The organism is Paenibacillus sp. VTT E-133280, assembly GCF_002264385.1.
GTDB lineage: Bacteria > Bacillota > Bacilli > Paenibacillales > Paenibacillaceae > Paenibacillus_AQ > Paenibacillus_AQ nitricinens.
The window spans coordinates 1-56756 of sequence record NZ_NFUX01000050.1 but is presented as its reverse complement, the minus strand read 5'-3'; the positions used below and the strand labels follow the sequence as shown (position 1 = coordinate 56756).

Sequence of the window (56756 nt, the reverse complement as noted above, 5' to 3'; positions counted from 1 at the left end):
TCTGAGGATAACAGCGATCGGAAGTCCAAATATTCCGCGTAGCGACTAACATCCAGCTGAGTGTTTCCAGAAGTCCAATCCAAAGAATAATGCAAACGCCAGCAGCATTAGCCCCCCTGTGTCGATGAGCGAAAAGAGAATTCACCCCGGACAAAAATCTCTAATTTTCACCTGATTTTAAGTCGAATTTATAGGGTACTGCAATCGCTTACAAAGTTTTAGAATTATGACATAGAGAGGAGGGGCTTTATGAAAGCGGACACAGTAACTGCTCAAATCCCGCCGGACACCCGAATGCGCAACAAAAAGCCTGCTTCAGGAGGACGGTTTTGGAGAAGCTTTAAGAATCAAAAGTATTTGTGGATGATGTCGATACCTTTTGTCATCTGGGCATTCGTTTTCAGTTATCTCCCCTTATGGGGCTGGACGATGGCTTTTCAAAAGTACAAGCCCGCACGTGGCTTTTTTGAACAAGAATGGGTAGGTTTTGAACACTTTAAGACACTGTTCAGTGACTCGCAATTCCTTCTGGCGCTGCGTAATACGCTGGCGATGAGTGGAATGGGTCTCATCGCAGGCTTTATCTTTCCGATAACGTTTGCAATATTGCTAAACGAAGTTCGCCTCGGATTTTTTAAACGATTTGCTCAGACGGTCTCGTATTTGCCCCACTTTGTATCTTGGGTGGTTGCAGCGGGAATTGTAACTAAAATGTTATCTAGTGAAAATGGTCTTGTAAACGATCTCTTGTTAACAATTGGTTTTATAGACTCACCTATTCAGTTCATGGCTCAGGGCCATCTCTTCTGGGGAATCGTTACTTTATCAGATGTGTGGAAAGAAACCGGATGGAATGCGATTATCTACCTTGCAGCTATCTCGGGTATTGGACCTGAACTGTACGAAGCGGCCCGGGTAGACGGAGCCAGCAGGCTCCGCCAAGTTTGGCATATTACCCTTCCAGGTATCCGCCCGACTATTACAGTGCTACTCATTATGTCGATTGGTAATTTGCTGAATATCGGCTTTGAGAAGCAATTCTTGCTTGGAAACAACCTCGTTACCGATTATTCTCAGGTGCTGGATCTGTACTCTCTGAAATACGGACTAGGCATGGCGAGATATTCCTACGGTACCGCGATCAATATATTCAACTCAGTGATCAGTGTAATCTTGCTGTTTACGATTAATGGAATCTTCAAGCGTACAACTAAAGAGAGCCTTCTGTAACACAGAAGACCCTTCTACCAATCGTGGCTGCAATATTGCCCTTTTCTTGAAAGGAGAGCGTTACAGTGGGGAACACAGCTATTACCGGAAAGTCGTGGTCAGACCGGATCTTTGACTTCATAGTGTACTTCGTAGTACTGTTCGTGGTTGTAATCACGATCTATCCGTTTCTGAATGTGCTTGCGATCTCGCTGAATGATTCAGTGGATAGTGTGCGCGGCGGTATCACCATTTATCCCCGGGAATTTACCTGGGACAATTACTTGAAAATCTTCAGTTTCGCAGGGCTAATGACCGGGTTCAAAATATCCGCTTTGCGGACAGTCATCGGTACTTTGTTCGGACTGATCAGTGCCTCGATGCTAGCATTTACGATCAGTCGTCCTGACTTTGCAGGCCGCAAGTTCGTCTCCACATTCTTGGCGATGACCATGTATATCTCTGGAGGGATGATTCCAATATACATGCTGATCAAGGATCTGCACATGATGAACAGCTTTGCAGTCTACGTATTGCCTGGATTAGTTAGTGCTTTTAATGTCTTCGTTATCCGCTCCTTTATTGACGGTCTGCCGTATGCACTGCAGGAATCGGCGAAACTGGATGGAGCGAATGATTTTACCATTTACTGGCGTGTCATCCTGCCGCTGATGAAGCCGGCTCTAGCAACAATCGCGCTGTTCCTGGCGGTAGGTCAATGGAATGCATGGTTTGATACGTATTTGTATAATGGTTCAAGCCCTCAACTGACGACATTGCAATATGAACTGATGAAGGTTCTGCAGAGTACAACCAGTGGTAATGGTGGCGATTACCGCTCCAACATTGCTTCTCTAGCTTCGAATCAGGTCTCGCCAGAGTCTATCAAGATGGCGATTACGATTGTCGTAACCGTACCAATTTTGTTGGTGTATCCGTTCATTCAGAAGTACTTTGTTCAAGGTATGACACTTGGCGCTGTGAAGAGCTAATCACAGCTACAGGGGAGCTTAGTCTCCCCTGCACTTTAATTGTGTTTTGTATCCGTTTTCTTTTCCTGTGGGAAGTTTTGGGATAAGTATTAACAGGATTTATCTGTGATACGATAGATAAACAATTTTAAGGAGGGTTTATGTAATGGGGAATAATAGAAAAATAAAAGCTAAAGCAACTGCACTTACACTCACTTCTATTATGATGCTCGGCATGCTCGCAGGTTGTGGTGGAAATAACGGCAATAACGCAGCTGGAGATGCAGCTAAAAATGCAACAAATAAGGGTAATGCGGCTAATTCGGCCAATGCGGTTGAGGATACTTCTCCGCTCACGATGACTTTCTTCAGTGCTGACCCTAACCCGAACTGGACAGGCATGCAAGATGAAGTTGGTAAAGTGATTACGGAAAAAACAGGAGTTACCTTGAATGCTGAATACGCGGTTGGTGACCCTGCTCAAAAAGTAGCGTTGATCGCAGCGAGCGGTGATTATCCGGATCTGATCAGTGCCAAGACCGACGTAAGCAAGCTGGTGGATGCAGGCGCAATGCTTGATCTGACAGATCTGATTGAAAAATATGCTCCGAACATCAAAAAAGTATTAGGCGAAGAAGGCATGAAACGCTCACGCTACAGTGATGATGACCACGCGATTTATGCTATTCCTACGTATGCAGGTGTGGATAACAAATACTTTGATGCTGGTGGCGGATTTGAACTACAGCATCGTGCTGTTAAAGAAGCGGGATATCCTGTAATTAAAACGGTCCAAGATTATGAGAACGTAATCAAGGCTTACCTGGAAAAACATCCCACCGATGAAAATGGTAACAAAAACATCGGTCTGACCCTAAATGCAGATGATTGGTACATGTACATTACAGTAACTAACCCAGCATTCACTACTACAGGCTCTCCTGATGATGGTGAATATGCAATCGATATCGACACACAAGAGGTAACTTATCACTTCCGTCGTCCTGCTGAGAAAGAATATTTCCGCTGGCTCAACCATATGAATGATATCGGATTGCTTGACCCGGAAAGCTTCGTTCAAAAGTATGATCAGTACAAAGCTAAAATCGCTACCGGCCGTGTTATTGGTTTGATTGACCAAGACTGGGGTTATGGCGATGGAGAAAGAGCATTGAAAGCTGAAGGTAAGCTGGATCAAGGATACGGGCACTATCCAGTAACCCTGTCTGAAGAGTACAAAGAAACTTCCTTCTGGCCTACAGGCTTTATGGGTGGTAACGGTATTGGGATCAGTGTAGATGCTAAAGATCCAGTACGTGCAATTAAATTCTTGGACTACTTAGCTTCCGATGAAGGTCAAGTATTGGTTAACTGGGGTATTGAAGGTAAGCATTATAACGTAGTTGACGGCAAACGTGTCATTCCTGAAGATGTGAACAACCGCAAATATAATGACACTACCAATTTCCAGAAAGAAACAGGACTTGGCAATGTCGGATCAAACTATGCTCTGCTTAGCGCTCACTATGGTGACGGCGTATTGGACCCAACTGGAAATTACTATACAACTCGTTTCCCTGAGCAAGTAACTGTAGGCTACAATGCAGTTGAAAAAGAAACACTTGCTGCTTATAAAGCAACAACTTGGAAAGACCTCTTCCCAAATGAAGATGAATTCAAAGTTAAACCTTGGGGCGCGGCATGGAACATCACGATTCCTGGGGATAGTGAAATTGTCGTTCTCGACAACAAGCTGAAGGATATCAGTTGGAAACGGATTCCTGAAGCCATCTTGTCCAAACCAGCTGATTTCGACAAAGTTTGGGATGCTTATATGGCTGAACTGGATAAAGCTGACGTGACGAAAGCTGAAGATTTACGTGAAGAGCTGGTTAAACAACGCGTGAAACTTTGGAATGAGTAATTACTGAATCGCGGCTAATAAAATAAAAGCATGAAGATGGCGGGAAGTCCGAACGAAAGTCCGGGCTTCCCGCCGATTTCTTTTCATCTGTAATTACAGGATAGGAGGAATATACGTGGGAGAAGGTAAGAACACTGGGCGGCATGATCTCTGGTATAAGCAGCCTGCGGCTGTATGGGAAGAGGCAATGCCAGTCGGTAACGGCCGTCTGGGCGGCATGGTCTTTGGCGGAACGGAAGAAGAACTGATTCAACTAAATGAAGACACCTTATGGTCGGGCTTTCCACGGGATACAGCTAATTATGAGGCGCTGCGTCATTTGGCTCCGGCCAAACATTTAGTGGCAGAGGGGGAATACAAGAAAGCGGAAGCACTGGTAGATTCCAAGATGTTAGGCAGACGGACTGAATCCTATCAACCGCTCGGAGACTTGCGAATGAAGTTCAATCTTGGTAGTCCTATAGAGGATTATCAGAGAGAGCTTGATTTGAATCAAGCGCTTGCTACGGTATCCTATACTGCTGGGGATGTAAGGATTGTGCGCGAAGTTTTGGCCAGCAGACCAGATGAACTTATAGTCATTCATATCCATGCAGAGGGGAGAAAGGGTGTGGGCATTCTACCGGATTTCTCGGTGGCTCTAACTTCGCCGCATCCTTCTCGACCAGAGATTACTCCTGACGGTATGCTGATAATGACCGGTCGTGCCCCGTCGCATGTTGCTGATAATTATGTAGGAGATCATCCGCGTGCTGTATTATACGAAGAGGGTCTCGGCATAAGTTTTGCCGCTGCAATGGAGATCCGTACAGATGGCGGTAATTGTAGAGCTGAGAACGGTATATTGTCGGTTTCAGGTGCGCGCTCCATTACGATCCGTCTAGCTGCAGCAACCGATTTTGCCGGGTATGACCGGATGCCAGGAAGCGGCGGTAAGCTACCTTCGGAGTTGTGCCTAGAGCAATTGGCTTTATCTTCTACTGGATATGCGAAGCTGAAGCAGCGCCATCTAGAGGATCATCAGTCCTTGTTCCGCCGCGTGGAGTTGACGCTTGCATCTTCGTCCTCCCGGATAGAGCTTCCCACGGATGAGCGACTAAAACGGTACCAGGAGGGGCAGGCAGATTCTGCGCTAGAAGCGCTGCTGTTCCAGTATGGCCGGTACCTGATGATTGCTGGCTCACGGCCGGGTACACAAGCTCTGAATCTGCAAGGGATCTGGAATCCCTATCTCCAGCCGCCATGGAACAGTAATTATACGACCAATATAAACACTGAAATGAATTATTGGCCAGCCGAGTTATGCGGGTTGGGTGAATGCCATGAACCTTTAATCGATTTTATTACTGAACTTAGTGTGGCTGGCAGTCGTACAGCAAATATTCATTATGGCGCACGTGGCTGGACGGTGCATCATAATACAGATTTGTGGCGTATGACATCTCCGTCAGACGGCAAGGCGATGTGGGCATTTTGGCCAATGGGAGGCGTTTGGCTCTCTCGCCATTTATGGGAACGTTACGCTTTCCGTCCAGACGAGGAATATTTGCGCAACACAGCTTTTCCTTTGTTAAAGGGAGCCGCATTATTTTGTCTGGATTGGCTGGTAGAGCTGCCTGATGGAAGATGGACAACGGGTCTGTCTACGTCACCGGAGAATGTATTCTTGACTGCTGATGGCACGCCATGCAGTATTTCAGCTGGCTCAGTTATGGATTTATCGCTGATCGATGAGCTGTTCAAGCATTGCATTCGGGCTGCTGAGATTTTGAATACCGATGCCCAGCTGAGGCAGGAGCTGAGTCAGAAACAGGAACGACTCGCTCATCCTGGGATTGCACCGGACGGACGTATTCGTGAATGGAGTGAGGATTTTGCTGAACAAGAGCCTGGGCACCGCCATGTCTCTCATTTGTATGATTTATATCCCGGAAATGTAATTAGTCCTTCCTCCACACCAGAGCTAGCGGAGGCAGCAGCGTTAACGCTTAAGAAGCGCTTGGAAGGCGGGGGTGGACACACGGGCTGGAGTGCAGCCTGGCTGCTTAATCTATATGCACGTTTGAAGGATGGAGGGAGTGCGTATAGCTGTTTACGTCGTATTTTGCAAGATTCAAGTCTGCCGAATTTATTCGGTAATCACCCTCCATTTCAGATTGACGGTAACTTCGGAACTACGGCCGGAATTGCTGAAATGCTCTTGCAGAGTCATCAGGAAGGGCTTGAATTATTACCGGCTCTTCCAGAAGAATGGTCTGAAGGTAGTGTGAAAGGCTTAGTAGCACGTGGCGGCTTTATCACAAATATAGAATGGCGTGAAGGACGCTTAATGAAGGCGGAGCTGACCTCGACTCATGGTCAAATCTGCAGAATTTATAGTCACCAGCCTTTGCTCATTCAAAGTTCTGATGGTTCACGAATAGGGCTAGAGATGGAATTTGAAACCGTAATAGGAGAGACCTATATCATTACACCACAAAGCGAATAAAACACATCGTTCTAGCATATAGGCTGTTCTCAGAGTAGAATTATTCTACAGGGAGCAGTCTTTTTTTGCCTAAACGCTCATTATCTATTAAATGGTAGGGTTCGTTATAAGACTATAGGAGCCGGAGGAACGGAATATATATGTGGAAAAAACGCTTCACATTAGTAAAGATCATTCTGGGAGGAGTGATTATATTCGCTGCTATTCCACCGATGATTTATTGGGGCTGGGGTCATGCTTATGCGGCTTCGAGTTCACCCACCCTTCGTTCTGTAAATGAAGTAGCGCAGAAGCTAACGGGTGCAATGAACAACCGAAGGGAGACCATTACTTTTACTTATGAGAGCAAAGGTTCAAATTTGAAAACGAAAATACAAGCGGCCCTGGATCAAGCGATGGCTAGTGACCCTTATTTGTATTACATTATAGACAGCTACGGATATACTTATCGAGGAAGCGCAAGCTCTGTAAAAGTTACGGTGGAAGTGAAATATTTGGAGACGCTGGAGCAGACGGCTTTTGTGAACAAAGAAGTGAAGGCTGCGCTGAAGAAGATCATAACGCCGGGCATGAACAATCATCAGAAGGTGAAGGCGATCCATGATTGGGTTGTGCTTCATCTGAAATATGATACTTCGTATCGTAAATATACGGCTTATGAAGGATTGAAGAGTGGCAGCGCCGTTTGCCAAGGGTATTCGCTGTTGACCTATAAGCTGTTAAAGGAAGCTGGATTCACGAATAAAATCGTTGAGGGTACAGCAAAGCAGCCGGGAGGACGTAGTCAGTTGCATGCCTGGAATCTAGTGTTATTAGATGGACGGTGGTATCATCTCGACACGACTTGGGATGACCCGACACCGGATAAGGCTGGCGTTATTAGTACGGCGTACTACATGAGGACAGATGCACAGATGCGTCAGGATCATAGCTGGACGAAATCCTATCCGGCAGCGTCGGTAGGTTATCATAAGACCTTGTCTGCACTTGTGGAGCGTGGAGGACAGAGTGCAGCTGTGTATAAAAAGCTTCAGAAGGATCTCAATTATGAGCTATATGCCGAGGAGCTAATTGTACGTTCGGTAGGAGATCTGACTCGGCTAGCGAATAAGGCAATGGCCTCCGGTGAGGTGTCTATATTATTCCGCTATCATGGGAGTGGAACTCAGCTTAAGAATGACCTGCAGGAGCTATATAAGCTTGGACTAGAGGATGTATCTTACTCCAGTTCTGCTTTTGACAATACGGGCGATCTCAAAGTGTTTGTGACTTGGGAATAGAAGGATATAAGAAAGGGACATCCCATAAGCCTGAATGGCTGCGGGACATCCCTTTTTGTTTTTTTTACGGGTTCATTTTATTCTGGGTGAGTACTAAGATCGCATTTATCCAAAGGAATAATACTGCTCTTTCGGAACCAGCGATAGCCGAACCAGATTAGGAGAAACAGCGGTAAGCTGATATAAGAAACGGCGATACCATACCAGTCGATCGTTCCACCTGTGAAGGCGCCCATATTCTGACCGAGTATAGCTACAATACAAAGTGCTAAGGCAAAAATAGGTCCGAATGGGAACCATCTGGCCCGGTAAGGTAGTTCATCTAGGGAATGGCCTTGTGCTATAAAGGCACGTCTGAAGCGGTAGTGGCAGACTGCAATGCCTAGCCAGTTAATAAATCCGCACATCCCAGAGGCGTTCAGTAGCCAGTTATATACGGCACCATCACCAAAGAATGAAGCAAGAAAGGCGAGCATTCCGACAGCCGTAGTTACTAGCAAAGCGCCAACAGGGACACCGCGGCGATTAAGCTTGCCCAGTGCGCGTGGAGCCATTCCATCCTTAGCCATTGCATACAGGACACGGGTGGAAGCATACATTCCAGAGTTCCCTGCCGATAGTACAGAGCTGAGAATGACGGCATTCATTACGGATGCAGCAATGGCAAGCCCGGCTTTATTGAACACGATCGTAAACGGACTGACTCCGATGTCATCGATGCCACCACGCAGCAGATCTGGATTCGTATAAGGAATCAACATTCCGATTACAAATATAGCAAGGATATAAAAGATTAATATACGCCAGAATACTTGGCGGATCGCAATGGGGACGTTGCGGCGTGGATTCTCGCTCTCACCCGCAGCAACGCCGATTAGCTCGGTACCCTGGAAGGAGAATCCGGCTGCCATAAATACCCCGACGAAGGCAAAGAAGCCACCGTTGAAGGAACTGCCCCCCATTTGGAAGTTACTGAAGCCTACAGCTTTTCCACCCATAATGCCGAATATCATGAGCACCCCGACAATAAGGAAGGCGATAACGGTAATGATTTTGATAATAGCAAACCAATATTCTGATTCCCCATAGCCACGAGCAGATAGGAAATTCAGACCGAACATCAGTAGAAGGAACACCAGACTCCAGAGGAAGGAAGGACTGTCCGGGAACCAATATTTGATGATGAGGGTAGCCGCTGATAGCTCTGCTGCAATCGTAACCGCCCAGTTATACCAGAAGTTCCAACCGATGGCGAAACCAAAGCCGGGGCTGACAAAACGAGTGCCGTAGGTACTGAAGGACCCGGAATCCGGTAAATAGGTGGCGAGCTCTCCAAGACTAGTCATGAGAAAATAAACCATTACCCCCACAGCGGTATAAGCCAGAAGGGCTCCACCAGGTCCTGCTGAAGCGATCGCGCCGCCACTGGCTAGAAACAGACCCGTCCCAATACTTCCGCCTAGTGCGATCATGGTCAAATGTCTTGCTTTGAACGATTTTTTAAGCGCAGGCTGATTCATGTTGCCTTGCGCTGGGTTGTGCTGATTGCCCTGCATGAATATGACACTCCTTATGATCTAATCTTACTGTTCATGAACGGGGAGCGCTGAGCTGCTTACTCCCGCAATGCGGGAGGTATACTTCGATGATGTACGAAACATACAAATTCTGTAAACGCAAAGAAGCCGCAAACTATGTCTGCGGCTTCCATCTATACAGCTCCGCATCATACTCCCTGTGAAGATAGCGCAACACACTGCAGTCTGCTACTTACGCAGGCTGTACAATGTGACAGTTCCGTGCCTTTCGGCAACGGCCCCAGCCTGCACCGCTGTAAGAGCTACAGCGCAAGCTTCGGCGGATATTCCTTTCGGCGTGATTCATAGACGGCTCTAACGTCTCCACACGCGTACTTTTTATATCCGCGACCTCTACCTCATCTTAGTATGACGAGGCTATCTTTACTTCATTCATTTATAAACAACAGGAATTAGTATAAAGCAAGTTTACTTCTCAAAGCAATGACAAAATCAGGTACTTCCGTGTTAATTACGGCGGCGTTCTGACATCTGTTGCCATACAGTGCCTGCTGCGGCTTCACCTGAGGCGATACGTTCCAAAGCCATCTTGGCTTGAAGGCCAACCTCGAACTCTGGATCATCCGCTGCAAGTGTGAGCGCATCTTGAGCTTCAGATGTGCCAACTTCGTAGAGAAAACGAGCTGCGCGCCAGCGGACAAGCTTGCTCTTATCCGTTAGTGCTGCCGTCATCACTGGCGTGGCGGCAGGATCGCCGATGTCGGATAGCGTATCGCCAGCCGTACGTCTTACGGCTGGGGCGCTGTCAGCCATCGCCTCAAAGAGCAGCTCCATCGCCTCAGGCGTGCGAAGGTCGCCTAGATACACGACAGCAAGCCTGCGAATATGCAGCTTGGGATCGTGTAGCGCTGCCTTAAGCTCCGGCAGGAGCTCCGCCGTCGGCGTAAGATCCTCGAGCGCGGCGTACCGCACGCGCCAATCCTCATGCTTCAGGTCTCGCAGCAGCTCATCCTGCGTGCGAGTTCGTCTCTGCTCGACGAACTCACCTTCGGCTCCGTGCGCAATAGCTTGCTGCACGAGGGAGTCGAGGCGTTCCTGCGGATACGCTGCCTCGATTTCTTGCTCGACCTCGCGCGCAATGTCCGCGGGCTCGCCATAACGCACGCCGTAATCGGTGAGCTTGCGCTCTTTGATCATTACGGCGCTAGCCACATCCATAACCGCTTTAGTAAAGCGGTTAGCTAAGGATATGCGCTCTTCATTCGCGCCTGTTTTTACGCGGATTTGCATCGGAATTCCGCGGAACAATTGGACGAAGACTTGCGCTTCCCCAAAATGCGCACCGGCATTCTCGTCAGCCAGACTCCAATCTCCAGTTAATCCTTCGTTGCTCCCGAAGCGGCTTTGAACTTCCCTTAGAATGGCCGCCCAATCGGCGTTGCCTTTGCGCTCAAGTGCTGCAAAGTCAGCGGCATGATAAATGCTAGTAACGCCCGGTATCGTTAACATTTCACGTGCCCAAGCAGGTGCGGAACGCTCACTTTCTGGCGTATAGGTTTTGCGAATTCCGGGTTCTAAACTTTCGTCCAAATGTAGCTTCATCGTATTTGGACTTGGAGTCGGTTCAATAAAAGTAATCTTCATACGTAGCTCCCCCTTGAACGGTATATGCACCGCCATACTTTATACACATATTATCTCATTTCTGGCGTGAAACCAAAAGAACTCTTCTATTATTTCGCTAAAGTCTGCCATTGTGAGGAATAAAAGGGCGAACCTTTATCATGCTATTTGTATATTTTGCAAAATACGCTGCTGTTCAATATAGTTGTAGTATATTCGCAAAAGCTAGGATTGCCCGGTAAACTTCTGAAGAAGAGGTGTTGTATGCCTAAAACTCGTTACCATAACGTCGATAATGTAAGTACCGATAAATCATTAAAGGAATTTCGCCAGTGGCGTGAGGAGCGTCGTCGCAAGAAGAAGGACTATTCTTATGTTGTACCGAATACGCCGCCCAAAGTATCTTATCTGTCTGAGAATCGATTGGAGAATACCATTACGTGGATTGGGCATTCAACATTTTTCCTTCAATATGAAGGGATGAATATCATTACAGATCCCATCTGGGCGAGAAGGCTAGGCTTTGAAAAAAGACTGGGACAACCTGGAATTCCACTTAGCGAAGTGCCACCGATTGACCTGATTCTGATTTCGCACTCTCATTATGACCATTTGCATATCGCCTCTATCCGTAAATTATATCGGGCAGGGACAACGCTTGTAGTTCCTGTTGGTCTGAAGCGTAAAATGCTTCGCAAAGGGTTCCACAACTGTGTGGAAATGGAATGGTGGCAGGAGATTACGCTAGGTAAGATCAAGCTTAGTTTTGTTCCTACTCAGCACTGGACGCGGAGAACGCCATGGGATACGAATACTTCTCATTGGGGTGGGTACATCTTGGAGCCCGCTGACTCCGGAAATCAGAAGTCTTCTCCAAATCTTTATTTCGCTGGGGACAGCGGTTATTTCCCAGGCTTTAAGGAGATCGGAAACCGTTATAAGATCGATATCGCGCTTGTGCCGATTGGGGCCTATGAACCGGAATGGTTCATGACCTCTCAGCATGTAAATCCTGAGGAAGCCATACAAGCTTTCCTAGATGTAGGGGCGGAGACCATGATTCCGATGCATTACGGTACCTTCAGACTTGCTGATGATACCGCCCGGGAAGCACTGGATCGCATGGAGAACGCCCGAGTTAAACACGCGATTTCGGAGGAAAGAATTCGTATACTCGGTTATGGAGAAACACTGGTCGTACAAAAGGAGAATCGCACATCTGGGGAATAATTGAAAAAATTCCTCCTTAAAAGTTGTCGCTGTAAAACAGCTGGAATAAGTTTCGCAGGAGAGAGATCAGCTTAAATGCCTATTTCACGGGATTTTTGCACTGATTTTATGCTATAATGAGCCGAAACCCTAAAGTGAAAAGGATGGTAATGCGTAATGATTAGCACAAGCGGCGTAACACTCCGCTACGGAAAACGCGCTCTCTTCGAAGATGTAAACATAAAATTCACCCCTGGTAACTGCTATGGTTTGATTGGTGCCAATGGTGCTGGTAAATCAACCTTTCTGAAAATTCTGTCTGGGGAGATTGAAGCGAACACGGGTGATGTTCATATAACACCAGGTGAACGCCTTGCAGTTCTGAAGCAGAATCATTTCGAGTACGATGAATTCCCGGTACTTGAAACAGTAATTATGGGTCACACTCGTCTTTATGAAATCATGAAAGAAAAGGACGCGCTTTATGCGAAGTCAGATTTCACGGAAGCAGATGGCCTACGTGCCGGTGAGCTTGAAGGCGAATTTGCAGAACTTAATGGCTGGGATGCAGAGCCGGATGCGGCAGCTATGCTGATCGGTCTTGGTATTATGCGTGAACTGCATGATAAGAAAATGGCCGAACTGAGCGGCAATGAGAAGGTACGGGTACTCTTGGCACAAGCCTTGTTTGGCCGTCCAAATAACCTCCTGCTCGATGAGCCTACCAACCACTTGGATCTAGAATCGATTGGCTGGTTAGAGAACTTTCTCATGGATTATGAAGGTACTGTTATCGTCGTATCCCATGACCGTCACTTCTTGAACAAAGTATGTACGCATATTGCGGATATTGATTTTGGCAAAATCCAGATGTACGTTGGTAACTACGACTTCTGGTATGAGTCCAGTCAGCTTGCTCAAGCTTTGCAGCGTGATTCGAACAAGAAGAAGGAAGACAAGATCAAGGAACTGCAAGCCTTTATTCAGCGTTTCTCGGCCAATGCTTCCAAGTCTAAGCAGGCGACTTCTCGTAAGAAACAACTCGAGAAAATTACGTTGGATGACATTCGTCCATCTAACCGTAAATATCCGTTCCTCAACTTCAAACCTGAACGTGAAGCAGGTAAGCAGCTTCTGACAATCAGTGGATTGACCAAATCGGTTGAAGGTGAGAAGGTTCTTGATGAAATCAGCTTTGTAGTTAACAAAGGTGATAAGATTGCTTTCGTGGGTCCTTACTCCCAGCCTAAATCACTGCTGTTTGATGTGATCATGGGTGAGCAGGAAGCGGATGCAGGTGAATATGCATGGGGAGTCACTACAACTCAAGCTTATTTCCCGAAAGACAACTCCAGCTATTTCGATGGCGTGGACATGAATCTCGTAGAATGGCTGCGTCAGTATTCTAAAGATCAAGATGAGACGTTCCTACGTGGATTCCTTGGACGGATGCTGTTCGCCGGAGAAGAAGCACTGAAGAAAGCAAGCGTATTGTCCGGGGGCGAGAAGGTTCGCTGTATGCTGGCGAAGATGATGCTGAACGGTGCGAACGTGCTTGTATTCGATGAACCTACCAATCACTTGGATTTGGAATCCATTACGGCACTGAATAACGGACTGATCGATTTCGACGGGACTATTCTATTCACTTCCCATGACCATCAGTTCATCCAAACGATTGCTAACCGTATCATTGAGATCACACCTACAGGTGTAATTGATCGCACGATGACATACGATGAGTATTTAGAGAATCCAGAAATTAAGGAAATGCGCCAACGCATGTATCCTGTAGAAGTATAATATTTACTTTCCGCCGTTATGCGGAAGGAACCCGTTAAGCAGCTACTCTAATCCTAATAGGATTGGAGTAGCTGTCTTTATAATTTCTATTTTGAAAAGATAACGGCAGGTGATGCTTGTGGACAGAACTATTTTTATTATGAGGCATGGGGAGACCGAATTTAATACGGAAGGTCGTTACCAAGGCCAATTGGATTCACCTCTGACTGAGCATGGAATGGATCAAGTCAGACAAATTAGTAGGCTGCTTCGTTATTCGGTGGATCATCCCTCCGAATGGAAGGTGATTTCAAGTCCACTTGGGAGAGCGCTGCAAAGCACACAAATTTTGTGTGATATCTTAGGTTATGATTTCAATAAAGTAGAAACGGATTCTAGGTTAAGTGAGGTTTCCGTTGGTTCTTGGTCAGGGTTAACGCTTAAGGAAATTGAGCAGGGCTGGCCGAATAGTCTTGAAGATACGACTATGTATGATTGGTATTTTCGTTCACCAGATGGAGAGAGCTATGAAGCGGTTCAGGAGCGTGTTACAGACTGGCTAGATAGCTTGTCCTCCACTCCGCGGGTCATTGCGGTTACACATGGATTAACAAGTAGAATTCTACGGGGAGTATACGCGGGGCTTGCAAGACAGGACGCCTTATCACTTGAGGTTTCCCAAAGCGCATGTTTTCAGTTGGCTAATTATACAATAAAGAGAATCAGTTATGAATTTGATGAGTTCTAGCCCATCCATTAAGGCAGACGAACGCATAAAAGGCTGCGTTGTCCCTGAGGGATACGCAGCCTTTTATGTTTATAAAATAGTGCTAGGATCCGCCGGTACGACGGCGTTGGTTGCTAGGCTTTTTGTTATTCTGACTTTTTAGGGGTTTAGCGGATCCGGCCTGGAAAGTTGATCCAGGTTTAGAGGAAGATTGTTGTTTCTTCTGCTCCAGCTTTTGCCGGATAGCTTCAGCTAAATTGATTTTTCCTTTTTCATTGTTTTCGCTCATTATGATAACCTCCTTTGAAGCAAGTCCTTCACTTTATTCTAATTGTTTTTAAATGCTGCTACAAGGGCAAGAATAATTGAAAGAATTCTTTTCTAACAAAACAGAAAACGAGGAGATAGCCAAAATGGTTGATATTTACGAAGATATACGTAAAGGCGAGCGTGGCGCTTGGGTTAGTATAGCCGCTTACCTCATTTTATCGACATTCAAGCTGGTTAGCGGTTATCTATTCGCCTCTAGTGCATTGGTCGCGGACGGTGTCAATAATTTAACTGACATCGTAGCATCTGCAGCCGTGTTGGTTGGTCTAAAGATTTCGCGGAAGCCACCTGACTCTGACCATGCTTATGGACATTTTCGGGCAGAGACAGTAGCTGCATTGTTGGCTTCATTTATTATGGCGGTAGTAGGTATTCAAGTGATTGTGGAGGCGGTGCGGTCCTTTTTCGATCGTGCAAAGGAAACCCCGCAGCTATGGTCTGCTGGTGTGGCCCTAGTGTGTGCAGTAGCAATGATGGGAGTATACATATACAACAAAAGGCTGGCTAAGCAGATAAATAGTAGTGCACTCATGGCAGCGGCGAAAGATAATTTTTCGGATGCTATGGTTAGTATAGGTGCTGCTGTTGGGATTGTAGGTGCGCAGTTCGGACTGCCGTGGATTGATTCTGCGGCGGCAGTAGTTGTCGGACTAATTATCTCTAAGACGGCATGGGATATTTTTCGTGACTCGACCTACCGGCTTACGGATGGCTTTGATGAAGATAGATTGATGGATCTACGTAGTACGATTGCTCGAACACCGGGAGTAGAGGGGATTAAAGATGTGAAGGCACGGGTGCACGGGAACCATGTACACGTGGATGTTGTAGTGGAGGTAGACGCGAATATTACAGTGGTGGAAGGTCATAGGATTAGTGATTCCATTGAAGAGAGAATGAGCAAGCTACACAATATTATGAATGTACAGGTGCATGTGGAACCTAAAGATTAAATTGAAAAATTCTATTTTAAGGAAAAAACAAACATATTCAAGGAGGATTCAAGACTTTAGTCCTGTGTTTTACCATAAAGTGGCATGATTATATGTGCAATTTGGAGCATGTTCCAAATCCCGGGCAAGCCTATAATGAGGGCATAAAGGAATGTAGTACACACCTTTGTTGAAATCTCATCATGGTATTGGGGGAACGTATGATTAAATCACATAAGCAATTAACAGCATCCTTATTGGTTTCAGCTGCAATTGTTGCAGGTTTAGGAGTATCTGCTCCTGGAAATGCAGCAGCAGCCTCAAGTCCATCAAATTCAGTTATGGCAGCAGCAGCCGGTCAAACAGCGGTCATCGAGGCAAGTGTTCGCCTTCGCAGTACACCTTCTACAAGTGGAGAAGTAGTGAAGTATTTGCAAAAGGGAGATCAAGTGCAGATTGTGGCACAACCGAATAGCTATTGGTATCAGGTGAAAGCAGCGGATGGATCCGTAGGCTATACAAGTGCAGATGATAAGTATATCAGCGTAAATTCATCATCAGTAGGTACACCAACAACACCATCAGCACCATCAGCACAAACGGGAACCATAAAGTACGGAGTGAATCTTCGAACTACACCTTCTACAAGCGGAAAAGTACTGAGACTTCTGAAGAAGGGAGAACAAGTACAGCTTCTGGCACAGCCGAACAGCTCCTGGTATCAAATTCAAACCTCTGATGGTAGCATTGGATATATAAGTTCAAATGATCAATATACTTCGTTCGCTAATAATGGGGGGACTGGGACGGTAACGCCGACACCGACGCCGCCAGCACCAGTACCACCTATTTCTACACCTGGGGCTTCTGCCCAAATCGAGAGTGTAATCTCAGCAGGTATGGGCTATCTTGGGACACCTTATGAGTTTGGTTCCAGCAGATATGATACAAGTACCTTCGATTGTTCTGATTATATCCGGCAAATTTTCATGGATGGTGTGAATCTGAAACTGCCTGCTGATTCCCGTCAACAGGGAGATTGGGTGAAATCGAATAGTACGGTAGTTACGTCTACTTCCGGTTTGAAACGCGGCGATCTAATGTTCTTTATGGATTATAAAGGGAACTCCGCTTCAGCGTATGAAGGGGTCGATAAATCTAAGGCAAGAATATCGCATGTTGCTATGTATCTAGGAGATGGACAAGTTCTTCATACGTATTCCGTAGCTTCAGGCGGGGTGAAAGTAGATAAATTAAGCGCTTCTTGGACGAATCGTTTCCTCTTCGGGGGATCGGTCATCCGATAATTATATAGGTATACAGAAGCGGCAGCATCGCATGTTTGTGACGGGTGAACAAAGGCGGCGTAAGCGCAAAAGCTACCCCCTCAGTAGAATGATCTACTGAGGGGGTAGCTTTTTGTAAATATAAGAATTTATATGTTCCGTTCTATAAATTATCTTTATATTTCTCGCTTAAACACTTGCCGTCCTCATAGGGACGCCGAAGGCATTTATGCTTGTTATCATCTTTTTTGTACTAATTACATAATTACATTGGCAGCAACAGGAACCTTTACCCACGCTTTTCCTAGCCAAGTGTAGATTTCTCTCCATTCATTGCCCCAAGTATCCGTAATCACTTCACCTGTGGTATCAAGCGTTTGAGCGCTAAGCCAGCCTGCGGGAATCATACTGCCAACTGAAAAGTGGAAAGCTGTTTTTTCGGTTAGAACAATTTGTGGTGTGGCTGGAGTAATATCCGATGGGGTAATGATCGTTTCAAAAGATGTTGTGTAAGTGCTTCCATTTGCGGTCGTAGAATCTGTAGTTGTCCCTGTTACCTCTGCGGCTGATGCTGTAGCTGCTATTGAAGCCATAAGTCCCAAGGCAACTGTTATGCTGGCGAATTTTTTCATGTTAAGTTCCTCCTCATTATGATCTAATTTCAAAACTTTTTCTTATTTTCTCAAGTGACATCTGTGTGGGAATGACCTATACTTTCTGCATGATGAATAAGATATATGGATAGTTATGGGAGGAGGCTACATCGATCTACCTCTGCGTCCCGTGAAGAGGGAAACAACAAACAGAACCAAGAATACGAAGAATAGTATCTTTGCAAGACCAGCAGCGGCTGCTACAAGATTGAAGAAACCAAAGATACCAGCGATTACAGCTACAACTAGCAGAATTGCGGACCATTTTAACATTACATATCACCTATCCTTTTTTTGATTTGTAGTCATTGTATAAACGGGGACTTTGATTCTGAAACAAAGGGGAGCAGGGAGTTTTGACAACGCTCGACAGATTGTTTCGGCATATGGTAGTAGGGGTAACTATGCAGTATACAAGGCTGATTAGCCACTATTTATGAGATTTGGAAGGGGTTATGAATATGATCATTGAACTTAGTGTAGCTCTCGTTGCCATCGCATTCGCAATACTTGTTTTCTTTCTAATTAAGACTTTGCAGTCAGCGAAGCAATCTCTTGACAAAGTAAGCCAGACCTTGGTGGAAGTGCAGAAGACGATGGATGAACTGACTTATGAAGTGAAGACTACAGTCAGACATGCAAATGAAATTACCGCTGATGTACAGAATAAAATTCAGAAGATTGATCCTGTCATAGATTCTGTGAAGAATTTGGGAGAAGTTATGAATGAGTTGACCTTAACCGTTAAGCAAGTTTCAGTAACTGTGATTGAAAGATATCGTAAATCACATGAATTGAGGGAGAAGCGTAAGGGGGTATCCTTAAAAGAAGCTCCGCTGACTCCAGCTGAGGAACGTACGGTAAACTCTTATGATGCTGTTAATAACGAGAAAGCACCGGGGAAAATAGCTACTGTGTTAAAAAGTGTAGATGTAGCTGCAACTCTTTGGAAAAAATTCCGTCATTAAAGTTAAGGCAGCAAGTCCTCTGTAAATGGCGGCTGCAGATAAGAAAGGTGGGATAACAACATGAACATTATCATTCTTTTGTTTAGTCTACTTTCCCCATACTTTGATGCGTCTCCACAGTTGACGCCTATCTCAACTTTTAGTGATCAGCCTAAGACAGTTCTCACATTTGAATATTCCTCAGAAACGAGCCCTTCTATAAACCGGTTTGATTCACTGCAAGGTGTTGCTTTATATGCTACGAAGGAAGAATTGCTTCTGGCCAAGGGTGATCCGCTTGCGGTAACAAATGATCCATTGCAAGGGACAGAGGAGTACCAATATGCAGATGTGACAGTGGGTGTTGGTGAGGGGTTTGTGCTGTATGTGCATGTCTCACCATCTCAAGCACAGCAGTTTGGTCTACAGGTAAATGGGGTGGGAATTGATCCCATGAAGGATAATGTGCAATCTACCTTGGGTAAACCGTATTTTATAGCCGAAGATGGAGATGTGTATATGAGAGGAAATAATGCGCTCAAAATATATCGAAATTTAGCAGGTGAATTTGAAGGTATTGATTTATTTGATAGTATTTCTTCTTAATATGTTTCACTTTTGATCATTTTGGTTAATAAATAGGGGCTGTCTTTACCATAGAGTAACCTCCCGAACCACTACATGTAGTGGCTCGGGAGGTTACTTTGCTGAAGGCGTAAATGAACCTATTACTATATTTACATATATTAAAAATAGAAATAACACATTTAAATAGCGTATGATATAGGTAATGAGTCGCAGAATTTTTCGTTCGTAATACTATTCGTGTGAGGTGAAGATGATGAGAATCTTAATCGTAGATGACAATCCGACTAATGTTATCATTATCCGTGAAATCCTGAAAAAAGAAGATTACCGAAATTTCGTAACCGCATCCTCAGCAAAAGAGATGCTTACGCGGTTGGGTATCGGTTCTGTGAGTGAAGATGGACGTCCTCGGATGTCAGATATCGATCTGATTTTACTGGATATGATGATGCCGGAAATGGATGGAATCGAGGCATGTCGTGTTGTGCAGCAATACGAACACCTGAAGGATATTCCAATAATAATGGTTACAGCTGTTGGAGATTCCAAGAAGCTGGCAGAAGCACTGGATGCAGGTGCAGTAGATTATGTTACGAAACCCATTAACAAAGTGGAACTGATGGCCCGAATTAGGCTCGCGCTGCGGTTGAAGCGAGAGAAAGATTGGCATAAGGAACGAGATCAGCGAATTCAAGAAGAATTGAGACTGGCCGCACTTGTTCAGAATGCTGTGTTGAGCTCGCCTCTTCAGGAAGAGAATTTTGAGGTCAATGCCATCTATCAGCCATCCTCTGAGCTTGCCGGTGATTTATACGCGTGGTACCCCCTTGGTGATGGCCGATATGGCGTGATCCTGCTGGACATTATGGGACACGGAATATCGTCATCTCTTTTTTGTATGTTTCTTGCTTCTGTATTAAAGGACACGGTAACTACGTATGTAGAGCCGGAAAAGGTAATTCAGGAGCTCAATCGAAGGTTTAATCAGCTCTATATTGAGAAAAAGTTGATCCAATACTACTTTACGACCATTTATCTTGTGATAGATACCCGTATGAAACGTATTGACTACGTTAACGCCGGGCATCCACCAGCGCTGTTTTTTGAAGGCGAGGCTAAGACTCCAGTCATGCTGGAGAGTAACTGTCACCCAGTAGGTCTGTTTGAACGGATCGATATTCAGCCACAGAGCTTAACCTATGAAGATGAAGGGCATTTAGTTCTTTATACAGATGGTCTATTGGAACTGGTTGAGGGTGAACAAGAAGAGCAGCTTAAATTTATGATTCAACATTTAAATGTTGAACATAAGTGGAACGAAGAAGCTATTCGGGCTGCATTTTTCAATGTAGAGGTTCCTAAAGAGCGTGATGATGATAAATGTATTGTGTGGATCTCACTGAAGAAGGGAACAGATAGAGAATGAAGATAAAGGCTAAACTCTTAATTGGCTTCAGTGCCATGTTAGCGATTATGCTTGCACTTACGATGATAGGATACGACCGCTTAAATTATATGAATGACCAACTGGAAGGTTATCAGGACAGATATATGAAGGGGCGGTCTTCTTCGGGGATGCGTGGAGAAGTCAATGATATGGCGCGAATATTGACCACGACCATGCTAAGTGCAGATGCATCATCGGTAGAATCTCAAAAGAATGAGATTGATAAAAAGATTAATAAAGCGAATGAGCACTACGAGAAAATAAAAGCGTCGATGACCAGCGCTGAAGAGATGCAAATGGTTAGTCAAATAGATGATGCGTACACCTCTTATTTAAATTATCAGGAAAAGGTATTGAAACTGCTATCGGCTGGTTATTTTCAAAATGCCAGCACATATTCCAACACAGAGGGACAAGCGATTCAGAATGCCGTGTTAAACGCTCTGAACAGTCTCTCTGATTATAATGCGTTTATTATGAACGAAGAGAGTACGAAGGCCAACGAAGCTTATAAAAGTTCGACTCAGATGGTAGTTCTTATGATGATTCTGGGCTTACTTCTCGGACTTGGAGTAGTTCTTTGGATCATCCCTAGCATCACACGGGGGCTTAATGTCGTTTCGATGATGATTACCAGCTTTGGCAACGGTAAAGTGAGAGCCATACGGCGTATAAAGGTTACTACTAAAGATGAAATTGGTGAGGTTGCTCTCGTCTTTAAGAAGATGGCTTTAGATCTTGAACAGAAGCAGCAAATGGAACAGGCCTATGCGCAAGCGCAGAATGACCAATCCTGGCTGAATGCGAATGTTGCTCAGGTGACGGAACTATTGCGAGGTGTTAGCTCCTTGGATCAGGTCTCACAGACCTTCATCAATGAGTTTACCCCTGTGCTGGGAGCACAGTTCGGAGCTGTATATTTAAAAGATGCCAATCGTCCTGATTTTTTACGAAGCAGTGGATATTATGCAGTAGATAACGATAAGAAACCTAAGGACGGGTTTATGATTGGAGAAGGGCTAGTAGGACAAAGTGCGCTCGATATGCACCCCATTAGACTGGAGAAGGCTCCTGAAGACTATTCATCCGTCAAGTCCGGATTTGTGGATGCGCAACCTAGATATATTTCTATCCATCCGCTTATTTTTGAAGACGAACTGCTGGGTGTAGTAGAATTTGCTTCATTCCAACCTTTTAGCAGTTTGAAAAATGATTTGCTGCAACAACTTGCGAATAATTTAAGTATTATTTTTAATAATATTAGCCGTCGTTTGATCGTGGAGAAATTATTGCGTGATTCACAAGCTCTTACGGAAGAGCTGCAGTGTCAGTCGGAGGAATTACAGACTCAGCAAGAGGAATTGCGTCGTTCCAATGAGAACTTGGAAGAGCAGACGGATGCGCTTAAACGTTCGGAAGAACTGCTCCAGCGTCAGCAGGAAGAACTGGAGCATTATAATACGGAACTTATTGCCAAGACCCGCGCTTTAGAGGAACAAGTGCAAGAGGTTGAAGAGAAGAAAGATGAAATTGAGCATGCAAAAATTCAATTAGAGAAACAGGCCAAACAATTATCTGTGACAAGTAAATATAAATCAGAGTTCTTGGCGAATATGTCTCATGAATTGCGGACTCCACTTAACAGTCTCTTGATTTTATCTCAGCTTCTTACGGAGAATAAGGATGGCAACTTGTCAGAGAAACAGGTTGAATTTGCACATACGATTTATATGTCAGGTGCAGACTTGCTTAAGATGATTGATGAGATTTTGGACTTATCCAAGGTTGACGCTGGCAAGATGGAACTGAACCAAGAAGAAATTAAATTAACGGAGCTGAAGAGCTTTGTGAAGCAGAATTTTGCTCCGCAAGCGCTCAAAAAGGGACTTTCTTTAAAAATCACCTTTAACGAGCCATTACCAGATAGCGTCATTGCCGATGGTCATCGGTTGAAGCAGGTGCTAAGAAATCTACTTTCTAATGCTTTTAAGTTTACGATGGAAGGGTTTATTGAGTTCTCGGTTAGCCAAGCAGATGACAATCTTATTCCGCTGGATCTGCCGAGTGAAGTTGAATATATTGCTATTGCTGTGAAGGACAGTGGAATTGGTATACCGGCGGACAAGACCGATATTGTGTTTGAAGCTTTCCAACAGGTGGATGGGACAACCAGCCGTAAATTTGGGGGGACAGGCTTAGGTTTATCCATTAGCCGTGAGTTAGCGCGTTTAATGGGTGGAGCTATTGTGCTGGAATCCCGTGAGGGTCAAGGCAGTACCTTTACTATGTATTTGCCGGTTATAGGGAATTATAATAAACAACCCGCAGTAATAGAAGCTGCTGCTTCTAGAGAGGATCGGGCCTTCGAAGAATATATCGGAGATATGCTTCCAACCCTTGTACCAACGCCAGTCCATGAACCTATTCCACAATTGATGATCGATGATGACCGTGATCATTTGACTGCAAATGATAAGGTTCTGCTTATTATTGAAGACGATGAGAGCTTTGCGAAAATATTACTGGATATGGCTCATGGCCGCAATTTCAAAGGGCTTGTAGCCCTTCAAGGCGATACTGGACTGCAGATGGCGAAGACTTATCTACCTGATGCAATTATTCTAGACATTCAGCTGCCTGTAATGGACGGTTGGACCATCCTTAGAGAGTTAAAAAGCGCATCTCAGACCCGCCACATTCCTGTCCATGTCATCTCTGTAAATGATGAAGTGAAGCAGGGGCTTATGATGGGGGCTATGGCTTATTTAAGAAAACCATCTTCTAGAGAAGCTCTAGAGCGGGCGTTCTCGCAAATCGAGAACTACACCTCCAGTACGTTGAAATACTTGCTGATTGTTGAGGATGATGAGATTCAGCGTCGTTCTATCATGGAATTGATCGGTCACGACGATGTGGCTATAACCGCAGTTTCAACTGGCGGGGAGGCACTGAGTGAGCTACGGAAGCAGAGATATGATTGTATGGTTCTGGATCTGATGCTTGAGGATATGACTGGTTTCGATCTGCTGGATCAAATTCGTGATGATGAGGAATTAAATGATCTACCTATTATTATTTATACGGGTAAGGATTTGGATGGCAAAGAAGAGACACAGCTACGCAAATATGCGGAATCAATTATTATCAAGGATGTACGTTCTCCAGAACGGTTATTAGATGAGACTACGCTGTTCTTGCACCGGGTAGAAGCCAATCTTCCGGAAGATAAACGTAAGATACTGCAGAAGCTTCATAATAAAGAAGAATTGTTCGAAGGAAAGAAAATACTGCTCGTCGATGATGATATTCGCAATGTGTTTGCGCTCTCCAGTGTACTCGAAGAGTATCATATGGAAGTGAAGTTTGCGGAGAATGGACGCGAGGCGCTGGAAATGCTGGTAGAGCAAGAAGATTTCGATCTTGTACTAATGGATATGATGATGCCGGAGATGGACGGATATGAGGCTATGCGCCGGATTCGCGAGATGCCGCAGTACAAGAAACTGCCTATTATTGCGCTTACCGCCAAAGCTATGAAAGAGGATCGTGCCAAATGCATTGAAGCGGGGGCCTCTGACTATATGAAGAAGCCAATCGCAACGGGTCAACTTCTATCTTTAATGCGAGTCTGGCTGTATTCGTAACCTCAATATTGGGGTAATACTTTAAAAGAACTAACAAAAAGCCATTCTTCAAAAGTACGGCGTGTTGATAAGGGAGTCGGGATAACAATGAAAGCAATAGAACACGGATATGAAGAGCAACCCGTTCTGGCGGGAAGTGACGAACTGGAGCAAATTGAGATTGAGCTGCTTCTTGATGGGGTACACCGTTTATATGGCTATGATTTCCGGAATTATGCGTTGCCTTCATTAAAACGACGCATCTGGCATCATGTTCATGCGGAGAATGTACTCACCATATCCGCGCTGCAAGAGAAGGTTCTGCATGATCGGGCTTGTTTTGAACGATTTGTCTACAGTCTCTCTATTCCTGTTACTGAAATGTTCAGGGATCCGGGATTATTTCTAACTTTTCGCCAGAAGGTAGTTCCATTGTTAAGAACCTATCCCTATATTCGTATCTGGCATGCTGGATGTTCCACTGGGGAGGAAGTTTATTCCATGGCCATCCTGCTTCATGAAGAAGGGCTTTATGATAAGGCTCGAATTTATGCCACAGATATGAATGAGCGTTCTTTACAGCAGGCTAAGGAAGGCGTTTATGATATTAGCAGAATGAAGCAATACACAAAGAATTATTTGGAGGCAGGAGGTACTCGGGCATTTTCCGAATACTATACTGCGAAGTATAATTCAGTTATTTTACAACCTTATTTACGCAAAAATATTATTTTTGCTGAGCATAATTTAGCTACTGACACTTCATTTAATGAATTTAATGTTATTTTCTGCCGAAATGTAATGATCTATTTCAATGATGAGCTTCGTGATCATGTTCACGGGTTGTTTCATGAAAGTCTAAGTCGCTTTGGAATCCTTGTTCTGGGCTCTAAGGAGTCCATTCACTTTACGAAATATAGCGATTGCTATGAATCTTTAGACAGAGTGGAGAAAATATACCGTAACATAAAATAACGCATGTGGGAGGGTGGTCCTATGGGGTTTCAAGAACCAATTCATATACTACTAGTAGACGACCGTCCTGAAAATTTGCTGGCGCTGGAGGCAGTGCTTGAGAGCCAGCATTACGAGCTAATTAAAGCTACCTCCGGTGAAGAAGCGTTGCGCTGTTTGTTAAGGTATGATTTTGCTGTCATTGTACTAGATGTACAGATGCCGGGTATGGATGGAATTGAAACTGCAAAATTGATCAAGGCCAGAGAGAAAACGAAGGAAATTCCGATTATTTTTATCTCTGCCAATAGCAAAGAAGCGGAGCATTTATTCGCTGGCTATTCGGCAGGGGCTATTGATTATATGGTCAAGCCGTTCATTCCACAAATTTTGAACTCTAAGATACAAGGCTTTGTCGAAATGTACATCACGAGCAAGAAGCATCAGACTCAAACCATGCTGCTGCAGCAAAAGACGAAAGAACTGGAAATCATTAATAGTGAGCTTATCAAGGCAAAAGAAGAGGCGGAGATCGCCTCGAAAGCAAAGTCGGAATTTCTAGCCATGATGAGTCATGAAATTCGTACACCTATGAACGGCGTAGTTGGTATGATCGATCTATTAATGGAGACGGATCTTACTTCTGAGCAAAAGGAATATTCAGAGATCATTCGGAAAAGTGCAGACACGTTGATTACGGTAATTAACGACATTCTTGATTTTACTAAAATGGAATCCGGAAAAATGGAAGTTGAAGAGCACTTATTTGAACTCCGAAATTGTATTCAAGAGGTGTTCAGTCTCTTTTCGATAGAAGCGGGAAAGAAGAACCTGGAGCTCGCTTATTTTATTGATCAGAAATTGCCTCGGCTTTTATATGGGGATATGGCTCGTTTACGCCAAGTTCTAATTAATCTGATCGCTAACGCAGTGAAGTTCACAAATCAAGGTGGGGTTTATCTAGTCGCCTCGATCAAGAGCGTTGCGGATCATAAGATGGAAGTTGAATTCACAATTATGGATACGGGGATTGGTATTTCTCCGGAGAAATGTGACCGATTATTTGAGCCCTTCTCGCAGCTTGATTCTTCCATGACACGGAAATATGGGGGAACAGGTCTGGGATTAGCTATATGTAAATCTCTTGTCGGAATGATGGGCGGAGAAATCCGGGTAGAATCGATGGAGCAAAAAGGAGCCACTTTTATATTTACGATTCAGGCATCCATGCCAGGAGAAGATTTGATAGGTGGATATCAAGAAGAGGAATCCACGCATCTTGTTCCCAATCAAGAGGGGAGAAGTAGAATCCTTGTTGTGGATGACCATCCGATTAATCAGCGTCTAATGGTCAGCATGCTGGATAAGCTGGGCTATGCGGCCGATATGGCTGAAGATGGTCAACAGGCTGTGGAGATGGCGATTAAACGTCCTTATGATTTTATCTTTATGGACCTTCAGATGCCAGTGATGGATGGCTTGGAGGCAACCGCTCAAATTCGTCGAGAGGGCGGTCCTGCTGCCGAGAAGACCGTTATCATTGCAATGACGGCGAACGTCATGGAAGGGATTCAGAATCGCTGTAAGGCCTCTGGAATGGATGATTACATCAGCAAACCGCTGAAGATGAGTAGTATAAAACAAATTATTTCTCGATATTCTAGTAGCGACAATGTATTAGTAGAACCTGATATATCTATTTTTCAAGCGTAATCTAGTATTTACCAATTCATTTTTTTAACGTTATCTGATTCAAAGGTATATCATTAAGGTTATTAATATAGAAAATATTTGTTCAGGAGAGATCGTCTAATGAATACGCATAAAAGTAACAAGTTCCATGCTAAGACAGAAACCAAAGGGAATGTATGCACAGTTTTCCTGAGTGGTGAACTTGATTTATCAGTGGCTTCCGATTTCCGCCTGGTTATGGAGCCACTTGTGGGAGATACCAAACTAGATTTAGTTATTAATCTAAAAGAATTAAAATACATTGATAGCACAGGGATTGGTATTCTACTTTCGATCCTGAAATCAAGACAAGGAATGGACGTTAAGTTTATGGTTGAGGATGTTCCTCCACAAATTCAGAAGCTGTTTGACATGACTGGTATTTCCAAGTTTTTTGCCTCCCAAGAGAATTCCCACTAGGAAAGGATAGAACAAAGAATGAGTGATGATGTGCAAAAAGTAATTCTTCAGTTGCCTGCTAGCGCAGAGTATGTGGATATTGTTAGGTTGAATTTATACGGCATTGCCTCGAAAATGGGTTTCACCTATGAGGATATAGAAGACATGAAAGTGGCAGTATCAGAGGCGTGTAACAATTCAGTATTATATGCTTATGGCCAAAAAGACGGAGTAGTAGATGTTATTTTTGAGGTAGAGGAAAGCTCCTTATCCATTACAGTCAAAGACGAAGGGGAGAGCTTTGACGGCTTGGACAAGTCTAATGAACGTATGACACTGCACGATAAGGAGTTAAGTGACGTTCAGGTTGGCGGGTTAGGGTTCTACTTAATGCAAGCGTTGATGGATGACGTTAGTGTTGTAAGTGAAGCCGGAAAAGGGACGGTGGTAACTTTGAAGAAGCACCTTAATTTTAGCGAGGAGAAAGTATGAGTGACAAAGTGACTCCCCCCGAGTCCATGAATGAAGCAGTCACCCAAATTTGGGAGTATCAGCAGACCAAGGATAACGATCAGGCGACGTTGCTGATACAGAAATATGAGCCTATGGTAAAAATGGCTGCTGGGAAAATTTCCCGTAATCGCCCCGACTTGTATGAGGATTTATATCAGGTCGGGCAAATGGCGCTCATCCGGTTACTGCAGCAATATGATATCAGTCTCGGAATCCCTTTTGAGCCCTATGCGATGAAAAGCATGATTGGACATATGAAGAATTATTTACGTGATAAATCTTGGTACATACAGGTTCCTAGACGGATTAAAGAAAAAGGAGCGCTTGTTCAACACGCTATTGATGAACTTACAGTGAAGCTTGAGCGTTCTCCTGCGGTCGATGAGATCGCTCATTATCTTGATCTGTCTGTTGAAGAAACTGTAGAAGTACTGGCAGGCAGAGAATGTTACCATTACGTATCTCTGGATTCACCGCTTTCCCAAGAGGAGACTGGAGCTACGCTAGGGGAGCTTATCAGCTCTGATGCGAACGATTACGAGACTGTAGAGAAACGAATGGATCTGCAGCAAGCACTAGGACAATTGAAGGAGCAAGAGCAGCAGGTATTATTGCTAGCCTTCCAAGATGGTCAATCCCAGCGGGCAATCGCTCAGAAGCTGGGGGTTTCACAGATGAGCGTTTCACGGATACAGAAGCGGGCCACTGAGAAGTTAAAGCAGATTATGGCCAACTCATCCTATTGAGCTCCTTTATGTGTAATATACATTACCTGGATTTGAATTTTACTGTTCGACGATAAGGACATGCCTCTCTCCGTGCCTGGAGAATAGCATGTCCTTTATTTGTGTTCTACAAAGCTCTTACCCTGCTTGTCCGGCTAACCTTGAAGGATTAGACGGACAAGCGGGGTAAGGGGGAGCGGTGATAGATGGGTGATAGATAGCCCAGTTGTTAGCTGTTCGCATCGATGTATTTTTTGATCTCACCAAGGTACTCACCGATCACGGGAACATCAAGAAATAGGCTGAGAATGTAACCCAGGACACCAAGGACTACGAACGTTCCGAGAGATAGGCCAAGACCTCGGGATATACCGGCCATTAAGTTTGTGATAATTCTTTTTTTTGGATCTGAGTAGTTATCGAGGATGTCCTTAAATTCTGATTTTTCGAGTGAGTCAGCAATCTTATCCAGACGATTGTTTAAGCGTTTGACCTCATGCCGTAATTCGAAAGGATGTTCATCAATTTCATATGCTTTTGTTTGGCTATTTGTTTCTCCCATGGAGCACCCCTGCTTTCTGTAGCCCGAACGGGCATTTATTAAGGATCTATTCAGTCAGATGAATCTTTATTGAGGGTATAACTAAACAACAGCCAGCTGCGGACAGCTGGCTGTTGTCGGATGAAATGATAGCTGTATTATGCCGCAGATTAGTAACTGGATTTATAGGAGGATTTAACATCCTCTTTTGCATCTTTAGCCTCATCGGCGACTTCTTTAGAGGATGCTTTGGCTTCGTCAGCCACTTCTTTAGAAGCGTCTTTCACATCAGAGGCTACATTATTTGAGGCTTCACTTACAGTGTCACCAATTTTGCTGCCTGCGTCTTGAAGGGTAGCGGCAATTTGCTGCTTGCTGTCACTGACAGTTGTGTAGATATCAGAGGCTTTGACTGAAACCGTACTAGCCAGATCGGTTGCTTTTTCACCTACCGTTGTGGCAATGGCTTTGGTTTTGTCAGTTACGACGCCAGCCACTTCTTTGGTTTTGTCAGTAGCAAGCGTAAGTTTATCAGACAGATCACTACGCATTTCACGGCCAGGCTTTGGTGCAAATAACAGGGCTGCGGCAGCACCTATTAAGCTACCAATAAAGATGCCTTTGAAAAAGTTGCTTCCGTTTTCTACTTCATGCTCTACTTTATGTTCTACGTTACTCATCACCAATCACTCCTTATAAGTTATCTTACTTCGTATTTAAACTTTGGCGTATAGGCTGAAACAATTGATGAATAAGGGGACGATGGCGAGAGTCACTTGTTCTAGACTATTTATTAACAGCTTGGAATACCACATAGAACGAATTCGGGCAGATTGAGATGTAGTAATTTTTCAGAAAAGCAAGAATCTGAGGAGGCGTCACTCTGGATTTATTGCTGATGGCATTGTTTTTGTGTGGTTTCTAAAATCTTCTTGGTGTGGAGAGGATTGAAGAATGATGAAAATAGGAGTAGAATTCCTCATGGAACTAACACTTAAGGGAGTTTGTGATGTACAAAAAATCCCCGGAGCACGGGGTTATTTTCTAGCATTTATTAAATGTAGAATTCTAATAAATCCTTGTGGGTTATAGAGCAGCAAGAGAAAAGAGGAGAGTTACCATGGAAACAGTATTAGTACGAGAATATCGGTCAGATTTGCTGGAATGTGTCCATAGCGGACATATTGCTATCGTAGGAGAAAACGGGAACGTAAAGGGATATGCAGGTGATCCTGAGTTTGTGTCCTTTACCCGTTCTGCGGCCAAGCCACTTCAGGCTATCCCAGGCATTCGTGGAGGAATCGTGGAGCATTATGGTTTTACACCCGCTGAGGTTGCCCTAATGACTGCTTCTCACCGAGGAGAGAGCTACCATGTTGCAGCGCTAGAGAGTATTTCCTCCAAGATTGGGATCGATGAGCAACAAATGATATGTGCCACTAGCTATCCACTGGATTATACGAGTAGAGAGAATGCCATTCGCGGCGCGGGCAAAAGAAAGTTCTATCATAACTGTGCGGGCAAGCACATGGGGATTTTATCGTATAGTAAGCTCAAAGGACTACCACTTGAAGAATACTCTCAGCCGGAGCAAACGGTTCAGCGTGAGATTATAGATACGATTGCTTATATGGCTGGTGTAGCACCAGACAGTATTGGTCTAGGTACGGATGGATGCGGTCTACCGGTATTCGCCATGCCTTTGACCGCCTTGGCGACTGCGTATTTGAAATTAGCCAATCCTGATTTAATTGCTGACGAGGCAACTCGCAAAGCGGTCACTACGATCACTGCGGCCATGAATGCTCATCCGGAGATGGTTTCTGGGTCTGGACGCCTTGATTCAATCCTTTTGGAAGATGAAAATATTATTGCTAAGGGTGGATTTAAGGGTGTATACTGCTTCGGGTTGCGCCGCGAGCGACTGGGCATTGCCTTCAAGATTCTGGATGGATCAGAAGAAGAGTGGGGACTTATTGTACAGGGGATTTTAAATCAGATTGGATACAGTCAGAAAAATACTTTGGAAAAGCTGCGTAATGCATTTTCAGGTGTGATCTACAATGATGGTGGTACACGGGTAGGTCATGCAGATACAGATTTTCAGCTTCATTTCATGAAATAGGAACTTAAAGAGGAGCCCCTTACTGCGCATCCATCTCGGATGCGCAGTAAGGGGCTCTTTTTGTAAACGAAGAACAGTTATTTCTGACGCAGACGGCCGAGTTCGGAGACTAGCGCTTCCACCTGAGAAATACTGAGTCTATCGCTGCTCATGGCTACCTCATAAACATCGAAGATATCTTCATATTTATCTACTGAAAAAGCGGAGGCTTGCATTGCAGCAGCACTTGCCATCTTTAGTTTGTTCTTGATGGCCTCGATCATATATTCAACATTTTCCTGACTAGGTTGTGTTAAATCCATAGGGTTATTAACATCCTCTCTGTACACTGATTCATGTATTTTACCATGATTGTGAGCTTGATCACCATTTTTTTGTCGGACTCACAGAAATCATGTTAAATTAAAGGCATGAAATCAAGAATATGATCGAAGGGAGGGAAGGTATTGGCAATTAGAGAACAGGGAAGCGGTAAACGAAGCAAAATGGACGAAGTAGGATTGGTATCTTTTTTTATGGAAATTGCAGCGCTGCATTCAGCGAAGAAAGTTACGTTTCTGTGTATCGGAACGGATCGATCTACAGGTGATGCTCTCGGTCCAGTAACAGGCAATAAACTTCTGGAATATGGCTTTCCGCACGTAATCGGTACGTTGCCATCTCCTTGCGATGCAGATAATTTGGTGGCCAGAGTCGCTGAAATTCCATCTGAGCATATCATTATTGCTGTGGATGCTTGCCTAGGACCTCCAATAGCTCTTGGATATTACTTCGTTTCGAATGAGCCGCTTCAGCCAGCACAATCGGTGGGGGTATGCCTTCCAGCAGTGGGGCATTATAGCTTGGCGGCGATTGTAGATATCAACGGTCCCAAGCCATATCGGACGCTGCAGACGACTCCACTACATAGAGTTATGGTTATGGCTGAACAAATTGCCGCCGCAGCAGCAAAAGGGTTTGGAATTGAGCGTTAAGAATAGGATGCCAGTTTCAAGAAGAGCTGTTTTGCTTAATAATAGATATTAGTTAATATATCTTAGTATTTTGGAAAGAGGGAAGCAGCCATGGAAAGAGTACGTTGTGACGGAAGCAATATTTGCTACAGTGATCAGGGAAAAGGCGAGGTTATTGTATTATTGCATGGCTTTTGTGGAAGTGCTGAATACTGGGAACAAGTCATTCCCATCTTAAGCAGCGACTACCGAGTGATTGCTCCCGATTTACGTGGTCATGGAGCTTCAGAGGCTCCACTAGGCCCCTATACGATTGAACAAATGGCAGACGATGTTCTGGGCTTGTTAGATATACTAGAAATTTCTGAATGCACCATGCTGGGACATTCACTTGGTGGATATATTACACTTTCATTCGCGCAGCGGTATGCTTCTCGATTGAAGGGCTTCGGATTAATCCATTCTACTGCATATCCGGATAGTGAAGAAGCACGGGAGAATCGATTGAAAAGTGTCAGCAGAATTCAAAATGAAGGCATTACTCCTTTTGTGGACAGCTTCGTCCCAGGAATTTTTGCTAAAGCAACTGCTTCTGCATCACCGCATCTGCTGGAGCGAGCCAAAGAAATTGGTTACAAAACTCCTCCACAAGGAGCAGCGGGAGCTGCACTGGCGATGCGCGAGCGTCCGGATCGACGTGATGTGATCACAGCTACCACGTTGCCGGTACTACTTGTGGCTGGCGAGCAGGATGGACTGATTCCTGCGGAACGCACCTTTACTTCGGATAAACCAAATATAACGCAAGCTATGATTTCTGGAGCGGGCCACATGAGCCTCTTTGAAGCTCCTGAACGGTTAGCTGAGGTTATCAGAGAATTCACCCAAGCTACGGTTAATATTAACAGTCATTCATGATCGCTGAAAAATAATTCAAAAAGAGGCAGCTCCGCGTCAAAGTAACTGGCGTGGGCTGCCTCTTTTACATGGAGACTACTGAAATTTGCAGATGGATGGAACAATCTTCTTTCTCTACAAGCTCATAAGTGGCATAGCGAAGTGCAATGGTTTAAGATAAATGAATAGCACATATGAAATAGCTAGATACAAAAGATTTACAGTTCCAGAATGGAAAAGGGGGAAGTTCATGTTCCGAAGAGACTATATTGTCCGAATGATCGAAGATATGACGGCGATGGTTGCCAAGGTTCTAACGCTAAAGCAAGAGCGGAAGACAACGGAAGCCTTATGGGAAATTGATGAGCTATTGAACCGTCATTTTCCGCTGAACTCACGTCTTTTAAATTCACTATCAGTAGAAGATATTATAGATATGTTCCGGTTTAACGGTGTGTTGGAGTCAGATAAGCTTCAAGGTGTAGCCAAGCTGCTTAAGGAAGAGGGCAGCATTTATGCTGCAAATGGCGATCATGATGCGGCACTATTTAGAAGTATGAGAGCACTGCACTTATATTTGTACGCAGATTTGCACGGAGCTGATCGAGAAATACTGCAGATGACAGAGGATATTGATGAACTTTTGGAGGAAGTCAAAGCGTATCGTCTTCCAGCCAAGACGGAACGGCTGCTTCTAGTTTATATGGAGTCTATCGGACATTATAGTAAAGCGGAGGACGGTCTTTACCGACTATGGGAGCAGGGGGAAGATGTCTCACTGGAAGGTGATGAGCTGTACAGACGGCTGCTGCTTAAATCACCGGAAGAATTGGAACAAGGCTTGCTCCCTATCCATGAAGTGGAACAAGGATGGAAAGAGTGGCACCGGATCACAGAAGTTCGGAGGGAGTCGGAAGCCTAATGAATACCCCTTTATTTATTATCGATGCCTTTGCAGGAAAAGCATATTCAGGAAACCCGGCAGCAGTATGCTTGCTGAGGCATCCAGTCGACGAGACATTTATGCTGAAGACAGCAGCAGAAATGAACTTGTCAGAGACGGCATTTCTCTGGCCGGAGACTGATGGATATCGCCTGCGCTGGTTCACGCCCAAGGTTGAGGTTGATTTATGTGGCCATGCTACTCTAGCAAGTGCACATATATTATGGGAGTTGGGATTGCTGGATCCAGATGTGGAAGCTAGATTTTATACACGCAGTGGGTTGCTTAGAGCTTCTCGTGCGGATGATCTGATCTCACTGTACTTCCCGCCTTATGAGCTTAAGTCTTCTCCTACAATTCCGGCTCTTATAGAAGCACTTGGTATTTCAGAAGCAAATGTGGTAGAAACTATGCTATATGCTGACAATGTACTTGTACGGCTCGATCAGGAATCCCTAGTTCGCGAACTTAGCCCAGACTTCGGGGCTTTATCCCGGCTTGAAGAGAGAGCCTTTGCGGTTACTGCAGAAAGCTCCACCGAAGGCATAGATTGTGTGTCACGGTTTTTTGCACCGAAGATGGGGGTAAATGAGGATCCGGTCACGGGCTCAGCGCATACTGCGCTAGCACCTTTCTGGGCTAGTCGACTTAACCGTACGCAGCTGACTGCTTATCAAGCTTCCGAACGAGGAGGCTTGCTTCAACTTGAGGTAAGCAAAGATCAGATTAAGATGTCTGGCCGAGCAATAACTATTGTTAGTGGAGAGCTGCAGGTGAAGCCCTGATAGGATAACTCTTGTAGAGCCGTGATATAATGGAACGATGTTGGTTAGGAGACATAGAATCTCCATTTTTAATCCCGAAAGTGAGATGTGCGTTGTGGAATCTTTAAAAGCTCTTATTGAACAACTGATTAATGACCGTACCTTGATTATGGCTACCTTAAGCCAAGTGCGTAACAAAGGGGAGACCTGTACGAAGGTACAGATTAAACCTGTCGAACTAAAAGGTAAGTTGCATTATCAGTTTGCGTCCTATATTGGTACAAAGGTTGAACATCGCAACGTACCGGCAGAATTAGCAGCGGAGGAGATGACCCTTTTATTTAGAGAATCATATCGCCAAGGCTTGTTATGCACGGTGGAAGCGGATTATCAGGTACTGATTAGCAAGAAATTCAAAGTATCTATCCTTACCAAGTCTCCAAGTAAAAAAGAAGAGCCGGATCTAGCACACAACCGGCGCAAGCGCTATGTGCTGGAGGATGGAGAACCTGTGCCATTTCTTGTGGAGCTTGGCATAATGAACAGAGAAGGAAAAGTGCTGGCCAAGCGATACGATAAGTTCCGGCAGATCAACCGTTTCTTGGAGATGGTTGAGGATGTGCTTGCAGATCTGCCAACTGGACGGCCATTAACGATTGTTGATTTTGGCTGTGGTAAATCGTATTTGACCTTTGCTCTTTATCACTACCTGACCGTCCGCAAGAAGCGGGAGCTTAATATTATTGGACTTGATTTGAAAGCAGATGTAATTGAGCATTGTAATGAGCTTGCTACGAAAATCGGTTATAATCACCTGAAGTTCCTTGTGGGTGACATTGCCGAGTACGATGAGCTGGATCAGGTAGATATGGTTATAACGCTTCATGCTTGTGACACAGCTACAGATGCTGCACTCGAAAAAGCAGTACGTTGGGGCGCCTCCGTTATTTTGTCTGTGCCTTGCTGTCAGCATGAATTGTTCGCGCAGATTGAGAATGAAGTAATGAGTCCGATGCTTTCACATGGGATACTTAAGGAGCGTTTCTCTGCCTTGGCTACGGATGCTATCCGTGCCAAATTGCTCGATATGATGGGTTATAGCAGCCAGCTGCTGGAATTCATCGACCTGGAGAATACACCGAAGAATATTTTAATCCGTGCCGTTAAAAGCTCGGGTGGTGATAACTCCGTCAAATGGCGTGAATACACCGCCTTCCGTGATTTTATAGGGGCGAAACCTTACCTTGAGCGCGTATGTGCGGACCTGCTTCCGAGTGGAAGTTCGGTGGAGGGGTAGCGCGACGTTTTAGGAGTGGTATATTGGTTTAGTTGTATTTTGTGCAGCTAAATATGCTCTGAAGTTGCTTTACTGTGAATTAGTTGCACTCTGTACAATTAATAACGATCAATTCTCTCCATCTGGCGGGATTTTCGAAAAATAGTTGTATATTATGCAATTACATTAGGACGCAGTAGCGAAGATCAGAGGTTAGTTGTACTTTTTGCAACTATAAACCTTTTTTGATGAGAATTGGGACGGTACAGCTCCTTCGTGGAGAGGTATTGTCCTTTTTTGCATTCTAGTTTTGCGAAGGGGAAATGTGGAAAGGATAGAGATAACTTAACGAATATAGGGGTATCTAAATGGGGAGCGTTAACAGAGAGCGGAATCCGGATTCAATAATCGTATATTTTAGTGCAGCCTTAGTCATCGCAGCCGGAGTAGGAGCTTGTTTGCTGCGTGGATTTTTTTTTACAGAGGAGATGTACCTCTTTCTGACCCTATGGTTTGTGATGTGTTCTGCTGTTTTGCTTTATTTGTACATTGGCGTAAGCAATAGGAGAAGTAGCTTAGGGGGAGCAAGTGGAGTAAGTAGAGCTTTGAAAATAATGTTGGCTGCACCCTTAATAGTTCTATCACTCTATCTGATTCATTCGCTAAGAGAACCCCTTTCGGCACAGGGAACAATGAATGAAATATTACGGTGGGGCTTGTATGCTAGCTTTGTATTTTTGGTTTGTTTTTGTGCATTGAATCGGGTGGGGCGTCAGCTTATCATTGCCGCATGGACTATATTGGGCATGTTCTTAAGCATAAGTGCTTTGCTGGCAGTGTGCGGGGTACTAGAGTTACCTTTCGCTGTAGCCTACAGCAATTCACCGGAAGTAAGCATCACTGGTGCCAGATTAGCAGGAGTGATGGAATATCCTAATGCTTTTGGTGCTGTGATGGCTGTTTTTCTATTGGAGCGGTTGTTTGCTGTCGCTGCTTATTATGAAAGACCTCAGAAGAGTGTGAGGATGTCGCCAGCAGGAGGTTGCGGTGTTGGGCGAGAGTCTGAAAAGACAGGGATAGAGTATACCGGGTTGGGATATGGGAGTGAGTGCATAGAAGAGGAGCGTGGGAGTGAAAAGGTAAGCGTAAATGTAGGAGTGGAGCGGCGAGAAGCGGGAAGCACGGCCGCCGCGCTGCTGCGCTTGCTGCCGCTGTTCCCGTACGCCGCCGCGCTGCTCCTCAGCGAGTCGCGCGGCGCGTGGCTGACGGCGGCTTGTGCCTGCACCGCCGTCTTGCTCTGGAAGCGGCAGCTCATCGCGCCGCTTCTTACCGCTGGCGCCGCGCCTGTCGCCGCCGCGGCGCTGCTCTACCGCCAACTGGCCCGTGCCGGGTTGGCGGTAGAGCCTCTGCCCGGCCTGCTGTGGCTGGCCGGGCTTTGGGCCGGCGCGTGGCTAGCCGGCCTATGGCTGTGCCGCAGCCAGCGCAGCGCGGCGGGCAGTGCCCGAGCCGCCATGCTGGCATTGGCGGCGGCAGGTTGGACGGCGGCGGGCACCGCCGTCCTCCTGCACGTGCGCGAGCGGATCACCGGACCGTCAACGACGGTATCCGCGCGTGGTCTGTTCTATCGCGACGCCTGGCGGCTGGCGGTAGAGGCACCTTGGCTGGGGCGCGGGGGCGAGACTTGGCGGAGTTCATATCTCGCCGCCCAATCCCGCCCTTATGTTGGCAGCCAAGTGCATAGCGGTTATCTCGACATCCTGTTGAACCTAGGATTTGTCGGCCTCGCAGCCATACTGTTAATGCTGCTGGCAGCAGGCTGGTTGCTGGCTAAGAGATCGCTGCGTCTCTTGCCGCCATTTTTGGTTATCGTTTTGCATAGCGCAGTCGATTTTGACTGGAGCTACGGATTAATCTGGCTGCTGCTTTTTTGGCTGCCAGCACTTGCCCTGTCTGAATATGAGCAGAAACATCAATCTGTGAATACCCGCTTTACGTCCATAAGTTTGTTCACCACTCATTTCGGACCCGTGACTCCACCGCCAACTCAATCGACGTCCGCGAGCCCACAGTCAACTCACCTCGAGTCCGCGACCTCGCCTAAACTCGCCCATCCATATCCCCGCCGACTATTCATCACTGCCGCCTGCTCCCTTTATCTCATGCTATCTGTATTGTCCCTTCATGCCGCACAAGGAGAGAGGTACTACAGGCAAGCAGTTCAGACGGTTGATTCCTCGGTGAAGATAGATATGCTACAGCAATCGCTAACGTGGAATCCCCGGTCTCCTAGAACAGCGGTAGAATTATCCAGGCTGCTTACGAACGAGAAGGGCGTGAGAATACTCCAGCAGAGCTTGCTATACTCCCCGAGGAATGCACGTTTAAGCTGGGAAATGGCTAGACGATGGATGTACAGTGATGATCCGGGAGCTGCATTATATTGGATACGTCGAAGTATTCAGCTTGATAAATACAACTCTGTGAAGTGGGTCAAAGGGATTGAAGGCATGCTTATGATGGGCCGAAAAAAGTTAGCGGAAGGGAATCGAGTGGAGGCTATAAACTGTTTTGCCTCAGGAAATGAGCTTTTGCGGCAGTATAGAGTGTTGGCAGACTACGAGGCTGGAAAAGGTGAGCAGCATAATGATCGAAAGTTCCAAATGACAGAACAAGCCGACGACCTGAGTCGGCGGCTTAGGGGATTAGCTTCACGATTTTAACTGACGCGAAATGATCCAAGAGTACAGAACGGGAACGATAATAGCAAGCACAAGTGCCGTAATAATAAGGACCTGAGACAAGATTCCGCTCCAAAAGGCTCCTCCAAAAATGAGCAACCCACCGATCATCCACATTCTTCCCGAGAGACGATGTGTTTTTCGCCACACCTCTGGGCTGGAAAGTGTCCATGCTGTACGAACACCGAACAAATAATTATCTTTTATCTGTGGCATGAAGTTGCCGAGCGCAATAAACATCACTCCGACGGCTCCTATAGCAATTTTGCCCACGTTAATATCTTTTCCCAATCCGTAAGCAACTGTGAGCACAAGCATGAGATTAAAAAGCACCCCAATAGTGAGTCTGCTCATGGCATAAGCATTTTCGAACTTCTTGTAATTTTCTCGCTTAGGGTCGATGCTGCGTGTGAACTGCAATATCAGGGGGAGCACAATGCCCAGAATACCCCACATGGGAATAGCTATGTTTTTATCCCAATAGCGGTTGACCTTGCCGGTAATTCCGAACTGGGCAGGCAACTCTTGCGGCAGCTTATCGTAATTGATTAAAGCATAAGCTAGTGAAGCTAAACCTAATATTACAATTAGTGTATCTTGCCATCTCCATTTAAAATCCTTCATCGTCAATCAGCCTCCTTCTCAGAATCAATATTCTGACGGCTTTGCTTTCCGTCCAAAGCTTTACTTTCCGTCTCCGTTTGCTTTCCTGTACCTGTTAGCTCGAGCAGCCAGCCAAGAACCTCTTCCAGAACCGTCGTATTTAAGGAATACACAATGAATTGACCTTTTCGTTCATCCTGTACGAGATCGGCATGCTTCAGAGCATTCAGATGGTGAGAAATACTTGGTTTAGACATGTTGAAGAAATCGGCGATTTCACCTGCGGTGCGGTCTTTTTCCCTTAGTAACCGAATGATTTGGCGACGGGTAGGGTCAGCTAGTGCTTTGAAAGACTCATTCATATGCCACCAGCCTTTCGATATTTAGGTAATTATCTAAATATATAATAATCCTTCGTATTCTTATCTGTCAATGTGTACCTTCCTCATTTTGGGGTTAATCAGATGGTTCCAACTCTTTTTAAGAGAGGATCGAAATAGGGTGACGGCCTTGTTCCTGTAAGTAGAAGTGATAAGGTTGCTTGTGCTAGAATAGGCTAAGAGAAACTGGAAAAAAAGCAGAGCGGCAAAGCTTCTATAAATATAAGAAAATAAAAGTTTAGTATCTATACTTTATTTCTTATATTTCTCGCTTAAACGTCTAGCGTCTTTATAGTCGTCAAAGATGTTTATGTTTGATACATAGCCATATTCTGCAGAAAATGGAGGAGGAGCACGGTTGCATATTATTTCTGATCTGATCTCAACATTGTTTGAATGGATTCAAAGTCTTGGTTATTTTGGGATTATGATCGGACTTATGATTGAAGTCATCCCGAGTGAAATCGTACTGGCTTTCGGTGGCTTTTTAGTATGGAATGGAGATATTAATTTTTTTGGTGCCGTATTATTCGGTACGATCGGCGGAGTCATTGCACAGATTTTTGTATATTGGATTGGTCGTTACGGTGGCAGACCTTTTCTCGAGAAATACGGCAAATATATTTTTATTCAAAAGAAGCATATTGACCATTCGGAAGAGTGGTTCAATAAATACGGGACGGGCGTAATCTTTACAGCACGTTTTATTCCCATTGTTCGCCATGCCATTTCTGTTCCAGCGGGTATTTCTCGTATGCCTTTAGGTAAGTTTACTTTGTTGACTACGCTTGCTGTTATTCCATGGAGTGCATTGTTTGTATATCTGGGGATGACCTTGGGGAATAAATGGGAAGATATTGACCAAGTAGCCGCTAAGTATACCAACGAAATTATTCTTGTAGCGATCGCTCTGATCATCATTTACTTTGTGTTTAAATGGTACAAATCCAAGAAAAAGGGGACTACAAAATGAAGCAGAATGTAGCTCAAAAGTTTGGAAAAGGCCTAACACCGCGCCAATTCGTAGAAAGTATGACGAAGAACCAACAGGCCTTTGAATCCTGGTATGAGAAGTTTACTTGGGAAGATGAGAACGATAAGGAATATTTCGAAAGTCTGAACCACCGAGACGATTTGCGGGTACTAATCCTGGCAGCGGATTGGTGTGGAGACGTAGTACGCAACATTCCTGCTGTATTCCGTATTCTGGAGACGGCGGGTATGAAGACAGAGGTATTCATTTTGGAAGAGAATCTGGATCTTATGGATAATTTCTTGACCATGGGTGGAAGATCTGTACCCGTCGTGATTTTTGCGGACACTGGCGGATATGTGCTCGGACATTGGGGTCCTAGACCAGAGCATGTGCAGCGTATAATGAGAGAGTTCAAACGTGAGAATCCTGATCGTGAGGCCGCTGATTACGACAGCAAAATCGCAGAAGCACGTACAGCAATGGGGCAAGCTTATGGGGAAGGAACGGAATATCAGACAGTGATTGCCAAAGAACTGCGTAGTCTGATTTCCGGATTCTAGGGCAGATGCTAAATATTCGTTCATTTAATCTGGGTCCGCTTCAGACGAATGCCTACTTACTGACAGGTGCGGATCCTGCGAAGGGTATCATCATAGATCCCGGTATGAATCCTGCTGCGTTAGTGCGGAGTATCGAAGGAATGGAAATCGAAGCTATTTTGTTAACACATGCACATTTTGATCATATGGGCGGTGTGGATGAAATTCGTAAAGCTAAGAAATGTCCTGTTTATTTACATCCACTTGAAAGTGAATGGCTAAGCAGCCCCAAGCTGAACGGTTCACTAATGTGGTCCGAGGTGTCACCTCCTCTAGCTACAGATCCTGCGGAATATGATCTGGCAGAAGGGCAAGTTCTGCAGTTCATTGGACACACTTTCCGTGTATACCATACACCTGGTCACTCTCCAGGCAGTGTAAGTTTCCTTTGTGGAAATGATCTATTCTCCGGAGATGTACTCTTTAAAATGGGAGTTGGACGTACAGATTTGCCTGGTGGTAGGGAACGAGATCTGTTTGATTCTATTCGTGGCAAGCTATACAAAATGGATGATGAAGTGAAGGTTTATCCAGGACATGGTCCACGGACAACTATTGGATTTGAAAAGATTCGCAACCCTTATGTTCCTCAATAAACGTTGGTTCTAGTAGAACCGACAAAAAACGAGGAAGTTTTAATAGACAAAAGACTACAAAAGGACTAGAATGAGGTTAATTAAATGTAACTTTTACCTCGCGAAGCACGCAGACTGCGGAATTAATCCCGGTTTGCGTTCTTTTTTTTGTCTTCATATAGGCTTGAAAGCATGGAGGGAAGTAGAATGGAGAAGAATATATACTACCCGCTGGACTATGGTTGGTATGACTCCAAGGAGAAATGGAACCATTTTTGCAGCAGTAATTGCCGATTTTTTTCGGAGTGTCCAGGAAAGGCTGGCTTTTGTGCATCCGAAGAACGTAGAGACATACAATTTGAAAATAAGGATCTTCGTAATGGCTTGCTTCAGGAGACCAGTGGGGTTTACGGGGGATTATCAGTGGTTTCAGGAGACGAGATCAGAAGGACGTCTCTTTTTTGGCATTTTCCGGCAAGGGAAGGGATCATTCAGCCCTGGCGGCGCAAGTTGTGGGATCTCAAAAAATAATTATTAAGTGGAATGAACGATTCATAATACATATTCGTACTACAAATAGAAACGAAATCTTGAATGGAGGGGCAGATGAGCGATCAGTCGCTGGAGAGAATCAGACGGGCACAGCAGGGAGATACTTCAGCATTGTCTTCACTGCTGCGAGAACACTATACTTTTTTATTCAAATATTTAATCAAGGTGACCATGGACCCGTTGCTGGCAGAGGATCTTGTACAGGACACCATGGTCAGATGTATGGAGAAGATCAGCACCTATAACGGAACTTCTTCCTTTTCCTCTTGGTTAATCACAATTGCCACCAGAATATTTATTGATCGCAAGCGGCGCTGGAAGCGTGAAGCGGAATGGAAACAGCGGGAGCAGCAGGAACAGGGGATCCGTTCGATTCGTTGGCGATTTGAGAGCAGAGGGGAAGAGTGGAGTGAAGTGCTGGATTCCCTCTCCAGATTACCCTCTGCACAAAGAGTGGCTGTGCTATTGAAGCATTACTATGGCTATAGTTATGACGAAATTGGCGAGATCATGCGAGTTCCTTCAGGTACAGTCAAGTCGCGTGTATCCCTTGGTCTTAACCAACTACGAAAGGAGCTGAATGAGGATGGAGAAGGATAAAGATAAGGAGCCTGAGATGTATTTGCACAAGCTTTCAAATGAGCTTGACCGGTTAGATGCACAATATAATGACATTACACCACCTTCATTACAGGAACTGGAGAGGTTAATGGTTGATGCCTCTGTGCATAGAAAGAGCATGGAACGTAAAGAGCTGCTGTTATTCTGGGGCATATCTTTGATCCTGGTCAGCGTATTTCTATCCATTCTCGGTTCTGCACCGATAATCTATTGGATTATTCAAGCGATTATTCCTATTGCGGGACTCAGTGCTCTAGGAATAGCGAGGATTAGGAGAAACAGAGAAGGTGCGCAAGAATGAATGAGCTGCAGGATGTGCCCCTATGGTTATGGTTTTGCATAGCTATAGCATTAATGCTGCAAGGGACATGGCTATTCCGGGATGCAAGACGACGCGGAAGAAAAGCCTGGTTCTGGGGTCTATGGGCTATAACTACAGTTCCTTCACCTGCTTTGGTCTATTTACTTGTTGTCATTCTACCGGAAAGACGTAGGCGAAAGAAGTTGTAAAGGTCCGGGATATGAGCTCGTTCCTTTCATAACACAAAAGGAGTGGTAATTCATGGAAGATGTAAAATGGGGATTAATTATGCCGTTGATCATTTTGCAGGCTTTACTGGCTATTATCGGTTTGATTTCTTTAGCCAAAGCAGATAAAGTGCGCGGTCCAAAATGGTTGTGGATTATAGTCATTATTTTCGGAAATATATTAGGCAGCGTAGCTTATTTCACGATAGGAAGGAAAGATGTCTAATGTCACTCCTTCAAGTTACAAATATACGCAAAAGCTATGGGGCGCATATTTCCGTACATGATATAAGCTTTGATATTGAAAAAGGAAGATGTGTTGCCTTACTAGGGCCCAATGGTGCAGGCAAGACGACCACACTACGTATGCTGGCAGGTCTTCTAGAACCTACCTCTGGAATGATTTCGTTTGAGGGGAGCCGTCCTGGATCAGAATATCGCAGAGGATTAGGATATGTACCGCAATCCCCAGCCTTTTACGGTTGGATGACTGGACAGGAGTATGTTGTGTTTGCTGCAAAGCTTAGTGGAATGGGAGCTAAAGAAGCAACAAGCAGCGCTTTGGAATCGCTTATGCGTGTAGGCCTCAAAGACGATGCACGCCGCAAGATTGGTGGGTATTCCGGGGGGATGAAGCAGCGGTTGGGTCTCGCACAGGCACTTGTGCATCGCCCTCGACTGCTTTTACTGGATGAGCCCGTATCTGCACTTGATCCGATCGGCCGCAGGGAAGTGATGGAATTGCTGCGAGAAATACGTGAAGAGACAACGGTAGTTTTCTCCACGCATGTGCTGCATGATGCGGAAGAGATTTGTGACGATATTATTTTAATGAATCATGGACACATTGCTGAGCAGGGGTCTTTGTCGCAGCTTCGTTCACAATACAGCCTTCCTGTTATTCGTTTACGTACCGAGAAGCACAAAGAAGCCATTCAGTGGCTGGAATCTCTTGCCTCCAAGCCGTTTGTGCTGGAGTCGGAGTTGTTTGGAGATCATGCGGTTTTTAATGTGAATAATGTGGAAAAGGCCCGCCAGACGATTTTGCAAGAAGCAGCGCAGCTCGAAATTCCATTGCTGCAATTTGAAGCAGGCTCTTCCACATTAGAGGATTTATTTATGAAGGTGGTGGGCGTATGAGCAGCACCTGGGTCCTTTATCGAAAAGAAATGCTCGAGATGGCTCGCAGTTATAAGCTAATCTGGATACCTGTCGTGTTCATCATTTTAGGCATTATGCAGCCTTTAACCACTTATTATTTGCCGGAAATATTAAAAGCCTCCGGGGATGTGCCCCCAGGTCTGCTGGAAGGGTATGAAATACCGAGTGCCGCAGTTGTGATGGCGCAAGCACTGGGACAGTATGGAACAATTGGAATGCTGGTATTGGCGCTAGGCTCGATGAATACTTTAGCTGGAGAACGCTATAGCGGAACTATGGAGTTAATTCTAGTAAGACCGGTTTCTCCCGCGGCCATAGTGATCGCTAAATGGACAGCTCAACTGACCCTGCTTGTTGTTGCGCTTGGATTGGGTGCAGCGGGTGCAGCTTATTACACGGAGCAGCTAATTGGATCGCTATCATGGGGCGAGGTTATCACAGCTTCAGGGGTATATGGTTTGTGGTTAATATGTGTTGTCTCGGCTACGTTGTTGTTTAGTGCCTTTTTAAGACCTCCAGTAGCCGCTTTTTTAGCACTGGCGTTAATGGCTGGATTGTCATTAGGCTTAAGCTTATTGCCTACATGGTTTGACTGGACACCCGCAGGACTTTCCGGGCTGTCAGCAGGTATTCTTACAGATGGAGAGGGCTTTAGAGCAGGTCCATATCTTTCTGCCGGTGTATTGATCCTAATTTGCCTTGTTGGGGCCGCGCTTTTGACAAGAAAGAACAACCTTCCCAATTGATTATTAAGCTGTGCTGTATCGAATATAGTATATTTTAAAATATAAGAAAGTATAAGTTTCACGCTATACATTATCCTTCTATTTCTCGCATAAACGCGTATCTTCCTTAGGGGACGCCGAAGGCGTTATTGCTTGGTACAATTTTCAGGATCGTCTGGCCTGCCGCTAGACAGTTCTATCTTTTTTTAGTAGACTGTTGAAACAAGCAAAATCATGATAGATTTTGGGGTCAGGAGGTAGGGCGATGCTGCGTTTAGGAGAAAAGATTGTCATTGTTGCGGACGCTTTTGAGCAGAGTCTTCCTATCGGGGAATACGGCTACCTAATTGCTTACGACCGCAATCCCGATAATGCGTTTGACTATGTTATACGTGTACCGGAAGCCAATAGGAACTTTTATGTTCCGGCTGAAGACATTGAGGCGGAAGAACATTTATTAGTAGCTGAGGCTGAAAGAGCAACGCATGAAGCGTTAATTGATTATGCTTTGTCCACGTACAATGAGAAGCTGTTCCATCATTTGATGAACGGTGAAGATATGGATACAGAAGAGACGGAAACAACGTCAAGCGAAAGCATGTCCCAAGCAGATTTCATTAAACAAGTGAATCTTAGAGCTTGGATTTAAGGAAGGCCGGCGAAAGCCGGCTTTTTTGTTATAACCCCATCATTGAATTGTCTAAGCTTCTACAATATAATTAAAAACGTTATCCGGGCACTTTAGCCCTTTAATTAGGAGGGATTTATCTTATGAGCATTACCGTTAAAGATGTGCAGCATGTGGCCAAGCTGGCTCGTCTGCAATTGAGCCCGGAAGAAGAGGCAACCTTTACAGAACAAATGAATGCTATTTTACAATATGCTGAGAAGTTGAATGAGCTAGATACGGAGAATGTGAAGCCGACCACGCATGTACTGCAGGTCAGTAATGTGATGCGTGAGGATGTTGTGAAGGAAAGCCTAACGCAAACGGAAGCACTTCTTAACGCACCTGATGATGAAGACGGACATTTCAAGGTTCCGGCTGTTTTGGAATAACTACATAATTAGAAAGGGGGAAGAATCTTGAGCCTGTTTCAAAATCGATTGCCTGAAGTACATCGCATGTTAACTGCTAAAGAGGTATCGGTCAGTGAACTGACTGAAGAATCGCTGGCGGTTATCGCTGAGCGGGATAAGAAAGTAAATGCATTTTTGACCTTGAACGAGGAGGGCGCTCGTAGCACCGCACGCGCTTTGGACGACAAACTGGCATCCGGAGCAGCACGTGGGTTGCTTTTTGGTCTTCCTGCGGGAATTAAGGATAATATTGTAACGAAAGGACTGCGTACGACCTGTGCCAGCCAATTTCTAAACAATTTCCAACCGATTTACAACGCTACTGTTGCTTCAAAACTGCAGCAAGCAGATGCCGTAACCATTGGTAAGTTGAATATGGATGAATTCGCGATGGGCGGTTCTAACGAGAACTCAAGCTTTGGTCCCGTACGCAATCCTTGGGATTTAGAGCGTGTGCCTGGCGGTTCCAGTGGTGGATCTGCTGCTGCAGTAGCTGCGGGTGAAGTGTTCTTCTCATTAGGTTCTGATACTGGGGGTTCCATCCGCCAGCCAGCCTCCTATTGCGGCGTTGTAGGTCTCAAACCTACCTACGGCCTTGTGTCACGTTACGGTTTGGTAGCCTTTGCTTCCTCTCTGGATCAGATTGGCCCGCTTACGCGTAATGTAGAAGATTCTGCATATGTTCTTCAAGCGATTGCTGGTTATGATGCACAGGACTCTACTTCAGCTAAGGTAGACATTCCTGATTATTTGAGTTCGCTGACTGGTGATGTTTCCGGTCTTCGTATCGCTGTACCTAAGGAATACTTGGGAGCGGGTGTCGATGCTTCAGTTCGTGAGACGGTCTTGTCCGCACTTAAGGTGCTGGAAGGAATGGGCGCTGTCTGGGAGGAAGTTTCATTACCACATACGGAATATGCAGTAGCGGCTTATTATTTGCTGTCTTCATCGGAAGCTTCATCGAACCTTGCCCGGTTTGACGGTGTACGTTATGGCGTACGTGTAGATGAAGGTGGAGGATTGCTCGATCTGTATCAAAATTCCCGAAGTCGCGGCTTTGGTCCTGAGGTAAAACGTCGTATTATGCTGGGGACTTATGCACTAAGCTCTGGATATTATGATGCTTATTATTTAAAAGCGCAAAAGGTGCGCACTTTGATTAAACAGGATTTTGATGACATCTTTAAAAAATATGATGTGGTCATCGGCCCAACAGCGCCTACTACAGCATTCAAATTAGGTTCACAAACGGAAGATCCGCTGACTATGTATCTGAACGATATTCTTACGATTCCTGTGAGCTTGGCGGGTATTCCTGCCGTTAGCGTTCCTTGCGGCTTTGCGGAAGGCATGCCAGTAGGCCTGCAAATAATCGGTAAAGAGTTTGACGAGAGTACGATTCTGCGTGTTGCTCACGCTTTTGAACAAAATACTGATCATCATAAGCAGCGTCCACAGCTGTAGTAAAGGAGGGAATGGGATTACTTATGTCTAAATACGAAACGGTCATCGGCTTAGAGGTTCACGTAGAGCTTCATACCAACTCCAAAATCTTTTGCGGATGCTCCACTGAATTTGGAGCCCCGCCTAACACGCATACCTGTCCTGTCTGCCTGGGTCACCCCGGCGTATTGCCAGTGCTCAACAAACAAGCGGTAAATTACGCTATGAAAGCAGCGATGGCGCTGAACTGCACCATCGGTGATGTTAGTAAATTTGACCGCAAGAACTATTTTTACCCCGATTCTCCGAAAGCCTATCAGATCTCACAATTTGATCAACCTATCGGTTTGAACGGCTGGATTGACATTGAAGTCAATGGAGAGACCAAACGGATCGGCATTACTCGTCTACATTTGGAAGAGGATGCGGGTAAGCTGACGCACGTAGATGGCGGTTTTGCTTCGCTTGTCGATTTTAACCGGGTGGGAACTCCACTTATCGAAATCGTATCTGAGCCAGACTTGCGCTCCCCAGAGGAAGCTCGTGCTTATCTGGAAAAAATCCGTGCCATTATGCAATACTGCGACGTATCGGATGTGAAGATGGAAGAAGGATCGATGCGCTGTGACGCGAACATCAGTCTACGCCCAGAAGGCCAAGAGGAATTCGGTATTAGAGCAGAGCTTAAGAACATGAACTCCTTCCGCGGTGTGCTGCGTGGACTGGAGTATGAACAATATCGTCAGGCTGAGATCCTGGATGATGGTGGAGTAGTTGTACAAGAGACTCGCCGCTGGGATGAAGCCCAAGGGAAAACTTTATCTATGCGTGGGAAAGAGGAAGCGCACGATTATCGTTACTTCCCAGATCCGGATCTGATCGTGCTGCATATTGACGATGCCTGGAAAGAATCCATTCGTTCGACGATCCCGGAATTACCGGATGCAAGACAAGCTCGCTACAGTGAAGAACTGGGTCTTACAGCTTATGATGCTGGTGTGATCACTTCCTCTAAACCTTTAGCGGACTTTTTCGAAGAATGTCTTACTTATATGCAGGATGCCAAGGCTGTAGCTAACTGGATCATGGGTGAACTGCTTGCTTATTTGAATAGTAATAACCTGGAATTGTCTCAGGTCAAAATTACGCCACAAGGGCTCGGGGAAATGATTGGCCTCATTGCAGGCGGAACAATCAGCAACAAGATCGCTAAAACGGTATTTAAAGAAATGCTAGAAAGCGGTAAATTGCCTGCTGCAATCGTTGAGGAAAAAGGTCTGGTACAAATCAGTGATGAAGGTGCCATTAAAGGAATTGTGGAAGCTGTCGTAGCTGCTAATCCACAATCAGTGGAAGATTATAAAGCAGGTAAACAGAAAGCAATCGGTTTCCTCGTAGGACAAGTTATGAAAGAAAGTAAAGGTAAGGCAAATCCAGGTCTTGCGAATAAACTTCTGATCGAGGTATTGAGCAGCTAAACCTTGTATTTCTCGTATAAACGCTTGCCGCCCATAAAAGGACGCCAAAGGTGTTTAGACTTGGGGTAAAATACTTATGTAATAAGCTAAGGGCTTGTCGGCAACGGCAGGCCCTTAGCGGCATATAAGGGGACTAGTAGGGATGAATACAATTATTAAGCTAAACCTCCAGGATGATAGTACCATTAATGAACTATGGAGCCTCCAGCATAAGGCCTACCGACTAGAAGCTGAATTAATAGGGTTCCGTGAGATCCCACCGCTTATGGAGACGAGAGAGATGCTCAGCCACTCTAAAGAGGGTTTTTACGGCTGCTTTGATGAAGATGAAGAACTGATGGGTGCTATTGCTATAGAAGAAGAATCCCCGGGTAAACTCACGATTACGCGGATGATGGTGGGACCGGACTTTTTCCGTAGAGGGATTGCAAGCAGTCTTTTGGAATATGTATTTGAACATTTTTCAGGGATGGAGCAATATATCGTATCTACGGGGAAGCTAAACTTGCCTGCCGTATCTTTGTACAGCAAGCATGGTTTTGTACCTATGGGATCGCAGGAAGTTGCTCCCGGTGTGGAATTGATTGATTTTTATCGGAGTGGTTCACTTTGAAGAAGCATTTACACAGATCGTTGTTTACGAAAGGAGGAGCCGAGATATGACAAATGATTCTGCAATGCTCTCAGCGCAGGAAGGGCAGCGGGGTTCAGCCGTTCTTGAGACTACGGAGAGTGAGATTCAGAAGAAGATAATCCCTCCACGTCCAAAGCGGCGCCGCCGCAAACGCAAATTTATCGCTGGACTATTGGCAGCTCTCATCCCAGGAACTGGGCACTTATACTTTGGGCTTCTCCGCAAAGGAATTACCTTTATATTCTTGATACTATTGGATATCTCAGCTTTAATATATTTCTCATCCATTGGAATGCAGATTAATGTTCCATTGCTGATTTTACTTGCACTAATTATTCCGGCGATATATTTCTATAATGTGTATGATGTACTGCAATCAGCGGACAAGATTCTTCGTTACCCTGAAGATCAAGAGCTTGATGATCCTATGGCAAATATAAATACACCTCCTAAGCGTCGTAGTATCGTCAGTGAACCTGGCGTATCCTTTGGATTTCTACTTCTTTTAGGGGGAGCAGTTCTCATTTTGTTTCGCCAAAAGCCGGCATGGCTGCAATTTTTTATTGAGCATTACTCCGAAGTGGCCGTGTCTGCCGTTTTATTATGTGGTGGTATATATATAGGAGTAAGAGAAATTGTCAGAGGAATCGTTTCGCGCAAAAAAAATGAGTCTCATAACCGGCGTGTAGGAAGATATACGGCATCGGTCTTGCTTATTGCTATTGCCATCCCGTTGTTTCTGGATTGGAGAGACGGGTCGGATTATATGCTTTTACTCTTGAAGTGGTGGCCGGTCATCCCAGTGTTATGGGGGATTGAGTTCCTGTTCATGTATTTCTTCTCTGGTCGTTCAGGCTCTGTACAAAAGGGAACAAGAATCAGATTAGATTTACGCGGCCTTTTATCTGCTATATTGCTTGCTGCGAGTGTGTTTATCGTTGCCGAACAAGAACATTATTTATATCTGTGGAAAAATGTGAGTCTCAACCTTACAGCAGCTGCAGTCGACTATGGCGAGGCGAAGGGAAGCAAATTTCAGAAAGCTCCGCTTATTGTTCCAGTGAAGTTAAATACAGCTAAAATATCCGTTGATGGTATTAATGGGGATATTTTATTGCATCGGGCACCTGTAGATAATATTCAAATTACTACTACAGTTTGGGTAGATCAATTGGAGGGTCCGATGGCTGAAGCCATTTCGGAGCAGTCCTTTGTGGACGTTGTTGAAGGACCAACCATAAAAATCACTTCAAACAGCAAGGCTTATGGAGAATCAGGTAAGCGTCAGCCGCGAATGGATTTGGACATTTCTTTGCCGGAGGACCGCCGGTTTAACCTCGATGTTCGTACTATGAATGGTGGGATCACCCTGCAGAACATAGAAGCGATCGAAGATATTTCGCTGGAAACGGGGAATGGAGAACTTATTCTTCATCGTATCTTTGGTAATGTGAAAGGCAAAACACTGAATGGAGCTGTGCGTGCGAGATCCGTCCAGGGCAGTGTTGATTTATCAACGAGCGGTGGCAATATGAATGCATGGAATGTCACAGGAGCCTTGAAATTATCAACGGCAGTTGGCAATATCGGTGCATCCGGGAATGAAGCCGAGATCGATATTTCTAGCAAAAATGGTAATTTAGAGATTGATGGAGCTAGGTCGAAGCTGCATGCAGAATCCTTGAATGGCATCATTGATGTTCGTTCACATGAAGTCGGAGGAGACTGGGACATTTATAGTGCAGTTGGCGATATTCAATTGTATTTGCCGCAGTTAGGGAACTATAAGTTGAATGGCTCAAGTGGATATGGCGATATTATTTCAGATTTACCTATCTTAACCATTGATAAGAAGAAGATATCTGGTGAAGTGGGCACAGGTGAGTTCAAGATTCAGGTTGAGGGAAACAGCAACTTAAATGTGAGAGGTTATTGAAAAAAGTAATTTTTCTTATATAATAATGAATATAATGTATCGACTTCGTTGACAAGATTGAAAACCCAGTCTTACAATTATAAGAAATATTTCTTTTATTTTTAAATTTAAAAGGCGGTGACAGTCATGGGGAGTGGCGTACAACATGCATTGGAACAATTAAAAACAACAGGTGTCCGTATAACGCCCCAGCGTCATGCGATTCTTACGTATTTGATGGAAGCAATGAATCATCCTACAGCTGACGATATATATCGGGCATTAGAGCCTAAATTTCCGAGCATGAGCGTGGCAACCGTATATAATAATCTCAAGATGTTTATGGAAGCTGGCATGGTTCGTGAGTTGACCTATGGGGATAGCTCCAGCCGTTTTGATGCCAATGTGTCTGATCATTATCATGTTATCTGTCAACAATGCGGTAAGATTGAGGATTTCAGTTATCCTTCGCTTAGGGATGTAGAGCTGCATGCTGAGCAAGCTACAGGCTTTAAGATTACAGGATTGCGTATGGAACTGCATGGATTTTGCGAAAGTTGTAAAGAGAAGCAGCATTAAGACTAGAATAGAACGGTGTCAAGGTGATATACCAAGTGGCCACAATAAACGTGCGAAATCCGAAAGCGGAGGACTCACGTTTTTATTTTTATAAAAATATAAAGACGACAATGTCGTTTCTACTTGAATATAACAATTTGTAGGATAAATGACTATTTTCTACTGGTTATACGAAACCAAGTGGATGTTATAATCGTAATGTTAGAATCTATTAAAAATCATATTATTATCTGGAGGATATATTTTGGACAGAAGACTGGGACAGAGGCGCGTCAAAAAGCGCGGAGGTTTTTTTAGGCGTTTATTTGGACTCTTAATCATTGTAGCAGCAGCATATTGGGTAGTGTTTTATGTATTGCCAAATCGTCAGCACATAGATGTAGATTGGAAAGCTCAAGCGCATCCCATCTTTGTAAAAGGAGAGCATACAGGTTATTCTGCCTCTGGAACCGGGGATAGCATGCTATTACCATTACCATTGTTGCAAGAGTATGTGGATCCTTCCATTCGTTATGAAGAGAAGACCAAATCGGTCATTTTATCAACGGATAGTGAGCTCCTTTACATGCAGGAGGATAAAACTGATGCTAGTCTGAATAATCGTCCGTTGCAGCTGCGGTTAGCGCCTGAAGTAAAGGAGAAAGTGACCTACCTTCCTGCGGATGTATTAGAAGATCTATATGGGTTTGAAATACAGGAGGATACAAATACCGGAGCAATATTACTAATGACGGCAGGAGAGTCTGTCTCGCTAGGAAAAGTTAAAGGTGAAAAAGGCGACAAGTCAGTAGCTCTACGAAATGAGGCATCCATTCACGCACCTATAGTTGCGGATATGTCTCCAGGGGCAGTCGTGAATATTTGGAATGAAGAAAATAAGGACTGGCTATTTGTACAATTAAGCAGCGGGTATGCAGGTTATGCCAAGGCAAGTGACATTGTTCGGGATGGTCAAAAGACAGTGGAACCGAAAAAATCCACACCAACACGTGCTGAACGTAACTGGAAAGGGAAGTCAGTGAATTTGTATTGGGAGGCTGTTTACCAACGCAAACCTAACCCAGAAACCTTCGGTGAGCTACCAGGCGTTAACGTGGCTAGCCCCACCTGGTTTAGTATTATAGATGGTGATGGGAATGTGCGCAGTCAGGCCGACAGTGCGTATGTGCAGTGGGCGCATGGGCGCGGATTAGAGGTATGGGGGTTGCTTAGCAATAGCTTCGAGCCAGACATGACTACTGAGGCATTGTCCACCTATGAGAAACGGATGAATGCAATCGTGCAGATCTTAGAGTATTCGGATTTATATAATTTGGATGGAATTAATATCGATTTTGAGAATGTGTATACGAAGGACGGAGAGAATGTCACTCAATTTATGAGAGAGCTAAAACCGATGGCTCAGGCTAAGAATCTAATCGTCTCCATAGACGTGACACCTAAATCTAATAGCGAGATGTGGTCAGCATTCCTTGATCGTAAGGCTCTGGGGTCATTAGTCGATTATCTAATCGTGATGGCTTATGATGAACATTGGGCGGCTAGCCCTATCGCGGGCTCTGTTGCCTCCTTACCTTGGGTAGAGAATTCAATAAGCCGGATCATAGAGGAAGACAATGTGCCGCCTGAGAAGGTGATTTTGGGGATCCCATTGTACACCCGCATCTGGACTGAGGCACAAGTAGATGGTAAGACAAAGGTAAGCTCCAAATCGGTTAGTATGAATGCCGTTGAAAAAATTATCAAAGAGAAGAAGCTAACTCCCACATTTGATAAGGATGCTGGGCAGAATTACGTAGAGTACAAGGAAGATGGCGCTCTTAAGAAAATATGGATAGAAGATAAGGTGAGCTTAAAATCAAGAGTTGAGCTTGCTAAGTCCATGGGGCTTGGAGGCATCGGATCATGGAATCGGAGCTTTAGCAATCCGTCAGCATGGGAAGCATTACAAGAGATTCATAAGTAATCATAATTATTTATAGCAAACAAAGAGGCTCCCATATCGGGGGCCTCTTTGTTGTATTAGCAAATATTTGAGTGCATTTTAACTAGTTAGTAATGAGCCTCTGTAAGGTGTGTTTAGCGGTTTAGTTGCTGATGCTCAAGCTGATCCGCAGTAATGGTGGCCTCAGCAGGATCCATAGTAAGAATGGTGTGACAGAACATACAGCGGTCTGTTTTGCCGAGCATCTTGGTCAGCTTGTGACATTCAGGGCACTCTAGCTGAACAGCACTCGTTGAGAGCATACCAGCCCAGAAATAGATCGCAAGACTTGCCATCATGGAAATTAAACCGATTACAAGTCCGATTCCGGCGAATACTTTCCCGGTTGATCCCCAGAATACGATGCCTGCTGTACCCAAAACCATAAGTCCCATTCCGAGCATTGTGAGCAGTAATCCCCATGTGCGAAAAGCGTTGATCTTAGCCGTTTTAAACTTCATGAGTGTTTGCTCCTAACTAAATATAGTTGGGTTGTCCAGAAGGAACTGTCTTTCATATGTAGAATAATAATTATAACTGAATTATAACTGACTGGACGCAAATTCGCCAAATTTAATGGAGGGAAGCATGGAATTATCCAATGTAACTTTGTTGAGTGGAGAAACGTTTGAAGAAAATGTTTTAGGAGCTGTCGCTTTGCGGCAGAAAGGGAGTACTCCTTTTCAAAGCGCGCTACTTCACGATTTTGATATGGTTGTGTTAGTTTTACATGAGGAACAGGATTTAGAACATATTGTTCGCCACACCATTGCCGGTGACACACGGACCCAGTCAGTCCATATTGGCCTTTCCGCTTTGGAGAGGGCTGTCATGGCGGGAGATAATAACGAGCTCCTTACTAGTTTGATGATTGGGGAAGTGATTTGGGATCCCAAAGGAATACTAGGGGATATGCGCCGGGAGATTTTACAATTTGAAGGGCCTCTTAAGGAACGAGTGGAGTTCATGGAGTTTGCACGATTCTTGCATTTGTATGTGAAATCTAAACGGTATATAGAAGCTGGCTACATTATGGATTCGTATAACTGTGTATTGATGGCACTATATCATTGGGCAAGAATAGAAGTGAGTGAATCTGGTTCATTTCCAGAGCCGGCTATTTGGGAGCAGGTTAAAAGTATGAACACCTCAGTCCATAAACTATATGAGGAACTAACCATCAGCACGGAGACCTTAGAACAAAGAGTAGAGCTTGTACTTCTAGCGTGTGAATTTGGGATCATGTCCAAAATGACGGATTGTTGTGCATTGCTTTTTAATATTCTGAATAGCCGTAAGGAAGCGTGGAGTATAAAAGAATTACTACAGCATTCTGGCCTGTGTCAATTAGAGGCTGAGTTGCCCCTAGTTTTACGAAAGCTTGTTTCTCGATCGCTAATCCGTGAGATTACTTTATGGGCTGACGGTCATGGGGGAGAGGGTCATGCGATCCGATATACCTTATAGAGAAGAAATTAGATGCAGGATTTGCCGGTAATCTATATATAAAATAAGTAGGGATAGGGAGAGGCTAAGCACTCTCTTTTTTGTTTGCACGCTATTATGAAACGCTCATATTTATTCTAATAAATTTATGGTTGACTCTTTCATAGTTCATGTGTTAAATTATAACTCGTCCCTCTGACACAGAGATGTGCTTTCGAAAACATTCGAAAGACAACCGAAAAAAGAAATTAAAAAAAAGGTTGACTAAAACGAGGACGCTGTGATATATTATAAAGGTCGCTGCTGAACAACACAACGACGAAATAAACAGCTTGATCTTTGAAAACTGAACAACGAGTGA

The 56756-nt window shown here is 44.8% G+C and carries 56 protein-coding genes and 1 riboswitch; of the genes, 45 read left to right on the top strand and 11 right to left on the bottom strand.

Features of this window, described 5'->3' with window-relative positions; genetic code table 11:
* The first annotated feature begins 294 nt into the window (after nt 1-294).
* The 5 genes from CA600_RS20505 (at nt 295) to CA600_RS20485 (ending at nt 7872) form a co-directional block, all read left to right on the top strand.
* Entirely contained in the window at nt 295-1230 is a 936-nt protein-coding gene (locus tag CA600_RS20505; RefSeq protein WP_256989940.1) for an ABC transporter permease, read from the top strand.
* A 65-nt stretch (nt 1231-1295) separates the two neighbouring features.
* Nucleotides 1296-2201, top strand: a complete 906-nt coding sequence (locus CA600_RS20500; protein WP_094872458.1) for a carbohydrate ABC transporter permease — start codon at nt 1296-1298, stop codon at nt 2199-2201.
* 145 nt (nt 2202-2346) lie between these two features.
* Nucleotides 2347-4104 (top strand): ABC transporter substrate-binding protein, encoded by a 1758-nt coding sequence (locus CA600_RS20495; RefSeq protein ID WP_094872456.1) that lies wholly within the window; start codon nt 2347-2349, stop codon nt 4102-4104.
* Nucleotides 4105-4219: 115 nt separating this feature from the next.
* Nucleotides 4220-6592 (top strand): glycoside hydrolase family 95 protein, encoded by a 2373-nt coding sequence (locus CA600_RS20490; RefSeq protein WP_256989939.1) that lies wholly within the window; start codon nt 4220-4222, stop codon nt 6590-6592.
* 140 nt (nt 6593-6732) lie between these two features.
* Complete coding sequence (locus CA600_RS20485) at nt 6733-7872, top strand: transglutaminase domain-containing protein (protein ID WP_094872455.1); 1140 nt, start codon at nt 6733-6735, stop codon at nt 7870-7872.
* Between the two features lie 77 nt (nt 7873-7949).
* Here the strand turns inward: CA600_RS20485 and CA600_RS20480 are convergent, their stop codons facing one another.
* Both CA600_RS20480 and CA600_RS20475 read right to left on the bottom strand, forming a co-directional pair.
* Complete coding sequence (locus CA600_RS20480; protein ID WP_373455899.1) at nt 7950-9428, bottom strand: amino acid permease; 1479 nt, start codon at nt 9426-9428, stop codon at nt 7950-7952.
* Between the two features lie 180 nt (nt 9429-9608).
* A riboswitch (Lysine riboswitch) is annotated at nt 9609-9814 on the bottom strand.
* Nucleotides 9815-9917: 103 nt separating this feature from the next.
* Nucleotides 9918-11054 (bottom strand): virulence factor, encoded by a 1137-nt coding sequence (locus CA600_RS20475; RefSeq protein ID WP_094872453.1) that lies wholly within the window; start codon nt 11052-11054, stop codon nt 9918-9920.
* 243 nt (nt 11055-11297) lie between these two features.
* On the opposite strand from CA600_RS20475, the gene CA600_RS20470 reads away from it, so the two are divergent.
* The 3 genes from CA600_RS20470 to CA600_RS20460 all read left to right on the top strand — a co-directional run bounded on the left by CA600_RS20470 (nt 11298) and on the right by CA600_RS20460 (nt 14772).
* Nucleotides 11298-12263: an MBL fold metallo-hydrolase gene (locus tag CA600_RS20470; protein ID WP_094872452.1), complete on the top strand. Its 966-nt coding sequence runs from the start codon at nt 11298-11300 to the stop codon at nt 12261-12263.
* Nucleotides 12264-12419: 156 nt separating this feature from the next.
* Entirely contained in the window at nt 12420-14045 is a 1626-nt protein-coding gene (locus CA600_RS20465; protein WP_094872450.1) for an ABC-F family ATP-binding cassette domain-containing protein, read from the top strand.
* Nucleotides 14046-14163: 118 nt separating this feature from the next.
* Entirely contained in the window at nt 14164-14772 is a 609-nt protein-coding gene (locus CA600_RS20460; protein WP_094872467.1) for a histidine phosphatase family protein, read from the top strand.
* A gap of 82 nt (nt 14773-14854) precedes the next feature.
* On the opposite strand, the gene CA600_RS20455 is transcribed toward CA600_RS20460, so the two are convergent.
* The gene (locus CA600_RS20455) at nt 14855-15040 is read right to left on the bottom strand and encodes a hypothetical protein (protein ID WP_094872449.1); all 186 of its coding nucleotides are present in this window, start codon (nt 15038-15040) and stop codon (nt 14855-14857) included.
* Nucleotides 15041-15164: 124 nt separating this feature from the next.
* Here CA600_RS20455 and CA600_RS20450 point away from each other — a divergent pair, with 124 nt between their 5' ends.
* Entirely contained in the window at nt 15165-16034 is an 870-nt protein-coding gene (locus CA600_RS20450) for a cation diffusion facilitator family transporter (RefSeq protein WP_042191865.1), read from the top strand.
* 200 nt (nt 16035-16234) lie between these two features.
* Nucleotides 16235-17320: a C40 family peptidase gene (locus tag CA600_RS20445; protein WP_094872447.1), complete on the top strand. Its 1086-nt coding sequence runs from the start codon at nt 16235-16237 to the stop codon at nt 17318-17320.
* 236 nt (nt 17321-17556) lie between these two features.
* On the opposite strand, the gene CA600_RS20440 is transcribed toward CA600_RS20445, so the two are convergent.
* Nucleotides 17557-17931: a hypothetical protein gene (locus CA600_RS20440; protein WP_094872446.1), complete on the bottom strand. Its 375-nt coding sequence runs from the start codon at nt 17929-17931 to the stop codon at nt 17557-17559.
* A 126-nt stretch (nt 17932-18057) separates the two neighbouring features.
* Nucleotides 18058-18225 carry a DUF1328 family protein gene (locus CA600_RS20435; RefSeq protein WP_042131050.1) on the bottom strand — a complete coding sequence of 56 codons (168 nt, stop codon included), beginning with the start codon at nt 18223-18225 and terminating at the stop codon, nt 18058-18060.
* Nucleotides 18226-18413: 188 nt separating this feature from the next.
* Here CA600_RS20435 and CA600_RS20430 point away from each other — a divergent pair, with 188 nt between their 5' ends.
* From CA600_RS20430 to CA600_RS20390, 9 genes are all read left to right on the top strand, one after another.
* Complete coding sequence (locus CA600_RS20430; RefSeq protein WP_094872444.1) at nt 18414-18920, top strand: DUF948 domain-containing protein; 507 nt, start codon at nt 18414-18416, stop codon at nt 18918-18920.
* A gap of 60 nt (nt 18921-18980) precedes the next feature.
* Entirely contained in the window at nt 18981-19505 is a 525-nt protein-coding gene (locus CA600_RS20425; protein ID WP_094872443.1) for a hypothetical protein, read from the top strand.
* A gap of 235 nt (nt 19506-19740) precedes the next feature.
* On the top strand, nt 19741-20913 hold the full coding sequence (locus tag CA600_RS20420; protein WP_094872441.1) for a SpoIIE family protein phosphatase: 1173 nt from the start codon (nt 19741-19743) through the stop codon (nt 20911-20913).
* On the top strand, nt 20910-24578 hold the full coding sequence (locus CA600_RS20415; RefSeq protein ID WP_094872440.1) for a response regulator: 3669 nt from the start codon (nt 20910-20912) through the stop codon (nt 24576-24578). The genes CA600_RS20420 and CA600_RS20415 overlap by 4 nt, the downstream gene beginning before the upstream one ends.
* 87 nt (nt 24579-24665) lie before the next feature.
* A complete protein-coding gene (locus tag CA600_RS20410; protein WP_076300661.1) occupies nt 24666-25532 on the top strand; it encodes a CheR family methyltransferase in 867 nt (288 codons plus the stop codon).
* A 21-nt stretch (nt 25533-25553) separates the two neighbouring features.
* A complete protein-coding gene (locus tag CA600_RS20405; protein WP_094872438.1) occupies nt 25554-27224 on the top strand; it encodes a response regulator in 1671 nt (556 codons plus the stop codon).
* Nucleotides 27225-27323: 99 nt separating this feature from the next.
* Complete coding sequence (locus tag CA600_RS20400) at nt 27324-27662, top strand: STAS domain-containing protein (RefSeq protein ID WP_042131044.1); 339 nt, start codon at nt 27324-27326, stop codon at nt 27660-27662.
* An 18-nt stretch (nt 27663-27680) separates the two neighbouring features.
* The gene (rsbW, locus tag CA600_RS20395; RefSeq protein WP_042191848.1) at nt 27681-28133 is read left to right on the top strand and encodes an anti-sigma B factor RsbW; all 453 of its coding nucleotides are present in this window, start codon (nt 27681-27683) and stop codon (nt 28131-28133) included.
* Nucleotides 28130-28900, top strand: a complete 771-nt coding sequence (locus tag CA600_RS20390; protein ID WP_042131042.1) for a sigma-70 family RNA polymerase sigma factor — start codon at nt 28130-28132, stop codon at nt 28898-28900. The genes rsbW and CA600_RS20390 overlap by 4 nt, the downstream gene beginning before the upstream one ends.
* A 208-nt stretch (nt 28901-29108) precedes the next feature.
* On the opposite strand, the gene CA600_RS20385 is transcribed toward CA600_RS20390, so the two are convergent.
* Together CA600_RS20385 and CA600_RS20380 are read right to left on the bottom strand one after the other, a co-directional pair.
* Nucleotides 29109-29441 (bottom strand): DUF5665 domain-containing protein, encoded by a 333-nt coding sequence (locus CA600_RS20385; RefSeq protein WP_094872436.1) that lies wholly within the window; start codon nt 29439-29441, stop codon nt 29109-29111.
* Between the two features lie 149 nt (nt 29442-29590).
* Nucleotides 29591-30100: a YtxH domain-containing protein gene (locus CA600_RS20380; protein WP_076285477.1), complete on the bottom strand. Its 510-nt coding sequence runs from the start codon at nt 30098-30100 to the stop codon at nt 29591-29593.
* Nucleotides 30101-30540: 440 nt separating this feature from the next.
* Between CA600_RS20380 and CA600_RS20375 the strand changes: the two genes are divergently transcribed.
* A complete protein-coding gene (locus tag CA600_RS20375) occupies nt 30541-31545 on the top strand; it encodes an asparaginase (RefSeq protein ID WP_094872435.1) in 1005 nt (334 codons plus the stop codon).
* A gap of 77 nt (nt 31546-31622) precedes the next feature.
* Here CA600_RS20375 and CA600_RS20370 read toward each other — a convergent pair whose 3' ends face one another.
* Nucleotides 31623-31847 (bottom strand): DUF1128 domain-containing protein, encoded by a 225-nt coding sequence (locus CA600_RS20370; RefSeq protein ID WP_042131036.1) that lies wholly within the window; start codon nt 31845-31847, stop codon nt 31623-31625.
* Between the two features lie 144 nt (nt 31848-31991).
* On the opposite strand from CA600_RS20370, the gene yyaC reads away from it, so the two are divergent.
* The 6 genes from yyaC to CA600_RS20340 all read left to right on the top strand — a co-directional run bounded on the left by yyaC (nt 31992) and on the right by CA600_RS20340 (nt 39098).
* Nucleotides 31992-32519, top strand: a complete 528-nt coding sequence (gene yyaC / locus CA600_RS20365) for a spore protease YyaC (RefSeq protein WP_256989937.1) — start codon at nt 31992-31994, stop codon at nt 32517-32519.
* Nucleotides 32520-32609: 90 nt separating this feature from the next.
* Nucleotides 32610-33416 carry an alpha/beta fold hydrolase gene (locus tag CA600_RS20360; protein ID WP_094872433.1) on the top strand — a complete coding sequence of 269 codons (807 nt, stop codon included), beginning with the start codon at nt 32610-32612 and terminating at the stop codon, nt 33414-33416.
* 229 nt (nt 33417-33645) lie between these two features.
* Nucleotides 33646-34317 (top strand): DUF6483 family protein, encoded by a 672-nt coding sequence (locus tag CA600_RS20355; RefSeq protein ID WP_094872432.1) that lies wholly within the window; start codon nt 33646-33648, stop codon nt 34315-34317.
* Entirely contained in the window at nt 34317-35123 is an 807-nt protein-coding gene (locus tag CA600_RS20350) for a PhzF family phenazine biosynthesis protein (protein ID WP_094872430.1), read from the top strand. Before CA600_RS20355 ends, CA600_RS20350 begins: the two co-directional genes overlap by 1 nt.
* A gap of 85 nt (nt 35124-35208) precedes the next feature.
* Nucleotides 35209-36399 (top strand): class I SAM-dependent methyltransferase, encoded by a 1191-nt coding sequence (locus CA600_RS20345; RefSeq protein WP_094872429.1) that lies wholly within the window; start codon nt 35209-35211, stop codon nt 36397-36399.
* Between the two features lie 347 nt (nt 36400-36746).
* Nucleotides 36747-39098: an O-antigen ligase family protein gene (locus tag CA600_RS20340; RefSeq protein ID WP_256989936.1), complete on the top strand. Its 2352-nt coding sequence runs from the start codon at nt 36747-36749 to the stop codon at nt 39096-39098.
* Here the strand turns inward: CA600_RS20340 and CA600_RS20335 are convergent.
* Together CA600_RS20335 and CA600_RS20330 are read right to left on the bottom strand one after the other, a co-directional pair.
* On the bottom strand, nt 39087-39740 hold the full coding sequence (locus tag CA600_RS20335) for an SdpI family protein (RefSeq protein ID WP_094872427.1): 654 nt from the start codon (nt 39738-39740) through the stop codon (nt 39087-39089). The two genes, CA600_RS20340 and CA600_RS20335, sit on opposite strands and share 12 nt — an antisense overlap.
* 2 nt (nt 39741-39742) lie before the next feature.
* Nucleotides 39743-40081, bottom strand: coding sequence for an autorepressor SdpR family transcription factor (locus CA600_RS20330; protein WP_094872426.1), 339 nt, complete (start codon nt 40079-40081; stop codon nt 39743-39745).
* Between the two features lie 376 nt (nt 40082-40457).
* On the opposite strand from CA600_RS20330, the gene CA600_RS20325 reads away from it, so the two are divergent.
* The 18 genes from CA600_RS20325 to CA600_RS20240 all read left to right on the top strand — a co-directional run bounded on the left by CA600_RS20325 (nt 40458) and on the right by CA600_RS20240 (nt 54931).
* A complete protein-coding gene (locus tag CA600_RS20325) occupies nt 40458-41072 on the top strand; it encodes a DedA family protein (RefSeq protein WP_094872424.1) in 615 nt (204 codons plus the stop codon).
* Nucleotides 41069-41635, top strand: a complete 567-nt coding sequence (locus tag CA600_RS20320; protein ID WP_094872423.1) for a thioredoxin family protein — start codon at nt 41069-41071, stop codon at nt 41633-41635. The genes CA600_RS20325 and CA600_RS20320 overlap by 4 nt, the downstream gene beginning before the upstream one ends.
* Nucleotides 41636-41640: 5 nt before the next feature.
* Nucleotides 41641-42270, top strand: coding sequence for an MBL fold metallo-hydrolase (locus CA600_RS20315; protein WP_094872421.1), 630 nt, complete (start codon nt 41641-41643; stop codon nt 42268-42270).
* Between the two features lie 186 nt (nt 42271-42456).
* Nucleotides 42457-42780 carry a hypothetical protein gene (locus CA600_RS20310; RefSeq protein WP_094872419.1) on the top strand — a complete coding sequence of 108 codons (324 nt, stop codon included), beginning with the start codon at nt 42457-42459 and terminating at the stop codon, nt 42778-42780.
* A 75-nt stretch (nt 42781-42855) separates the two neighbouring features.
* Nucleotides 42856-43401, top strand: a complete 546-nt coding sequence (sigY, locus tag CA600_RS20305) for an RNA polymerase sigma factor SigY (protein WP_094872418.1) — start codon at nt 42856-42858, stop codon at nt 43399-43401.
* Entirely contained in the window at nt 43388-43723 is a 336-nt protein-coding gene (locus CA600_RS20300; protein ID WP_094872416.1) for a YxlC family protein, read from the top strand. The genes sigY and CA600_RS20300 overlap by 14 nt, the downstream gene beginning before the upstream one ends.
* Nucleotides 43720-43932 (top strand): hypothetical protein, encoded by a 213-nt coding sequence (locus CA600_RS20295; protein ID WP_094872414.1) that lies wholly within the window; start codon nt 43720-43722, stop codon nt 43930-43932. The genes CA600_RS20300 and CA600_RS20295 overlap by 4 nt, the downstream gene beginning before the upstream one ends.
* A gap of 52 nt (nt 43933-43984) precedes the next feature.
* Nucleotides 43985-44176 carry a PLD nuclease N-terminal domain-containing protein gene (locus CA600_RS20290; RefSeq protein ID WP_094872413.1) on the top strand — a complete coding sequence of 64 codons (192 nt, stop codon included), beginning with the start codon at nt 43985-43987 and terminating at the stop codon, nt 44174-44176.
* Complete coding sequence (locus CA600_RS20285; RefSeq protein WP_094872411.1) at nt 44176-45090, top strand: ABC transporter ATP-binding protein; 915 nt, start codon at nt 44176-44178, stop codon at nt 45088-45090. Before CA600_RS20290 ends, CA600_RS20285 begins: the two co-directional genes overlap by 1 nt.
* Entirely contained in the window at nt 45087-45857 is a 771-nt protein-coding gene (locus tag CA600_RS20280; protein ID WP_094872410.1) for an ABC transporter permease subunit, read from the top strand. Before CA600_RS20285 ends, CA600_RS20280 begins: the two co-directional genes overlap by 4 nt.
* A 244-nt stretch (nt 45858-46101) precedes the next feature.
* Nucleotides 46102-46485, top strand: coding sequence for an ATPase (locus CA600_RS20275; RefSeq protein WP_094872408.1), 384 nt, complete (start codon nt 46102-46104; stop codon nt 46483-46485).
* A gap of 122 nt (nt 46486-46607) precedes the next feature.
* Nucleotides 46608-46895, top strand: coding sequence for an Asp-tRNA(Asn)/Glu-tRNA(Gln) amidotransferase subunit GatC (gene gatC, locus CA600_RS20270; RefSeq protein WP_094872406.1), 288 nt, complete (start codon nt 46608-46610; stop codon nt 46893-46895).
* A gap of 27 nt (nt 46896-46922) precedes the next feature.
* Entirely contained in the window at nt 46923-48380 is a 1458-nt protein-coding gene (gene gatA / locus CA600_RS20265; protein WP_094872405.1) for an Asp-tRNA(Asn)/Glu-tRNA(Gln) amidotransferase subunit GatA, read from the top strand.
* An 11-nt stretch (nt 48381-48391) separates the two neighbouring features.
* Nucleotides 48392-49837: an Asp-tRNA(Asn)/Glu-tRNA(Gln) amidotransferase subunit GatB gene (gatB, locus tag CA600_RS20260; RefSeq protein WP_094872403.1), complete on the top strand. Its 1446-nt coding sequence runs from the start codon at nt 48392-48394 to the stop codon at nt 49835-49837.
* A 142-nt stretch (nt 49838-49979) separates the two neighbouring features.
* Nucleotides 49980-50450, top strand: a complete 471-nt coding sequence (locus CA600_RS20255; RefSeq protein WP_094872402.1) for a GNAT family N-acetyltransferase — start codon at nt 49980-49982, stop codon at nt 50448-50450.
* A gap of 46 nt (nt 50451-50496) precedes the next feature.
* Complete coding sequence (locus CA600_RS31885) at nt 50497-52407, top strand: DUF4097 family beta strand repeat-containing protein (RefSeq protein WP_256989931.1); 1911 nt, start codon at nt 50497-50499, stop codon at nt 52405-52407.
* A 126-nt stretch (nt 52408-52533) separates the two neighbouring features.
* On the top strand, nt 52534-52965 hold the full coding sequence (locus tag CA600_RS20245) for a Fur family transcriptional regulator (protein ID WP_094872400.1): 432 nt from the start codon (nt 52534-52536) through the stop codon (nt 52963-52965).
* 244 nt (nt 52966-53209) lie between these two features.
* On the top strand, nt 53210-54931 hold the full coding sequence (locus CA600_RS20240) for a glycosyl hydrolase family 18 protein (protein ID WP_094872399.1): 1722 nt from the start codon (nt 53210-53212) through the stop codon (nt 54929-54931).
* A 113-nt stretch (nt 54932-55044) separates the two neighbouring features.
* Here CA600_RS20240 and CA600_RS20235 read toward each other — a convergent pair whose 3' ends face one another.
* Nucleotides 55045-55410: a DUF2614 family zinc ribbon-containing protein gene (locus CA600_RS20235; RefSeq protein WP_094872397.1), complete on the bottom strand. Its 366-nt coding sequence runs from the start codon at nt 55408-55410 to the stop codon at nt 55045-55047.
* Between the two features lie 127 nt (nt 55411-55537).
* Between CA600_RS20235 and CA600_RS20230 the strand changes: the two genes are divergently transcribed.
* Nucleotides 55538-56416, top strand: a complete 879-nt coding sequence (locus CA600_RS20230; RefSeq protein WP_179281681.1) for a nucleotidyltransferase-like protein — start codon at nt 55538-55540, stop codon at nt 56414-56416.
* Nucleotides 56417-56756 lie beyond the last annotated feature (340 nt).

Bases quoted from the DNA above. Each gene is read 5' to 3' on its own strand.
- CA600_RS20505 (WP_256989940.1), top strand. From the start codon at position 295: ATGCGCAACAAAAAGCCTGCTTCAGGAGGACGGTTTTGGAGAAGCTTT.
- CA600_RS20495 (WP_094872456.1), top strand. From the start codon at position 2,347: ATGGGGAATAATAGAAAAATAAAAGCTAAAGCAACTGCACTTACACTC.
- CA600_RS20485 (WP_094872455.1), top strand. From the start codon at position 6,733: ATGTGGAAAAAACGCTTCACATTAGTAAAGATCATTCTGGGAGGAGTG.
- CA600_RS20480 (WP_373455899.1), bottom strand. From the start codon at position 9,428: ATGCAGGGCAATCAGCACAACCCAGCGCAAGGCAACATGAATCAGCCT.
- CA600_RS20475 (WP_094872453.1), bottom strand. From the start codon at position 11,054: ATGAAGATTACTTTTATTGAACCGACTCCAAGTCCAAATACGATGAAG.
- CA600_RS20470 (WP_094872452.1), top strand. From the start codon at position 11,298: ATGCCTAAAACTCGTTACCATAACGTCGATAATGTAAGTACCGATAAA.
- CA600_RS20465 (WP_094872450.1), top strand. From the start codon at position 12,420: ATGATTAGCACAAGCGGCGTAACACTCCGCTACGGAAAACGCGCTCTC.
- CA600_RS20455 (WP_094872449.1), bottom strand. From the start codon at position 15,040: ATGAGCGAAAACAATGAAAAAGGAAAAATCAATTTAGCTGAAGCTATC.
- CA600_RS20450 (WP_042191865.1), top strand. From the start codon at position 15,165: ATGGTTGATATTTACGAAGATATACGTAAAGGCGAGCGTGGCGCTTGG.
- CA600_RS20445 (WP_094872447.1), top strand. From the start codon at position 16,235: ATGATTAAATCACATAAGCAATTAACAGCATCCTTATTGGTTTCAGCT.
- CA600_RS20440 (WP_094872446.1), bottom strand. From the start codon at position 17,931: ATGAAAAAATTCGCCAGCATAACAGTTGCCTTGGGACTTATGGCTTCA.
- CA600_RS20435 (WP_042131050.1), bottom strand. From the start codon at position 18,225: ATGTTAAAATGGTCCGCAATTCTGCTAGTTGTAGCTGTAATCGCTGGT.
- CA600_RS20430 (WP_094872444.1), top strand. From the start codon at position 18,414: ATGATCATTGAACTTAGTGTAGCTCTCGTTGCCATCGCATTCGCAATA.
- CA600_RS20425 (WP_094872443.1), top strand. From the start codon at position 18,981: ATGAACATTATCATTCTTTTGTTTAGTCTACTTTCCCCATACTTTGAT.
- CA600_RS20420 (WP_094872441.1), top strand. From the start codon at position 19,741: ATGAGAATCTTAATCGTAGATGACAATCCGACTAATGTTATCATTATC.
- CA600_RS20415 (WP_094872440.1), top strand. From the start codon at position 20,910: ATGAAGATAAAGGCTAAACTCTTAATTGGCTTCAGTGCCATGTTAGCG.
- CA600_RS20410 (WP_076300661.1), top strand. From the start codon at position 24,666: ATGAAAGCAATAGAACACGGATATGAAGAGCAACCCGTTCTGGCGGGA.
- CA600_RS20405 (WP_094872438.1), top strand. From the start codon at position 25,554: ATGGGGTTTCAAGAACCAATTCATATACTACTAGTAGACGACCGTCCT.
- CA600_RS20400 (WP_042131044.1), top strand. From the start codon at position 27,324: ATGAATACGCATAAAAGTAACAAGTTCCATGCTAAGACAGAAACCAAA.
- rsbW (WP_042191848.1), top strand. From the start codon at position 27,681: ATGAGTGATGATGTGCAAAAAGTAATTCTTCAGTTGCCTGCTAGCGCA.
- CA600_RS20390 (WP_042131042.1), top strand. From the start codon at position 28,130: ATGAGTGACAAAGTGACTCCCCCCGAGTCCATGAATGAAGCAGTCACC.
- CA600_RS20385 (WP_094872436.1), bottom strand. From the start codon at position 29,441: ATGGGAGAAACAAATAGCCAAACAAAAGCATATGAAATTGATGAACAT.
- CA600_RS20380 (WP_076285477.1), bottom strand. From the start codon at position 30,100: ATGAGTAACGTAGAACATAAAGTAGAGCATGAAGTAGAAAACGGAAGC.
- CA600_RS20375 (WP_094872435.1), top strand. From the start codon at position 30,541: ATGGAAACAGTATTAGTACGAGAATATCGGTCAGATTTGCTGGAATGT.
- CA600_RS20370 (WP_042131036.1), bottom strand. From the start codon at position 31,847: ATGGATTTAACACAACCTAGTCAGGAAAATGTTGAATATATGATCGAG.
- CA600_RS20360 (WP_094872433.1), top strand. From the start codon at position 32,610: ATGGAAAGAGTACGTTGTGACGGAAGCAATATTTGCTACAGTGATCAG.
- CA600_RS20355 (WP_094872432.1), top strand. From the start codon at position 33,646: ATGTTCCGAAGAGACTATATTGTCCGAATGATCGAAGATATGACGGCG.
- CA600_RS20350 (WP_094872430.1), top strand. From the start codon at position 34,317: ATGAATACCCCTTTATTTATTATCGATGCCTTTGCAGGAAAAGCATAT.
- CA600_RS20345 (WP_094872429.1), top strand. From the start codon at position 35,209: ATGTGCGTTGTGGAATCTTTAAAAGCTCTTATTGAACAACTGATTAAT.
- CA600_RS20340 (WP_256989936.1), top strand. From the start codon at position 36,747: ATGGGGAGCGTTAACAGAGAGCGGAATCCGGATTCAATAATCGTATAT.
- CA600_RS20335 (WP_094872427.1), bottom strand. From the start codon at position 39,740: ATGAAGGATTTTAAATGGAGATGGCAAGATACACTAATTGTAATATTA.
- CA600_RS20330 (WP_094872426.1), bottom strand. From the start codon at position 40,081: ATGAATGAGTCTTTCAAAGCACTAGCTGACCCTACCCGTCGCCAAATC.
- CA600_RS20320 (WP_094872423.1), top strand. From the start codon at position 41,069: ATGAAGCAGAATGTAGCTCAAAAGTTTGGAAAAGGCCTAACACCGCGC.
- CA600_RS20315 (WP_094872421.1), top strand. From the start codon at position 41,641: ATGCTAAATATTCGTTCATTTAATCTGGGTCCGCTTCAGACGAATGCC.
- CA600_RS20310 (WP_094872419.1), top strand. From the start codon at position 42,457: ATGGAGAAGAATATATACTACCCGCTGGACTATGGTTGGTATGACTCC.
- sigY (WP_094872418.1), top strand. From the start codon at position 42,856: ATGAGCGATCAGTCGCTGGAGAGAATCAGACGGGCACAGCAGGGAGAT.
- CA600_RS20300 (WP_094872416.1), top strand. From the start codon at position 43,388: ATGGAGAAGGATAAAGATAAGGAGCCTGAGATGTATTTGCACAAGCTT.
- CA600_RS20295 (WP_094872414.1), top strand. From the start codon at position 43,720: ATGAATGAGCTGCAGGATGTGCCCCTATGGTTATGGTTTTGCATAGCT.
- CA600_RS20290 (WP_094872413.1), top strand. From the start codon at position 43,985: ATGGAAGATGTAAAATGGGGATTAATTATGCCGTTGATCATTTTGCAG.
- CA600_RS20285 (WP_094872411.1), top strand. From the start codon at position 44,176: ATGTCACTCCTTCAAGTTACAAATATACGCAAAAGCTATGGGGCGCAT.
- CA600_RS20280 (WP_094872410.1), top strand. From the start codon at position 45,087: ATGAGCAGCACCTGGGTCCTTTATCGAAAAGAAATGCTCGAGATGGCT.
- CA600_RS20275 (WP_094872408.1), top strand. From the start codon at position 46,102: ATGCTGCGTTTAGGAGAAAAGATTGTCATTGTTGCGGACGCTTTTGAG.
- gatC (WP_094872406.1), top strand. From the start codon at position 46,608: ATGAGCATTACCGTTAAAGATGTGCAGCATGTGGCCAAGCTGGCTCGT.
- gatB (WP_094872403.1), top strand. From the start codon at position 48,392: ATGGGATTACTTATGTCTAAATACGAAACGGTCATCGGCTTAGAGGTT.
- CA600_RS20255 (WP_094872402.1), top strand. From the start codon at position 49,980: ATGAATACAATTATTAAGCTAAACCTCCAGGATGATAGTACCATTAAT.
- CA600_RS31885 (WP_256989931.1), top strand. From the start codon at position 50,497: ATGACAAATGATTCTGCAATGCTCTCAGCGCAGGAAGGGCAGCGGGGT.
- CA600_RS20245 (WP_094872400.1), top strand. From the start codon at position 52,534: ATGGGGAGTGGCGTACAACATGCATTGGAACAATTAAAAACAACAGGT.
- CA600_RS20235 (WP_094872397.1), bottom strand. From the start codon at position 55,410: ATGAAGTTTAAAACGGCTAAGATCAACGCTTTTCGCACATGGGGATTA.
- CA600_RS20230 (WP_179281681.1), top strand. From the start codon at position 55,538: ATGGAATTATCCAATGTAACTTTGTTGAGTGGAGAAACGTTTGAAGAA.